General features: G+C 68.6%; 43 protein-coding genes and 1 tRNA gene (1 of these 44 running past the window's edge). 27 read left to right on the top strand and 17 right to left on the bottom strand.

Going from position 1 to position 50198, the window contains the following annotated elements; translation table 11 throughout:
• Positions 1-95: 95 nt before the first annotated feature.
• Both J8I33_RS13725 and J8I33_RS13720 read right to left on the bottom strand, forming a co-directional pair.
• Positions 96-1439, bottom strand: a complete 1344-nt coding sequence (locus J8I33_RS13725; RefSeq protein WP_124556364.1) for a collagen-like triple helix repeat-containing protein — start codon at positions 1437-1439, stop codon at positions 96-98.
• 37 nt (positions 1440-1476) lie between these two features.
• A complete protein-coding gene (locus J8I33_RS13720; RefSeq protein WP_209925478.1) occupies positions 1477-3156 on the bottom strand; it encodes a collagen-like triple helix repeat-containing protein in 1680 nt (559 codons plus the stop codon).
• Between the two features lie 675 nt (positions 3157-3831).
• On the opposite strand from J8I33_RS13720, the gene J8I33_RS13715 reads away from it, so the two are divergent.
• The 14 genes from J8I33_RS13715 (at position 3832) to J8I33_RS13650 (ending at position 17255) form a co-directional block, all read left to right on the top strand.
• A complete protein-coding gene (locus tag J8I33_RS13715) occupies positions 3832-4002 on the top strand; it encodes a Flp family type IVb pilin (protein WP_209925480.1) in 171 nt (56 codons plus the stop codon).
• A gap of 87 nt (positions 4003-4089) precedes the next feature.
• Positions 4090-4584 carry an A24 family peptidase gene (locus tag J8I33_RS13710; protein WP_050012684.1) on the top strand — a complete coding sequence of 165 codons (495 nt, stop codon included), beginning with the start codon at positions 4090-4092 and terminating at the stop codon, positions 4582-4584.
• Complete coding sequence (locus tag J8I33_RS13705) at positions 4581-5075, top strand: TadE family protein (RefSeq protein ID WP_209925482.1); 495 nt, start codon at positions 4581-4583, stop codon at positions 5073-5075. Before J8I33_RS13710 ends, J8I33_RS13705 begins: the two co-directional genes overlap by 4 nt.
• Positions 5076-5169: 94 nt before the next feature.
• Positions 5170-6072 (top strand): Flp pilus assembly protein CpaB, encoded by a 903-nt coding sequence (gene cpaB, locus J8I33_RS13700; protein WP_209936907.1) that lies wholly within the window; start codon positions 5170-5172, stop codon positions 6070-6072.
• 22 nt (positions 6073-6094) lie between these two features.
• Positions 6095-7426, top strand: a complete 1332-nt coding sequence (locus tag J8I33_RS13695) for a type II and III secretion system protein family protein (protein ID WP_124593170.1) — start codon at positions 6095-6097, stop codon at positions 7424-7426.
• A gap of 75 nt (positions 7427-7501) precedes the next feature.
• Positions 7502-8740 (top strand): fimbrial protein, encoded by a 1239-nt coding sequence (locus tag J8I33_RS13690; protein WP_050012502.1) that lies wholly within the window; start codon positions 7502-7504, stop codon positions 8738-8740.
• A gap of 3 nt (positions 8741-8743) precedes the next feature.
• Positions 8744-10087, top strand: coding sequence for a CpaF family protein (locus J8I33_RS13685; protein WP_209936901.1), 1344 nt, complete (start codon positions 8744-8746; stop codon positions 10085-10087).
• Positions 10080-11060 (top strand): type II secretion system F family protein, encoded by a 981-nt coding sequence (locus J8I33_RS13680; protein ID WP_209925488.1) that lies wholly within the window; start codon positions 10080-10082, stop codon positions 11058-11060. The genes J8I33_RS13685 and J8I33_RS13680 overlap by 8 nt, the downstream gene beginning before the upstream one ends.
• A gap of 4 nt (positions 11061-11064) precedes the next feature.
• Positions 11065-12063: a type II secretion system F family protein gene (locus tag J8I33_RS13675; RefSeq protein WP_050012505.1), complete on the top strand. Its 999-nt coding sequence runs from the start codon at positions 11065-11067 to the stop codon at positions 12061-12063.
• Positions 12064-12092: 29 nt separating this feature from the next.
• Positions 12093-12920 carry a pilus assembly protein gene (locus J8I33_RS13670; RefSeq protein ID WP_209936893.1) on the top strand — a complete coding sequence of 276 codons (828 nt, stop codon included), beginning with the start codon at positions 12093-12095 and terminating at the stop codon, positions 12918-12920.
• Positions 12921-12943: 23 nt separating this feature from the next.
• Positions 12944-13264: a DUF3613 domain-containing protein gene (locus tag J8I33_RS13665; RefSeq protein ID WP_209936885.1), complete on the top strand. Its 321-nt coding sequence runs from the start codon at positions 12944-12946 to the stop codon at positions 13262-13264.
• A gap of 12 nt (positions 13265-13276) precedes the next feature.
• Positions 13277-15088 (top strand): TadG family pilus assembly protein, encoded by a 1812-nt coding sequence (locus J8I33_RS13660; RefSeq protein ID WP_050012508.1) that lies wholly within the window; start codon positions 13277-13279, stop codon positions 15086-15088.
• Positions 15089-15101: 13 nt separating this feature from the next.
• Positions 15102-16493, top strand: coding sequence for a sigma-54 dependent transcriptional regulator (locus J8I33_RS13655; protein WP_050012509.1), 1392 nt, complete (start codon positions 15102-15104; stop codon positions 16491-16493).
• 54 nt (positions 16494-16547) lie between these two features.
• Positions 16548-17255 carry a DUF2968 domain-containing protein gene (locus tag J8I33_RS13650; protein WP_124556376.1) on the top strand — a complete coding sequence of 236 codons (708 nt, stop codon included), beginning with the start codon at positions 16548-16550 and terminating at the stop codon, positions 17253-17255.
• Between the two features lie 83 nt (positions 17256-17338).
• Here the strand turns inward: J8I33_RS13650 and hfq are convergent, their stop codons facing one another.
• Positions 17339-17908 (bottom strand): RNA chaperone Hfq, encoded by a 570-nt coding sequence (gene hfq, locus J8I33_RS13645; RefSeq protein WP_124556418.1) that lies wholly within the window; start codon positions 17906-17908, stop codon positions 17339-17341.
• A gap of 295 nt (positions 17909-18203) precedes the next feature.
• Here hfq and J8I33_RS13640 point away from each other — a divergent pair, with 295 nt between their 5' ends.
• Positions 18204-18494 (top strand): hypothetical protein, encoded by a 291-nt coding sequence (locus J8I33_RS13640; protein ID WP_089488641.1) that lies wholly within the window; start codon positions 18204-18206, stop codon positions 18492-18494.
• A gap of 27 nt (positions 18495-18521) precedes the next feature.
• On the opposite strand, the gene J8I33_RS13635 is transcribed toward J8I33_RS13640, so the two are convergent.
• From J8I33_RS13635 to J8I33_RS13620, 4 genes are all read right to left on the bottom strand, one after another.
• Positions 18522-19439, bottom strand: coding sequence for a DUF1571 domain-containing protein (locus J8I33_RS13635; protein ID WP_089488393.1), 918 nt, complete (start codon positions 19437-19439; stop codon positions 18522-18524).
• Positions 19440-19468: 29 nt separating this feature from the next.
• Entirely contained in the window at positions 19469-21223 is a 1755-nt protein-coding gene (locus tag J8I33_RS13630; protein WP_050012513.1) for an AMP-binding protein, read from the bottom strand.
• A gap of 157 nt (positions 21224-21380) precedes the next feature.
• Positions 21381-22205, bottom strand: coding sequence for a TetR/AcrR family transcriptional regulator (locus tag J8I33_RS13625; RefSeq protein WP_050012514.1), 825 nt, complete (start codon positions 22203-22205; stop codon positions 21381-21383).
• Positions 22206-22420: 215 nt separating this feature from the next.
• On the bottom strand, positions 22421-23641 hold the full coding sequence (locus tag J8I33_RS13620) for an MFS transporter (RefSeq protein ID WP_089488394.1): 1221 nt from the start codon (positions 23639-23641) through the stop codon (positions 22421-22423).
• A gap of 281 nt (positions 23642-23922) precedes the next feature.
• Between J8I33_RS13620 and J8I33_RS13615 the strand changes: the two genes are divergently transcribed.
• The 3 genes from J8I33_RS13615 (at position 23923) to J8I33_RS13605 (ending at position 26981) form a co-directional block, all read left to right on the top strand.
• A complete protein-coding gene (locus J8I33_RS13615; RefSeq protein ID WP_209936878.1) occupies positions 23923-24465 on the top strand; it encodes a GNAT family N-acetyltransferase in 543 nt (180 codons plus the stop codon).
• A 125-nt stretch (positions 24466-24590) separates the two neighbouring features.
• The gene (locus J8I33_RS13610; protein ID WP_209936870.1) at positions 24591-25217 is read left to right on the top strand and encodes a ParB-like protein; all 627 of its coding nucleotides are present in this window, start codon (positions 24591-24593) and stop codon (positions 25215-25217) included.
• A gap of 24 nt (positions 25218-25241) precedes the next feature.
• Positions 25242-26981, top strand: a complete 1740-nt coding sequence (locus J8I33_RS13605; protein ID WP_209936862.1) for a SulP family inorganic anion transporter — start codon at positions 25242-25244, stop codon at positions 26979-26981.
• Positions 26982-27003: 22 nt separating this feature from the next.
• On the opposite strand, the gene J8I33_RS13600 is transcribed toward J8I33_RS13605, so the two are convergent.
• The 5 genes from J8I33_RS13600 to J8I33_RS13580 all read right to left on the bottom strand — a co-directional run bounded on the left by J8I33_RS13600 (position 27004) and on the right by J8I33_RS13580 (position 32977).
• Positions 27004-27942 carry a carbohydrate kinase gene (locus J8I33_RS13600; RefSeq protein ID WP_050012686.1) on the bottom strand — a complete coding sequence of 313 codons (939 nt, stop codon included), beginning with the start codon at positions 27940-27942 and terminating at the stop codon, positions 27004-27006.
• Between the two features lie 142 nt (positions 27943-28084).
• Positions 28085-29026, bottom strand: a complete 942-nt coding sequence (locus J8I33_RS13595; protein WP_209925497.1) for an ABC transporter substrate-binding protein — start codon at positions 29024-29026, stop codon at positions 28085-28087.
• Positions 29027-29112: 86 nt separating this feature from the next.
• Positions 29113-30150, bottom strand: a complete 1038-nt coding sequence (locus J8I33_RS13590; RefSeq protein WP_209936856.1) for a ribose ABC transporter permease — start codon at positions 30148-30150, stop codon at positions 29113-29115.
• A gap of 39 nt (positions 30151-30189) precedes the next feature.
• On the bottom strand, positions 30190-31743 hold the full coding sequence (locus tag J8I33_RS13585; protein ID WP_209936850.1) for a sugar ABC transporter ATP-binding protein: 1554 nt from the start codon (positions 31741-31743) through the stop codon (positions 30190-30192).
• Positions 31730-32977, bottom strand: a complete 1248-nt coding sequence (locus J8I33_RS13580) for an ROK family protein (RefSeq protein ID WP_124556385.1) — start codon at positions 32975-32977, stop codon at positions 31730-31732. The genes J8I33_RS13585 and J8I33_RS13580 overlap by 14 nt, the downstream gene beginning before the upstream one ends.
• A 351-nt stretch (positions 32978-33328) precedes the next feature.
• Here J8I33_RS13580 and J8I33_RS13575 point away from each other — a divergent pair, with 351 nt between their 5' ends.
• Entirely contained in the window at positions 33329-33832 is a 504-nt protein-coding gene (locus tag J8I33_RS13575) for an Ohr family peroxiredoxin (protein WP_050012522.1), read from the top strand.
• A 281-nt stretch (positions 33833-34113) separates the two neighbouring features.
• Here the strand turns inward: J8I33_RS13575 and J8I33_RS13570 are convergent.
• From J8I33_RS13570 to J8I33_RS13550, 5 genes are all read right to left on the bottom strand, one after another.
• A tRNA-Leu gene (locus J8I33_RS13570) sits at positions 34114-34200 on the bottom strand.
• An 82-nt stretch (positions 34201-34282) separates the two neighbouring features.
• Positions 34283-35095 carry an ABC transporter ATP-binding protein gene (locus J8I33_RS13565; protein ID WP_209925504.1) on the bottom strand — a complete coding sequence of 271 codons (813 nt, stop codon included), beginning with the start codon at positions 35093-35095 and terminating at the stop codon, positions 34283-34285.
• Complete coding sequence (locus tag J8I33_RS13560; RefSeq protein ID WP_209936847.1) at positions 35088-36152, bottom strand: iron ABC transporter permease; 1065 nt, start codon at positions 36150-36152, stop codon at positions 35088-35090. The genes J8I33_RS13565 and J8I33_RS13560 overlap by 8 nt, the downstream gene beginning before the upstream one ends.
• Positions 36149-37096 carry an alpha/beta hydrolase-fold protein gene (locus tag J8I33_RS13555; RefSeq protein WP_209936844.1) on the bottom strand — a complete coding sequence of 316 codons (948 nt, stop codon included), beginning with the start codon at positions 37094-37096 and terminating at the stop codon, positions 36149-36151. The genes J8I33_RS13560 and J8I33_RS13555 overlap by 4 nt, the downstream gene beginning before the upstream one ends.
• A 1-nt stretch (position 37097) precedes the next feature.
• Positions 37098-38219, bottom strand: a complete 1122-nt coding sequence (locus J8I33_RS13550; RefSeq protein ID WP_209925508.1) for an ABC transporter substrate-binding protein — start codon at positions 38217-38219, stop codon at positions 37098-37100.
• 156 nt (positions 38220-38375) lie between these two features.
• Between J8I33_RS13550 and J8I33_RS13545 the strand changes: the two genes are divergently transcribed.
• From J8I33_RS13545 to J8I33_RS13510, 8 genes are all read left to right on the top strand, one after another.
• A complete protein-coding gene (locus J8I33_RS13545; RefSeq protein ID WP_245172010.1) occupies positions 38376-39371 on the top strand; it encodes an AraC family transcriptional regulator in 996 nt (331 codons plus the stop codon).
• 136 nt (positions 39372-39507) lie between these two features.
• On the top strand, positions 39508-41643 hold the full coding sequence (locus tag J8I33_RS13540) for a TonB-dependent receptor (protein ID WP_209936842.1): 2136 nt from the start codon (positions 39508-39510) through the stop codon (positions 41641-41643).
• Positions 41644-41738: 95 nt separating this feature from the next.
• On the top strand, positions 41739-42881 hold the full coding sequence (locus J8I33_RS13535) for an isochorismate synthase (protein ID WP_245172008.1): 1143 nt from the start codon (positions 41739-41741) through the stop codon (positions 42879-42881).
• Positions 42878-44494 carry a (2,3-dihydroxybenzoyl)adenylate synthase gene (locus J8I33_RS13530; RefSeq protein ID WP_209936837.1) on the top strand — a complete coding sequence of 539 codons (1617 nt, stop codon included), beginning with the start codon at positions 42878-42880 and terminating at the stop codon, positions 44492-44494. The genes J8I33_RS13535 and J8I33_RS13530 overlap by 4 nt, the downstream gene beginning before the upstream one ends.
• Positions 44495-44559: 65 nt before the next feature.
• Positions 44560-45423, top strand: a complete 864-nt coding sequence (locus tag J8I33_RS13525; RefSeq protein WP_209925517.1) for an isochorismatase family protein — start codon at positions 44560-44562, stop codon at positions 45421-45423.
• The gene (locus J8I33_RS13520) at positions 45420-45740 is read left to right on the top strand and encodes a DUF2218 domain-containing protein (protein ID WP_209925520.1); all 321 of its coding nucleotides are present in this window, start codon (positions 45420-45422) and stop codon (positions 45738-45740) included. Before J8I33_RS13525 ends, J8I33_RS13520 begins: the two co-directional genes overlap by 4 nt.
• A gap of 34 nt (positions 45741-45774) precedes the next feature.
• Positions 45775-49689, top strand: a complete 3915-nt coding sequence (locus tag J8I33_RS13515) for an amino acid adenylation domain-containing protein (RefSeq protein ID WP_348636012.1) — start codon at positions 45775-45777, stop codon at positions 49687-49689.
• Positions 49690-49701: 12 nt separating this feature from the next.
• Positions 49702-50198, top strand: partial view of a 2,3-dihydro-2,3-dihydroxybenzoate dehydrogenase gene (locus J8I33_RS13510; RefSeq protein ID WP_245172006.1) — the 5' portion only. Its footprint extends 298 nt past the window's final position; only the first 497 of its 795 coding nucleotides appear in the window; it begins with the start codon at positions 49702-49704; its stop codon lies beyond the right edge, outside the window.

The raw sequence follows: 50198 nt of genomic DNA, 5'->3' as shown, positions 1-50198 counted from the left end.
CCCCCCCCGGGGCCCCCCCCGCCGCGTGCCGCCATGCCGGTTGTGTTCGTACGGCCGCGTCATTCGCTCCGGCTGCGATGACGCGACCGTCCTCCTTACTTGCCGACGCTACCCAGCGTACCCAGCAACCCCGTGACCGGTGCCAGCAGGCCCGTCGAACCGCTGCCCGACGATGCCGTACCCGACACGCTGCCGACCAGCGACGTGACCGGCGCGAGCGGGCTCGAGCCCCCGGACCCTGCTGCACCGCCCACTGCTCCGGTGACAGTATTCAGCAAACCGGTGACGGGCGCGAGAGGGTTTGCACTGCCTGCGCCGCCCGTCGCGCCGCCGAGCGCGCCGGTGACCGTCGAGACGAGGCCCGTGACCGGTGCGAGCGGGCCGCTGCCCGAGCCGCCCGTTGCGCCGGTGAGCGAGCCGAGCGGTGTCGAACCGAGACCCGACAGCAGGCCGCCGAGCGGATTCGTCGAAGCGGAACCCGACGACGAGCCGTTCTGGACGGTTGCCGTCGAGCCGCCGACGAGGCTTGTGATCAGGCCGGGGATCGGTGCTGCGCCGTTCGGGCCGTTCGGATTGACGAGGCCGCCCGCGTTGGTCACGGTATTGCCGACCGCGGTCACGAGCTGACCGACGTCGCCGACGAGCGGCTGGCTCGACGTCCCGCCGACCTGCTTGCCGGCCGAGCTGATCGCGCCGCCGATCTGGCCGAGCAGGCCCGACACGGGTTGGCCGAGACCGGTCGTCGTGCCGACCTGCTGCGTGACCTGGCCGGCCGTGATCACGAGCGGCGTGATCGCCGAGCTGATCGGTTGCGTGACCTGCTGCACGGCGCCCGACGACAGCGTCGAGCCGATCGTCGTGCCGGCGGCCGTCAGGCCGTTGGCGACCGTGTCGAGCACGGTGCCGACCGGCGTCGTGACCGGTGCGAGCGGCGCCAGCGGGCCCGCGCCCAGCGCCTTGACCGTCGAGCTCAGGCCGGACACCGTGTTGCTCGTCGCGCCGACGACGTTGCCGAGACCGGCGACCGTCGTGCCGACCGGATCTTTGATCGAGCCGGTCTGGCCGAGCCCGTTGCTCAACGCATCGGCGGCCGCGTCGATGATCGTGCCGGTGCTCGACACGGTGCTGCCGACGCCCTTCGTCACGCCGTCGCCGAGGCCCGGCAGGCTGACGTTCCCGATGGTGCTGCCAAGGTCGGTGGCGGTTTGGCCGAGCGTGCTGACGGCGCCCTTGGTACCGGTCGTCGTGCCGCTGGTGCCGCTCGTCCCGCTGGTACCGCTCGTGCCACTGGTGCCGCTCGTCCCGCTGGTGCTGCCGCTCGGCGGCGCGCTGACGCTGTTGCCGCCGCACGCGGCGAGCAGGCAGGCCGTCGCGAAAACGGTAAGGGGTACGCGCCATTGGCGCAGGGTGGTCGTCGTGTTGGAACGCTGGGACATGATGGACTCCTCGCTGTCTTGTCGATGAATGGATGTCGGATTACTTGTGCGTGCCGCCGAGCAAGCCGCCGATCAGCGACGTGACGGGTGCGAGCAGGTTCGTGCCGGAGCCGGAGCTCGTGACGGCACCCGTGCCGCCGCTCAGCGCCGGCGCGCCGACGGTGCTGGTGGCTGCGGGGACCGGCGCTGCAATCGGATTGCCGCCGCCCGTTACGCCGCCGAGCGCGCCGGTGACCGCGGAGACGAGGCCCGTCACCGGGGCGAGCGGGCTGCCGCTGCCGCCTGCCGCACCGCCGAGCGCGCCCGTCACGGTGGAGACCAAGCCGGTGACGGGTGCGAGCGGGCTGCCGCCCGCGCCGCCCGCCACACCGCCGAGCGCGCCGGTGACAGTGGAGACCAGGCCGGTGACCGGAGCCAGCGGGCCGCCACCTGCGCCGCCTGCGGCGCCGCCAAGCGCGCCGGTGACGGTGGAGACGAGGCCGGTGACCGGAGCCAGCGGGCCGCCGCCTGCGCCGCCTGCGGCGCCGCCGAGCGCGCCGGTGACGGTGGAGACGAGGCCGGTAACCGGAGCCAGCGGGCCGCCGCTCGTGCCGCCTGCTGCACCGCCCAGACCGCCGACGGTGCCGAGGAGGCCGGCGAGCGGCGCGAGCGGATTCGTCACGCCGCCCGTGCCACCCGTGAGCAGGCCGCCGACGGCCTTCACGGTGTTGCCCGTCGACGAGACGGTGCCGCCGAGGCCCGTGGTGACCGGGTTGCCGCCCGTCGATGCGATCAGCGCGCCGGCCTGGTTCAGCCCGTTGCCGATCGTGCCGAGCAGCGTGTTGACCGGTGCGCCGAGGCCGGTTGCCGCGCCGATCGTCTGCGTCGTCTGGCCGACCATCGTCGTGATCGGCGTGATGGCCGAGCTGACCGTTTGCGTGACTTGCTGGATCGGGCCGGTCGACAGCGCGTTGGTGAGCGTGGTGCCGCCGTTCGACACGGCGCCGCCGAGCGTCGATACGAGGCCGCCGACGGCGCCCGTGACCGGCGCGAGCGGCGACAGCGGGCCGCTGCCGAGGCTCGTGACCAGATTGCCGGTTTGCGTGACTGCGCCGCCGAGCTGATTGACCACGCCGCCGGTGCTGGCGACCGTGGTGCCGACCGGATCCTTCGTCGCGCCGAGCTGGCCGAGGCCGCTGCCGAGGCCATTGCCCAGCGCGGTGACCGCGCCGCCTACGCTTTGCACGATGCCGCCCGCGGCTTGCGTGGTGCCCGGATTGACGCCCGGCAGCGACTGGCCGGCGATGACGGTGCCGAGACCCGAGACGGCGCCGCCGGCATTCGTGATGATATTGCCGCTTTGTGCGAGGACAGTTCCCACTGCGTTCGACGAGACACCCGAGGTGCCTGACGTACCGCTCGTACCCGACGTACCGCTGGTGCCCGAGGTGCCGCTCGTACCCGAGGTGCCGCTCGTACCCGAGGAGCCGCTGGTGCCGGACGTGCCGCTCGTGCCCGAGCTTCCGCTGGTGCCGGAGCTGCCGCTCGTACCCGAGGTGCCGCTCGAGCCGTTGCCGCCCGACGTGGAGATCGTATCGCCGCCGCCCGAGCTGGAGCCGCCGCTGATGCCCTTGCTGATCGAACCGGAGCCGCCGCACGCGGAGAGGGAGAGCATGGCTGCAACGGTGGCCGCGATCAGAGTCGTCCGGAACACGCCATGAGGGATAACCTTAATGTCCATTTCTTCCTCGCATTAAAAATGTGTTGTGAACTGCGTTGTGTTGAGTGATGCGAGGACTACTCTGCAACTGTCGTGCCATTTCGATGGCCGATGGTTCGACAACAGGTTTTAAACGTGGCAATTCCTTGTCGGAAAAGGAAGTCGCGGGAATTGAAAGATTGTTGAATCTGTTTAAAAGCAGATGAATGAGAACGGTTTCGGCCGTTTCGTAACGTAACGTCACAACATTGGCGTTACGCGTGCGGCGTAACGTGGGCCCCACGCAGGCTTGGTGGACACGGCAATGGTTTTACTGATGGATTAGGTGTGCACATCTAACCTATCGTAAATCCTATGTGTAAGTCGTACCGAAACGCCGTACAAATACGTCGTGCTCCTGGTCTTTTTTTTCCGTCAGAGCGGTTAAAAGAGGTTGGAATTTAAATAGGAACGGATATAGAATTGGGAGCAGATGTAAGGAAATGTACGGTTCGGTACACTACGTTCGAGGAGGAGCGCTATCGCGAATGTTAACTTGCATCAAATCGTGAGCAATGCCCTTCGGGGCGACCTATAAAGAAAGCGCACCCGGTTGACGTTACAGCAGATGTGACGAACGGTTGGGGCAAACGGCCAGAATGCGGGGATGTATACGTATAAAGGCCAGAAAACGTAAATACAGGCACGAGGAATAAAATGAAAGCAATCATCAAGCGTTTCCTTAAGGAAGAAGACGGGGTTACCGCAGTCGAGTATGGCCTCATCGCAGGGCTGATCGCCGTTGCTCTCGTCACTGCCGTTGGCACGTTGACGGGCGGCATTTCCGGGGCGTTCAGCTACATCGCGAGCCAGCTACCGAAGGCATAACGAACGAGCTTTTGCTCATTTCCCTGTTGTCAGGGGCGCGGATTGCTTCGGCAATCCGCGCGGTAAGTTTTGCCGTTCGGGGCGTAAATGATCCTGCTAACTGGCGTCGGGGTTTTCCTCGCGTGGGCGACGCTCGTCGCGCTTGAGGACATCCGGCATAGGCGCATACCGAATTCACTGGTGATCGGTGGGTTCGTATCCGCATTTGTGCTCGCCGGACATAATCCATTAGGCATATCCGTGAATCAGGCGCTCATTGGCGTACTGGTCGGCTTTCTCGGTCTTTTCCCGTTTTTCGTGCTGCGCGTCATGGGCGCAGCAGACGTCAAGGTATTCGCGGTGCTGGGCGCGTGGTGCGGCCCGCAAGCATTGCTGTGGCTCTGGATCGTCGCAAGCCTGCTGGCATTCGCGCATGCGGGCATGCTGGTCTTCTCCACCCGTACGCCGGTGTCGGCCCTGTGGCAGCGGCGTTCCCCGACGATGCAGATCGCCGGTTTCCGGGCCTCGCCGTATGCCGCGTTTCTCGTGATCCCCGCGGCCCTGTGGTGCCTGTACCGGATCGCGACCGGGGGAGTGCAATGACGGCGGTTCGTCCGGCATCCGGGACGCGGCGTCGCGAGCGTGGCGCGACGGCGATCGAATTTGCGCTGATGCTCCCGGTGTTTTTCCTGATCCTGTACGCGATCATCACGTACGGGATGATCTTCGCGGCCCAGCAAAATCTGACGCTTGCCGCAACGGAAGGCGCGCGCGCCGCGTTGAACTATCAGCAGGTCGGTGCGGCCGCATCGGTGCAGGCAGCGCAGCAAGCCGCGCTGGCGGCGCGGGCCCAGGCCGCATGCACGGCCGCGACGAACCTGACCACCTGGCTGAAAGGGTCGACATGCTCGCCCACGCAGCAAGGTAACTGTTCGTACGACGCGACGATGCTGTGCGTCCAGATCACGCTGACCTACCCGTACGCGCAGAGCCCGCTGATTCCGTCGTTCCCGCTGCTCGGTTCGCTGTTGCCGGTGCCGTCGACACTCACCGGAACCGCGATGGTGCAGATCAGCCCGGTCAACATCATGTAGACGGCGGCGACCGCGCCGTGCCGGTCGAGGGCGCCCGGTCGGCGACGTCGCGCGGAGAATTCAATCGTGAGTAGCGGGGAAGCATAACAACACCATGGCCAACAACCTGACGAAGATCATCGCGGGCTTGCTGATCGCGATCGCGATCCTGCTCGGCATCTATGCGTGGATGCTCGGTCGCAAGCCGGCCGACGTCGCGCCGGTTGCGTCGACGGTCGCGACGCAGAGCGTGCCGGTCGTCGTGACGACGCGGCAACTGCAAGCCGGCCAGCCGATTCCGGCCGATGCGCTGAAGGTCCAGCAGTCGAGCGCCGCTCCGCAGGGGGCGTTCGCCGATCCGCTGCAACTGGTCGGCCGCATTCCGGCAGCGGACATTCCCGCGCAGGCGGCCGTCGTCGGGAGCGCATTGTCGTCCGGCCTCGCCGAGCAGATTGCACCGGGAGAGCGCGCCGTGGCGATCAAGGTCGACGAGACCAACGCGGTTGGCAACCGCGTGCGGCCGGGCAACTATGTCGACGTGTTCGTGAATCTGAAGCGCGACGGGACCGGCGTGGCGATCGGCGGGACGTCGACGGCCGAGATCGTGAATACTCAGGCGCGGCTGCTGATGTCGAAGGTCCGCGTGCTGTCGTTCGGCGATGCGACGACCGAGCGGGACAGCTCGAACGGCTCGGTGATCGGCACGCGGACCGCGGTGCTGGCCGTGCCCACGGCGCAGGTCGACGCGCTGACGCTCGCCGAGCAGAGCGGCCGGCTCGTGCTCGCGCTGCGTAGTCCGCGCGACAACGACGTCGCGGCGCAAACCGTCGCCGTTCGCGTCGGCGACGACAAGAGTCCGTCGGCGCTTGCCGCGGCCGGCATGGTGCTGGGCGAGTTGTCGAAGAGCGCGACGACGGCGCCGGCCCCGCGTGCGGCGCCACGGGTGGTCGCGCGGCATCCGAGCGGCGGCAGCATCGAAGTCATTCGGGGTGGGCGGACCGAAACGGTCGCTTATTGAGCGGGACGAAGACGGCAAAACAATGAAAAAGAAACTGGTTGGTTTGGCGATTGCATTGAGCGCACTGGCGATGCCGCCGCTGTCGGACGCGGCCGACACGAGTGGCACGATCAGCCTTGCGGTCGGCGCGCAGCGGCAGCTTGCGACGGGGCGCGCACTGCAGCGGGTCGCGGTCGGCGATCCGTCGGTGGCCGACGTGCTCGTCGTGAAGGGCGGGCGCGGCGGCGTGCTGCTGGTGGCGAAGAATGCCGGTGCGACGAACGTGATGATCTGGGAGCGCGGCCGCGACGAGCCGACCGTCTATAACGTGAACGTTACGAGCGGTGCGGCGCGGGCGCTGCTGGACGGCGCGTCGCCGAGCGTGAACACGTACGGCGGCGCGACGGTGATCGGCGGTGCGGCCGCAACGCTCGACGGACATCAGCGGGCAGTCCACGCAGCGAAGACGGTCGGCGGCAAGGACGGAACGACGCTCGATGCGTCGACGATCTCCGGCAAGAATGTCGTGCAGGTCGACGTACGTGTCGTCGAATTCAGCCGTTCGGTGCTGAAGCAGGCGGGCCTGAACTTCTTCAAGCAGAGCAACGGCTTTGCGTTCGGCGCCTTCGCGCCGACGGGGCTCACATCGATTACCGGTACGCCGGGCGGTTCGCTCACCTACAACACGAACGTGCCGATTTCGTCGGCGTTCAACCTCGTCGTCAATTCGGTGACGCACGGGTTGTTCGCCGACCTGTCGATTCTCGAGGCGAACAACCTGGCCCGCGTGCTCGCGCAGCCGACGCTCGTCGCGTTGTCCGGCCAGAGCGCGAACTTCCTCGCGGGCGGCGAGATTCCGGTGCCGGTGCCGCAATCGCTCGGCACGATTTCGATCGAATGGAAACCCTATGGCGTCGGGCTCACGGTCACGCCGACCGTGCTGAACCCGCGGCGGATCGCGCTGAAGGTCGCGCCCGAGTCGAGCCAGCTCGACTTCGTGCATTCGATCACGATCAACGGCGTGCAGGTACCCGCGCTGACGACGCGGCGCGCGGACACGACGGTCGAGCTCGGCGACGGCGAGAGCTTCGTGATCGGCGGCCTGATCGACCGCGAGACCACGTCCAACGTCAACAAGGTGCCGTTCCTGGGCGATCTGCCCATCATCGGTGCGTTTTTCAAGAATTTGAGCTACCAGCAGAACGACAAGGAACTCGTGATCATCGTGACGCCGCATCTCGTTGCCCCGATCGCGCAGGGTGCACCGCTGCCGGCGACGCCGGGCGAGCTGTCCGAGCAGCGCGACGGTCCGGTGTGGCGTTCGTATCTGGGCGGCATGGCATCGCCGGACGCGGGGCCGGGGTTCTCGAAATGAGCGCGCCGAATCGTTACCGGACCGCGCAGGCCGTCGCGTACGACGCGATGCCTTGCTTCATTGGGAGTATCCAAGATGAATGCGAGAACCTACTCTTTGGCTGAGCCCGCCGTCACCGACTACTTCGTCTGTGCATCCGCGCTCGCGGAGCATGTGCACTGGCTGTCGCAATCGCTCGTGTCCGCCGGCGCGGTCGAAGGGGTGCCGCTCGACGGCGCCGCGCTGTCGCAGCGTATCGGCGTGCTGAATCCGGCACTGGTGTTCATCGATTTTTCCGGTGACTGCGCGGCGGCAAGCACGGTGGTCGCCGCGGTACGCGCGGCGCATCCGGGCGTGCCGGTCGTCGCACTGGGCTCGCTCGCGCAACCGGAAGGGGCACTCGCCGCGCTGCGCGCGGGCGTGCGCGATTTCGTCGATTTTTCCGCGCCGGCCGATGAGGCGCTGCGGATCACGCGCGTATTGCTCGACAACGTCAGCGAGCCGGCCAACCGTCACGGGAAGGTCACCGCGTTGCTCGGCGCACGCGCCGGGATGGGCGTGAGCACGCTCGCCGCGAACCTGTCGGTGCTGATGCAGCGGCGGCCGGCCGACCCTGCGCGCACGGCGGCGCTGCTCGATCTCGGGCTGCCGGCCGGCGACGGCGCGTTGTTCCTGAACACGCGGTGCGAATTCCATTTCGTCGAGGCCGTGCGCAACCTGCGCCGGATCGACCGCACGTTCGTCACGACCGCGCTCGCACGTCATTCGAGCGGCGTCGCGTTGACGACGCTGCCACCGAATCTCGCGGAGTTGCGCGACGTGGCGACGGCGTCGTGCGCGGCGTTGCTGAACCGGCTGCGCGCGTTCTTCGATCACCAGATCGTCGATCTCGGCGGCTTCCCGAATCGCGAATTCATCGCGCAGGTCGTGAACCTGGCGGACGAAGCATGGCTGGTCTGCGACCAGGGCGTGGCATCGGTCGTGTCGGCGGTAGAGATGCTGGACGGGTTGCGCGAGGCAGGCGCGGCGACCGACCGGATCCGGCTCGTCGTCAACCAGTTCGACGCCGAGCTTGGGCTGATGCCCGCGCAGATCGCCGAACGGCTCGACCTGTCGCTGGTCGCGACGCTGCCGTCGCGGCGCGTGTCGATCGGGCATGCGGCGAACCAGGGCAAGCTGATCGCCGAGGTCGCGGAACGCGATCCGTACGTCCGCGCGCTCGGGCCGCTGGTCGAGCGCCTCGCGGGCGCGCCGGCGCCCGGAGCGACACAGCGTGCGGCCGGCGGCCTCTCGGCGCTCAGGCGAATCATTCAATCCTCAACGAAGCGGTCGTAAGCGATGGCACACGACATTCAATTTGCCGACGGCGCAGCGCCGTTCTCGCAAACGCAACAGTTCCACGACATCAAGAATGCCGCGCACGAGCATCTGCTCACGCGGATCGAGGAACTGGGTGCCGAATTCGGCCGTTGGTCGCGACAGGCGATCAACCAGTTCGTCGATCTCGAAATCGACAGCTTCGTGCGGCTGCGGCGCATCCCGCTCAACGAGAGCGAGGTGCGCGCGGTGGCCGAGGCGCTGACGAAGGAGCTCGCCGGCTTCGGGCCGATCGAAGACCTGTTGGCGGACCCGCATGTCGAGGACATCCTGATCAACGGCTACAACGACATCTACGTGTCGCGCCACGGGATCCTGTCGAAGCTGCCGATCCGCTTCACCGACAACGCGCATCTGCTGCGGATCGTGCGGCGGATTCTCGCGCCGGTCGGCCGGCGGCTCGACGAATCGAACCCGATGGTCGATGCGCGGCTGCCCGACGGCGGGCGGGTCAACGTCGTGATCGAACCGCTGTCGATCGACGGCCCGGTCGTGTCGATCCGGAAGTTCCGCAAGGATCCGCTGAAGCCCGAGGACCTGCTGGGCAACGGCACCTACAACGAGGAAATCGGCCGGCTGCTCGAGGCTGCGGTCGATGCGCGCTGCAACGTCCTCGTGTCGGGCGGCACCAGCTCGGGCAAGACGTCGCTGCTGAACGCGCTGGCGTTCCACATCCCGATGGCGGAACGCGTCGTGACGATCGAGGATACGGCCGAACTGTCGTTGAATCACCCGCACGTCGTGCGGCTCGAGAGCCGTCCCGGCGGGTTCGACGGCAGCGGCATCGTGACGATTCGCGACCTGCTGCGGAACACGCTGCGGATGCGGCCGGACCGGATCATCGTCGGCGAAGTGCGCGGCGGCGAAGTGCTCGAAATGCTGCAGGCGATGAATACCGGCCACGACGGATCGATGGGCACCGTGCACGCCAGCTCGCCGCGCGAATGCCTGTACCGGCTCGAGATGCTGGCCGGTTTCGCCGGTTTTCAGGGCACCGAAGCAAGCCTGCGGCGGCAGATCGCCAACGCGATCGACTTCATCGTGCAGATCGGGCGGCTGTCCAACGGTCGCCGCCGCATCCTGTCGATCACCGAAGTCACCGGCATGTCGGACAACATCGTGTCGACGCAGGAGCTGTATCGTTACGAGGCGCGCGTCACCCCGGAGGGCGAAGAGATCGATCATTGGGAGTCGCTCGGCATTCATCCGCATTCGCCGAAGCTGGCACGTTTCCGCAGCACGCTGGTGTCGTCCGGCGGCGGGTTCGGTGGCCACTTCGGGCGAGGCGGAGGCTTCAATGTCTAGCGCCACCTTGCTCGCGCTGATGTTCGCGCTGATCTGCGCGGCGGCCGGGTTGCTGCTGTGGCGTGCAAGCCAGGTGCGGGAAGGGCGTGCGCATGCGCAGCGGTTCTTCGACAGCCGGGTGGGACAGGGCGCGCGCGCCGCGGCCCCGGCCGGCGAGACGCGCACCGCACGCGCCCCGGCGGCCGGTACGGCCAACGCGCAGGAGCCCGAACAGGGGTTCGCGCGATGGCGCGCGTCGGCGTTCGGTGCATGGGCCGTGCTGTCCGACCGTGCGGGCCTCGACGAAGTGCGCACCGGCCTCGTGCTGGCGCTCGGGGTCCTTGTGATGCTCGCGCTGTGGGCCGGCATGGCTGGCGGCGTGCTCGCCGCGGCAGCGGCGGTCGTTGCCGGCAGTGTGCTCGTCGTGCTGTGGATCACGTCGCGCATCAGCCGGCGCCGCCTGAAGATCGTCCGTCAGTTGCCGTCGTTTCTCGACGGGATCGTGCGGCTCGTGACGCTCGGGAACAGCGTGCCGGCGGCGTTCCAGTCGGCGCTTCAGACGACCGAAATGCCGCTGCGCCGCTGCCTCGACGACGTGTCGCGGATGCTGCGCTCCGGTGTCGAGATCGATCGCGCGATGCTGCACATCGCGCACACCTATCGTATCCGCGAATTCGAACTGGTCGGTGCGGTGCTGCGTCTGTCGGTCCGCTACGGCGGGCGGGCGGACGTGATGCTCGACCGGATGTCGACGTTCATGCGCGATCTCGAGCAGGCGGAGCGCGAACTGTCCGCGATGTCGGCCGAAACGCGGCTGTCCGCATGGGTGCTGGCGCTGTTGCCGATCGCGGTCGGCAGCTTCGTCATCGCCACGAGCCCGCGCTATTTCACGACGATGTGGAGCGACGATAGCGGGCGTCAGATGATTTATCTGGCGTTCGTGCTGCAGGCGGTCGGCGGTTTCTGGCTGTACCGGCTCGCGCGGCTGAGGTGAATCGATGGATGCAAACCGTTTAGGCGCCCTTGCGCTGGTGCTCGGATCGGTCGGCGTGCTGCTGCTCGCCGCGCTCGCGATCGTTCGCATCGTGCTCGTGCAGCGTGCCGAGCGCGCGCTGGTGGATGCGCTCGATCGCCGGACAGCGGCGATCGAAGCGGCCGCCGCGCGCGCCGGTGCCACCGAGCCCGCGCGCGACGCGGCGGCGCCTGCCGCGCCGCGCGTCCGTTTCGCGGGGCTGCGCGAACGCTTCGAAGACGTCGGGATGCGGTGGCTCGAGACCGGCTTCAGCCGGTATCTGATCGCCGACGAAGACCGCCAGTTGCTCGAGCAGTGCGGTTTCGTCGACGTGCGCGCCAGAGCGCTGTTCGTCGGCGCGCGCATCGTCTGCGCGATCCTGCTGCCTGCGCTCGCCGTGCTGGTCCTGATCGGCCGCGGGCAGCAGACGCGCTGGCCGTTGTGGATCTCCGTCGCGCTCGTGACCGGCTACATGCTGCCGAAAATCTACGTGCGGCGGCGCGCGACCGCGCGCCGGCAGAGCATCGGGGCCGAACTGCCGCTGCTCGTCGACATGTTGCGGCTGCTGCAGGGCGTCGGCCTGTCGCTCGACCAGAGCATCCAGGTCGTCACGCACGATTTTCAGACGATGCTGCCGGTGCTGTCGTGGGAGCTCGGCGTCGCGCAGCGGCAGTTCGCGGCCGGGCGCACGCGCGAGCAATCGCTGCAACGCCTGACGAACAGTTTCGACAACGAGGATCTGCGCGCGATCGTGCGTTTGCTGATTCAGGTCGACAAGCATGGCGGCGCGGTGCAAGAGCCGCTGAAGCAATTCGGCGATCGTCTGCGCGAAGGGCGTCGCGCGACGCTGCGCGAGCAGATCGGCCGCCTGACGGTGAAGATGACCGGCGTGATGATCGTCACGCTGTTGCCGGCACTGCTGATCGTGACCGCGGGGCCCGGGATCATGACCGTGCTGTCCGCGCTCGCTGCGTTTCAGCGCTGATGCGGCATGAGGGGAAGGAGCGACACAAGATGAATCGATTGGGGTGGGTTCGCACGATTGCAGGCGCGACGGCGTGCGCGTTGCTGGCCAGCGGGTGCGCGATGTTCAAGGAGTCCGGATACGGAATCGGTGCGCAGGCCGAACGTGGCGCGCTGATGCAGGCCGCCGCCGACAAGAATGCGACGCCCGATACGCCGGGCATGTATCTGGGCCTGATCGAGCGGATGCAGGCGCAGGGGCTGTATTTTGCGTCGCTCGCGCACATCGATCAGTACGAGAAGCAATATGGCGCATCGCCGGATACGATCCTGCTGCGCGCCGACGCATTGCGCGCGACCGGCCAATACGACGCCGGCGTGGCCGCCTATACCCAATTGCTGACGACGCCGCTCGCCGCGCGCGGCTATCGCGGGCTGGGCCTGACCGCCGGCGCCCGCGGCGATTTCGCGCTGGCCGCGCAGCAGCTCGAACAGGCGACGACGCTTGCGCCGACCGATGCGGCGACGTTGTCCGACCTCGCGTATTCGAAGATGCGCGAAGGCGATCTGGCGGGCGCGCGCGTGCCGCTGCTGAAGGCGGCCGAACTCGAGCAGAAGAACCCGAAGATTCTCAGCAACTTCGTGCTTTACCTGTTCGCGACCGGTCATGCGAAGGACGCGCGGCGGCTGATGGATCAGCAGAAGCTGTCGCCCGCGGTGCGCGGCCAGATTCGAGACGACGAGACGAAGGTCGCGGCCGCGATGCGCGCGAAGCAACGCGCCACCGCCTATGCGCCGGCCAATGTGTCCGTGCCGTCGGTGGCGAGCAGCGACAATCTGGATCTTGCCGTGCCGCTGCTGCAGCGTTTCGCGCGATAACGACGATATTCACGGAGGCCATCATGTTTCACCTTTCCTCAATCCGAGTGTGGGCCGTGGGCATCGCGTTCGCCTGCTCGCTGGGGGCGGGCGTCGCGCATGCGCAAGGCGACACGCCGGCGGCCGAAATCGGTCATGCGACGAGTGCGCTGCTCGACCTGCAGCGCTCGAACCGCGCGGCCGCCACGCCGCAACCGATCGATGGCGCCGCCGGTACGTTTGCCTATCAGCGCTATATCGACTCGTTCAAGACGCCGATTCCGCAGTGGTTCGGCACGATGTCGGCGGCGGGCGGCGGTAGCGGCGGCAGCGGCGGACTATCCGGTGGCGATCTCGCGCGCTGACGGAGCACCACGGTGACTATCCGGCACAGTGGCGGCACGATCCGTCGCGCGTCACGACAGCGCGGCGCGTTCTCGGTGATGGCGATCATCGCGACGCTGATCGCCATTACGACGCTTGGCGCCATTGGCGTCGGTAATCTCTTTTACCAGCGTCGGGACGTGCAGCGGATTGCCGACATGGCCGCGCTCGCGGCCGTGCAGAGGATGGACGACGCCTGTTCGCAGCCGACTGCCACCGCGACCAGCAATGCGCAGTCGAACGGGCTCAACGCGTCGAACGGCGACACGATCAACATCGAGTGCGGCCGTTGGGATACGTCGGTCAACCCGTCACCGAGCTACTACGCTGCCGCGACATCCGGGGCCACGCAGTTGAACGCGGCCAAGGTGATCGTCAGGCGTCAGGTGCCGTTCTTCTTCGTCGGACCCCCGCAGACGATATCCGCGGTATCGACCGCGCGTTCGACGAACATCGATACATTCTCGGTTGGTGCAACCCTGGCCGCGCTCGGCGGGGTCGGTTGCGCGGGCGGATCCGCGCCGGCGTCCGGCAATCCGGGGCTCGTCAACGGGCTGATCGGCGCGCTGCTGGGCGCCAACCTGAACCTGAACATCGCATCGTATCAAGCGCTGGCGTGCACGAACGTGACGGTCGGCGATCTCGTTGTGGCGGCGGGCGTCGGCACGGTCGATCAACTGCTCGCGCTGAAGCTCACGTTGCCGCAACTGATCCAGTTGATGGTGAACGCGGCCACGAAGACGGCCGTCGCGAACGCAAGCCTGCAGGCGAGCATTGCGACGCTGCAAGCGATTCTGAACGCGAACGTTCCGGGCACGTCGATCGGTCTCGGCGGCGCGGGCGGGTTGCTGAACGTCGCGCTCGCGGATACGCAGGCGGCGCTCAACGCGCAGGTGGATCTGCTTGATCTGCTGATGGTCGGTGCGGAGATCGCGGCAACGGGCAAGCCGGCGGTCGCGGTTAACGTGCCGTCGGTGAATCTCGGCGGGCTGACGGGGACGCAGTTGCAGGTGCAGATCATCAGCCCGCCGTCGATCGGTGTCGGCGAGGGTGGGAAGGATCCGGCGACGGGAACGTGGCGGACGAAGGCGTCGACGGCGGCGGTGGGTGTGTATCTGAATGTCTATCTTGGGACGGCGCAGTTGCCGCTGCTGGGCGCTTTGCTGGCGTTGCTGAACGTGAAGGTCGATGTCAATTTGCCGATTTATCTTCAGGCCGGTACCGGCACCGCCACATTGAACTCGACGCAATGCGCTTCCACGCAGGCGGCAAGCACGGCCGTCATTACCGCCCAACCGGGCGTGGCCAATCTGTGCATCGGCAAGCCGCCGCTCGATTCATCCGGCAAGATCAGCCTGTCGTCGAATTACAGCTGTACGTCGCCTGCACAGATCATCAACTCCAATGTTCTCGGGCTGGCCCAGTTGACAGTTTCCATGTCCAACATATCGGTTCAGGTCCAAGGCGCGTCCCAATCGCATACGTTCAGTGGCGTACCGGGGATCGATGCGAATTACTGGACGGTGAACTCGAATGCGCTCGGTTCGGCGCTTAGCTCGGCTTTGACGCAACTCGCGGCTGCGAATATCACCGTCAACCTCGGCCTGTTCGGCGCCAACGTCCTGACGGTCCCGGGGAACTTCGTCTCCACATTGCTCACGTTTTTGACCGGCCTGCTCGGCCCGCTCCTGTCGAGTCTCGACGCAGTCCTCGTTCCGCTGCTGAATCTCCTCGGCGTCCAGGTCGGTGCGGCGACGGTCCATCAGATCTCGCTCAATTGCGGGGTCGCCCAAACGGTTTACTGAAGAAGCAGATCAGATGAGAAATACGCCCGCAATCGAAGAGCTCGACCTGTACGTCTGGGAAGGCAAGGCGGACATCGTCGACCGCGTCGCCCGGTGCATGGCGAGCTTCGACGTCGAAGTGATCCGCGCCGACAACGCGACGGTCTCGCCCGAGCGCGCCGCGATGCGGCGGTCGCTCGCGATCATCAGCGTGACGATGATCGAAGGCGGCGCGGCATTCCTGCGCGACTGGCAGGCCAATATCGGCATGCCGGTCGTCTGGGTCGGCGCGGCGCGCGACCACGACGCGTCGCAGTATCCGCCCGAGTACTCGCACATCCTGCCGCTCGACTTCACGTGCGCGGAACTGCGCGGCATGATCGGCAAGCTCGTCACGCAACTGCGCGCGCACGCCGCCGAAACGTTGCAGCCGTCGGAACTCGTCGCGCACTCCGAATCGATGCAGGCGCTGCTGCACGAAGTCGATACGTTCGCCGACTGCGACACCAACGTGCTGCTGCACGGCGAAACCGGCGTCGGCAAGGAGCGCATCGCGCAACTGCTGCACGAAAAGCATTCCCGCTATCGGCACGGCGAGTTCGTGCCGGTGAACTGCGGCGCGATTCCGGATGGCCTGTTCGAATCGCTGTTCTTCGGCCATGCGAAAGGGTCGTTCACGGGCGCGGTTGTTGCGCATAAAGGCTATTTCGAGCAGGCGGCCGGCGGCACGCTGTTCCTCGACGAAGTCGGCGATCTGCCGCTGTACCAGCAGGTCAAGCTGCTGCGCGTGCTCGAGGATGGCGCGGTGCTGCGCGTCGGCGCGACGGCGCCGGTCAAGGTCGATTTCCGTCTGGTCGCGGCGAGCAACAAGAAGCTGCCGCAGCTCGTGAAGGAAGGGCTGTTCCGCGCGGACCTCTATTACCGGCTCGCGGTGATCGAGCTGAGCATTCCGTCGCTGGAAGAGCGCGGTGCGGTGGACAAGATCGCGCTGTTCAAGTCGTTCGTCGCCCAGGTGGTCGGCGAGGAGCGGCTCGCCGAGTTGTCGGACCTGCCGTACTGGCTCACGGATTCGGTGGCGGACAGCTATTTCCCCGGCAACGTGCGCGAACTGCGCAACCTCGCCGAGCGCGTCGGCGTGACGGTGCGGCAGACGGGCGGCTGGGATGCCGCGCGGCTGCAGCGGCTGATCGCGCACGCACGCAGCTCGGCCCAGCCGGTGCCGGCGGAGAGTGCGGCCGAGGTGTTCGTCGATCGCAGCAAGTGGGACATGAACGAGCGTAACCGTGTGATCGCCGCGCTCGACGCCAACGGTTGGCGGCGTCAGGACACGGCCCAGCAGCTCGGCATCAGCCGCAAGGTGTTGTGGGAAAAAATGCGCAAGTACCAGATCTTCGACGAAGAGCCCGAGACCCGCGAAAGCGAGTAATTAATGAGATAAAATCGCGTGGAATGACAACGATCCGCGCGGGAATAAAACTTCATGAGCCATATGACGGGGTTGGGGCGGGTGAGCGTATTGCTCGCCCTGGTAGGAGGCATGCAAGGCGCGTTCGCGCAGGGGCTGGCAGGCAGCGATCCGTCGGCGGTGCAGCCGGCGTCGGCGCCGGTGGCCGCGATTCCGGTGATCGATTCGCAGGCACCGACGTCGGCGCAGCCGCAGGCCGGCGAGTCGACGGGGCCGAGCACGGTCGACGATTTGCAGCGCCAGATCCAGGCGCATTCGCTGACGGAAATGCGCACGAGCTACAACGGCAGCTACGGCGCGAGCCTGCTGTTCAACGTCAAGGACGGTGCGTATTTCGTCGCGCTGTTTCAGCAAAAGGCGTTCTGGCGCGTGATCAAGACTTACAACGAAGCGCGGGCGGAAGCGATCTATCGCGATTTCTCGCACCAGGCCGAGCGGCTGGCCGTCGACGAACTGCGCGCGGCGAAGCTGGAATCGCAGAAGGCGCAGATGGACAAGCAGATCGAAGTCGTGCAGGACCGCGCGCGGCGTCTGCAGGCGGACATCTCGATCGCCCGCCAGCAGCAGGCGGCGGTGGCGGATCGCCAGAAGAGCGTGCGGAGCGAAACGGCGACGCTGCAGGCGCAACAGGCTCAACTTCAGTCGCAACTGCGGGCATTGCAGCAGCAGGTGCGTTCGTTGCAGCGAGAGGCCAACGCGGGCCTGCCGACGACGGCACGCTGAACCCGGTCGCGGCGGCGGTGCGGCGACGTGCCGCGCTGGCCGTACCAGTGAAAAGGGCAAGCCGGTTGGCTTGCCCTTTTGTTTTACTGGCCGTCCGGCACGATTCGCCGGCGCCGCGTCACGATGACCGGCCCGTTGCCGCCGCGGGAATCCGACGGCGCGGCGTTGCCGGATGCGTCGCCGGTGTCGCGCGGCGCGCCGTAGCTTTCGCGGGGTTCACGCGGAGCGCCGTAGCCTTCGCGCGGCTCACGCGAGCCGTAACCCTCACGCGGTTCGCGCGAACCGTAGCCTTCACGCGGCTCGCGAGAGCTGTAGCCGCCGTCGCCGCGCGATTCGCGCGGGCCGCCGTGCGAGCCGTACGGGCTGTGACCGCCGCCTTCACGGCCGCCGGGGCGACCGCCGGTGCGCGGGCCGCGGGGGCCGCCGCCGCCGGGCCGCGAGCCGCCCGTATCGAGCTGGATCGTGGAAATCGCGCGCTTGTAGATGCCTTGCAGACCCACGGGGGTGCGCAGCATCACCAGATACTGGTCGAACGACTCGATACATCCCGTCAGACGAATGCCGTTGACGAGATAGATTTCAACACGCTTACGTTCCTTGCGCGCCGAATTGATGAAGTCGTTTTGCGGATGGGATTCTGCGGGATTGGCCATTGAGGTGCGGCAGGAGCCTGCGTCAGAGAATATGTTGTGCGTGTGTGTGGCGTGTTCGTCCACAAGGCGTTTGGCGGAATTCTACCCTGTTCGATAGGGGAGCGCGCAGTCGCGATTGTGTCGAACCGTAACCCACTATAGACGTTCCGGCGCATTTTCGCGATTAGGCCGAACGGCCGAAGCCGTTTCGTTACGCTGCGTTACGACTCTCGCAGCCCCGTATCACCTCGGTGCGCGCGCCGCGCTTACATTGGTCGCGCGAGCCGGGCGGGCCGGCTTATCAGGGATGCGGAGCATGAACAAGAGGCAAGTCGCAGTGGTGATCGGGAGCATGGCGTTGCTCGTTTCCGGCAGTGCAATGGCGGGGCGTGTGGATCTGTCGGTCGGCATCGGCGTACCGGTCGCGCCGGTAGCACCGGTCTATGTCGAGCCGGCGCCGGTCTATGTAGCGCCGCAGCCCGCCGTCGTCGCCTATCCGGGCTACGGGTATGGCTATTACGGCGATGACGACGACGACCGCTACCGCAAGTGGCGCAAGCACTATTACAAGCACTGGCATCGTCACCACGACGACGATGACGATTGAACCCGCGGTGAGCCGCGCCGACGCGCGTCAGAACGCGTAATCCGGATTTTTCGGGTCGAATGCGGTGTCGTCGAGGGGCGTCGGCGCGATTTTCTCGATGACGATCCGCTCGAAGATCCTGCCGTCGTTGTCATAGGATTCGACGGTTCGGAAATAGGGGGCGTGCAGGTCGAGCCCCAGCACTTCCTTTTTCGCATAGAACTGCGGCCGGCCGGTCGGCGTTTCGTAGGTGAGTGCGACGACGCGCACGCCGTCGATCGTCCGGGCCTCCACGTCGGTCGGCCGCTGCACGCCGGCTTCCACGTATTTCTTCCCTTCGGTCAGGTACAGGTTCGCGATGAACTCGGTGCCGAGATCCTTCACCTGATGATTCGACTGGGCGCGCGCGAGCGCGCCGTCGATCGCCGTCCACAGCGGAATCTTGCCGAGCAGGCCGCCGAGGTGGCCGTACATCTCGTCCTTGCGCTGCGTCGTGTCGTAGATCGTCTCCTGTCCGGCATGCGCGCCGCCCGGCAGCCATTTCGCATACAGGCGCAGCGGCTCGCGGGTCGTCTTCACGAGCATGCGATCGGGCGTGTCGGGCCATTTTCCGCTGATGCGCTCCTGGCGCACCATCGTGAACTGGTAGGACGGATAGCCGTTCGGGCCGTGACGGATATAGAGCGGCACGGCGAGCGGATCGAGCGCCTTGAAGAGCGCTGTGAGCGTCGTGTCGTCGAGCTGCGCGAGCGTGCCGCGCTGGGCCGCCGTGCGCAGCCAGCGCGCCTGTTGCGCAACCGGCTCGTGCGTGACCTTCGCGAGCTCCGCCGGCAGCGCGGCCGCCTGCGCCGCGCTCGCGGCGCCGGCCGTTTCCTGCGCATGCAGCGCGGCTTGCGCGAGCGCCAGCGCGCACGCGACGGTCGCCACGGCGGCATGCCGCGCGCGGCGTTTCATTCGTTCGTTCATCGACGGCGTCTCCCGGAGCGATGGATCGTTCAGCCTTGCTTCGCGGCCTTGAGTTTGGCGAGTTCCTCGTCGCGCAGCGCGCGGCGCAGGATCTTGCCGACATTCGTCTGCGGCAGCGCGTCGCGGAACTCGACGAATTTCGGCATCTTGTAGCCGGTCAGGTTCTTGCGGCAGTGCGCGAGCACGTCCTCGGCCGTCAGCGACGGGTCGCGCCGCACGACGAACACCTTGATCCGTTCGCCCTGGACCTCGTCGGGAATGCCGATCGCCGCGGCTTCGCTGATGCCGGGATGCATCACGAGCACTTCCTCGATCTCGTTCGGATACACGTTGAAGCCCGACACGAGGATCATGTCCTTCTTGCGGTCGATCAGGCGGATGAAGCCGCGCTCGTCCATCACGCCGATGTCGCCGGTGGCGAGCCAGCCGTCGGCGTCGATCACCTTCGCCGTCTCGTCGGGGCGCTGCCAGTAGCCGCGCATCACCTGCGGGCCGTGCACGCACAGCTCGCCCGGCTCGCCGATCGCGGCCCAGGTGCCGTCCTCGCGGCGAAAGCGCACGACGGTCGACGGCGCGGGCAGCCCGATCGAACCGCTGAACGCGGCCATGTCGTTCAGGTCCACGGGATTCATCGTGACGATCGGCGAGCACTCGGTGAGGCCGTAGCCTTCGACCACCGGCCGGCCCGTCACCTGCTGGAAGCGCTCGGCGACCGCGCGCTGCATCGCCATCCCGCCCGCCATCGCGAGCTTGAGCTTCGAGAAGTCGCGCTTGCGGAATTCCTCGTTGTCGAGGAACGCGTTGTACAGCGTGTTGATGCCGGTGATGCCCGTGAACGTCTCGTGGCGGATGATCTTCATCACCATCTTCATGTCGCGCGGGTTCGCGATCAGGATGTTGCGCCCGCCGAGCCCCATGAAGATGAACGCGTTCACCGTCAGCGAATAGATGTGATAGAGCGGCAGCGGCGTGAGCACGGTCTCGACGTCGCCCGACACCTGGTCGGCGATCCAGGCCTTCGCCTGCAGCAGGTTCGCGATCAGGTTGCCGTGCGTGAGCATCGCGCCTTTCGCGACGCCGGTCGTGCCGCCCGTGTACTGCAGGAACGCGAGATCGTCGCGCGTGATCTGCACCGGTTGCGGCTTGCCGCGCGCGCCGAGCGCGAGCGCGGAACGCAGCCGGATCGCCTGCGGCAGGTGGTAGTCCGGCACGAGCTTCTTCACGTGCTTCAGCACGAAATTGATCAGACGGCCTTTCGCGTTGAGGCCGTCGGCGAGCAGGTCGCCGAGCGCGGTGACGACGATGTGCTTCACCTGCGTTTCCGGCAGCGCGTCCTGCAGCGTGCGCGCGAAGTTCTCGAACACGACGATCGTCTGCGCGCCGCTGTCCTTCAACTGATGCGCGAGTTCGCGCGCGGTGTAGAGCGGGTTCACGTTGACGACGATCGCGCCGGCCTTCAGCGTGCCGAACAGCGCGACCGGATACTGGAACGTGTTCGGCAGCATGATCGCGACACGGTCGCCGGGCTTCACGCCGACGCTTTGCAGATACGACGCGAATGCGTCGACCTTCTGCGCGAGCGTGCGGTAGGTCATCGACGCGCCGGCGCTCACGTAGGCGACGCGCTCGGCGAAGCGGGTCGTGCATTCGTCGAAGAACTGCACGAGCGACGCGTATTGCGTGACGTCGATCTCGTGCGGAACGCCGGGCGGGTACGACGCGTACCAGACGGCGTCGGTGTTCGGCGGAAGTTGGGCCGAGGTGGGTGCTGCGGAAGATGACATGACGTGTCTCCGGTCTTGGCTCTCGGCGAGGGCCCGCGCGTCAGCGCCTGCCCATGCCCCGTGCTTCGCGGCGGGTCGACGCGGGCGTCTCGACGCCGCGCCCGACCGCGCGTATCAATCAAATCGTGAACAGGAAGCCGCGCGTGGCCTCGCGCGCTCAGTTCGTGGAATGCAGTGTCGTAGCCTCGGCGGTCGTCGTCGGGCACGACTGCGGCAGCCCGAACGCTTCGCTTGCGCCCGCGTCGTCGAGTACGGCCGCGAAGATCGACAGTTGAGCGCTGTCGGGCATCGGCGCCTTCAGCGCGGCGACGATCAGCGACGACAGCCGCGCGATCATCTGCACGTCGTTCATCGTGCGGCCTTGCGAGAATTCGTCGATCAGGCTTTCCGTTTCGGCGCCCGCGAGCGCGCCGGACAGCGCGCCGATCGCGAAGTGCAGCCGCCAGCCGAGCTCGGTGCGCGGCAGGTGCGGCAGCGCGCGCTGGAACGCGTCGAAGAAGCGGCCCGCGACGCTCGCGTAATGCGCGGTCAGGAAGTTGCGCACGAACGGCGAAGGATCGGTGTACGCGCGGCCGATCAGCCGCAGGAACCCGGGCCCGCCGCGTTCGGGGTTGCGCGATGCCTTCAGCGCCGGAATGAACATCGCGCCGAGCACGTGCTCGCAGGTGATGTGCGTGCCGAGCTGCGCATCGAAGCGGTCGAGGATGCCGAGGCGTTCCTGGTTCAGCTGGTCGAGCCGGCGCGACAGCATCGCGTGGATCAGCGCTTCCTTGCTGCCGAAGTGGTAGTTGACCGCGGCGAGATTGACCGTCGCGCGCGACGTGATCTGCCGCATCGACATCGCTTCGAAGCCATGTTCGATGAACAGGTCCTCGGCCGCATCGAGAATGCGCGCCTTCGTCCCGCCGGTCTGCCGCGTGCCGGATGACCGTGCCCCCGACGGCCGTCCCGCGGATGGCCGCCCCTCCTGACTTACTGCCATGTTCCGCCTCCCATGCCGGTTTCCCGGCCGCGAACTGGTGATTTGATTATCTGATTCAAACAGTCGTTTTTATTAAGATAAAAAATCGCGGGCGGACCGGGCAAGCGCGGAATCTGGATCAATTCCTCTAGTTCGATGTGCGGGTGCGGAAAGCACGGCGCCCGCGCCCGGCGGGGCGCGGCGCGCGCGATGACGCGGTGCCGCAACGTGCGGGGTCACCCGGTAGTGGTACGCGTATTGACCGATTGCGTCATGTCGATGCCGCGCCGCTCGCGGCTGAACAGGATCAGCACGGCGATCGCGACGGCGACGATGCCGGCCACGAGCGCGAGCGCGAAGCCGTAATTGTCGTGGTTCGACACGGCGAGCGACGCCTGCATCGTCGCGTTGCCCGACGCGAGCAGGTTGCCGAGCTGGTAGACGACGCCGGGGAAGGTCGCGCGGATCTCGTCGGGCGAGATCTCGTTCAGGTGAACCGGTATCACGCCCCATGCGCCCTGTACCGAGATCTGCATCAGGAACGCGCCGGCGGCGAGCGCGATCGCGCCGCTGGAGAACGCCCACAGCGGCAGCACGGGCAGCGCGATCAGCGCGGCGATGAAGATCGCGCGGCGCCGGCCGATCCGCTCCGAGATCGCGCCGAACGACAGCCCGCCGACGATCGCGCCGATGTTCAGCACGATCGTGATCCACGACACGGTATGGGGATCGAAGTGGTGCTGTTCGCGCAGGAAGGTCGGATAGAGATCCTGCGTGCCGTGCGAGAAGAAGTTGAACGCGGTCATCAGCACGATCGCGTAGATCGTGAGCTTCCAGTTCTGTTTCAGCGTGGCGCCGAGGCTCGGGCGCGCGCGCTTCTCCATCTGTTTCCAGGCCGGCGATTCGGGCACGTGTGCGCGGACGTACAGCACGAGCAGCGCGGGCAGCACGCCGACCATGAACATCCCGCGCCAGCCGATGTATTGGTAGAACAGGCCGAACACGACCGACGCGAGCAGATAGCCGCTCGGGTAGCCGGCCTGCAGCAGCCCGGACACGAGGCCGCGCGCGTGGGTCGGCACGGTTTCCATCGTCAGCGCGGAGCCGACGCCCCATTCGCCGCCCATCGCGATGCCGAACAGCGCGCGCAGCACGAGCAGCGCGGTCAGGCTCGGCGCGAAACCCGACGCGAGTTCGAGTAGCGAATAGCATGCGATGTTGACCATCAGCGTCGGGCGGCGACCGAAGCGGTCGGCGAGCCGGCCGAAGATCAGCGCGCCGAGCGGTCGCATCGCGAGCGTCAGCGTGAGCGCGAACGCGACGGCGGGGATCGTCGACGCGAATTCCGCGGCGATGTCCTTCAGCACGAAAACCATCAGGAAAAAGTCGAACGCATCGAGCGTCCAGCCCAGATAGGCGGCGATCGTGACGTTGCGTTGCTCGCGGGTCCAGCTCATGTGCGGGTCTCCTCGTTGGCTTGCGCGCTCGCGATTCTGCATGCGGATGCCGGCCCGGCTCGCGCGCGGCGCGGGGCACTTGATCGAGTGTAGGCTTGCGTGCCGCGCGAGGTGGGGCGCGATAGCCGCGAATCGGGAATAATCCCTACGAAATGCACTGTTTCGGAAATGGAAACGGAGCCGCGCGAGGCGCGCGACCGGACTCTGTATCATTCCGGAAGGCTTTTTGTATAAGTTCTGTAATGCGCGCGCTGCGCATCGCCACCGAATCAGGAGTCCCGATGAACGACCGTTCCGCCGACCCATTGCCCGTGCTCGAAACCGCGCGGCTGTGGCTGCGTCCGCGCGTGCTGGCCGATCTCGATGCGTGCATCGAGATGGATCGCGATCCCGAGGTCACTCGCCACATCGCGGGCCCGTGGCACGACCCCGTCGAGCATCGCCGCTTCGTCACGCACCGAATCACGCGCGACTATCCGCCCGGTCTCGGCTACTGGTCGATCTTCGAGAAGGCCGCGCCCGAGGTGTTCATCGGCTGGATCCTGCTGATCCCCGACTACAAGGACGGGTCGCGCGACGTCGAGATCGGCTGGCGGCTCGTGCGTGCGACGTGGGGGCGCGGCATCGCGAGCGAAGCCGCGGCGGCCGTCGTGCGGCACGCGTTCGACACCGTGCGCCTGCCGCGCGTGATCGCCGATATCGCGGAGGCCAACAGCGGCTCGCTGAACGTGGCGCGCAAGCTCGGAATGCGGCGCGTGAGCATCGTGCACGACGGCATTCCCTACATCCGGCATCGTCTCGAACGCAACGATTTGCGCGCGTAGCGCGGCGTCGTGCAGGCAGCGGGCGTCGCGGATCGTCGACCGAACGCGGATCAAGACGATGACGGATTAACGGCGCGCGCGATCCGGAGTATCGTTGCCGGAATTTCGCTACATGGGGTACGACCATGACACTCGGCAACGACGTTCATCTCATTCCCGTCAGGCTCGACGCGCTGCGTCCGACCCAGATGACGGTCGGCTATCGCGAAGTGAAGGCGAAGCGCAAGCACTGGAAGGCGTTGAACCGGCGCGCCCGCAAGGCCGCGATCGAATCGCACTGGTTCCCGGCCGTGCTCGGCCCGGGCGGGCTGCACTACATCACCGATCATCATCATCTCGGCCTCGCGCTGATCGAGGAGGGCGAGGCGCGCGTGAACGCGATGCTGCTGAAGGATCTGTCGTGGCTCGACGACACGATCTTCTGGCGGATGATGGAACACAACCAGTGGGTGCATCCGTTCGGCCCGGACGGCTCGCGGCGCGACTATGCGCATTTGCCGAAGGCGCTGACGGGCCTCGAGGACGATCCGTACCGCAGCCTCGCCGGCGAGCTGCGCACGGCGGGCGGCTATGCGAAGGACGCGACGCCGTTCAGCGAATTCCTGTGGGCCGACTATCTGCGCCAGCACGTGACGCTCGACCAGATCCGCAAGAACTTCGCGAAGGCGCTCGACGTCGCGCTGCATCGCGCGCACGAGCAGGATGCGCGCTATCTGCCCGGCTGGTCGGGCGTGATTGCCGTCAAACCCTGACCGGCGCACGACGCGCACCGCCTCATGACGATCGCCCCGATCCGCCCCGACGCCGGCCCGCAACATCCGGACCATTTCGCGACGCTCGACGCGCCGCCCGCGCCGCGCACGCGGCGCATCGGCCTCGATGCGCTCGCCGGCCTGTCGATTGCCGGCCTGCTGATTCCCGAGGCGGTCGCGTATGCGGGGCTCGCCAATCTGCCGCCGCAGGCCGGCCTGATCGCGCTGCTGTCGGGGCTCGTCGTCTATGCGCTGACGGGCAGCAGCCGCTTCGCGATCGTGTCGTCGACGTCGTCGTCGGCCGCGGTGCTCGCCGCGACCGTGCTCGCCGAATCGGGGATGGCGCTGGCCGCGCAGCTCGCGCTGGCGGCGGCGCTCGTCGCGATGACGGGCGTGCTGTTCATCCTGGCCGGCGTCGCGCGGCTCGGCGGCATGTCGGATTTCGTCGCGCGGCCTGTGCTGCGCGGCTTCACGTTCGGTCTCGCGCTGACGATCGTCATCAAGCAGCTGCCGAAGATTCTCGCGATTGCCGTGCAGCACAGCGACGCGCCGCACGTCGCGCTCGACCTGCTCGCCGGCGCGCCGCATGCGAATCTCGCGAGCGTCGTGCTCGGCGCGACCGCGCTCGCGCTACTGTTCGTGCTCGGGCGCCGCTCGCGCGTGCCCGCGACGCTCGTCGTGATCGTGCTGTCGATCGCGGCGAGTTATGCGGTCGACTGGCAGCGGTACGGCATCGCGATCGTCGGCCATATCGACTTCCGGCACCTCGAATTCGGCTTGCCGCATCTCGATCGCAATGCGTGGATGCAGACGGTCGAGCTCGCATTCGCGCTGATGCTGATCCTGTACGCGGAATCGTACGGATCGATCCGCAATTTCGCGCTGAAGCACGGCGATACCGTATCGCCGAACCGCGACCTCGTCGCGCTCGGCTGCGCGAACCTCGTGTCGGGCCTGCTGCATGGGATGCCGGTCGGCGCCGGCTATTCGGCGACGTCGGCGAACGAGGCGGCCGGTGCGCAATCGCGCGTGGCCGGCCTGTGGGCGGCGGGCGTGGTCGCGCTGATCGTCTGGCTGCTGCTGCCGCAGCTCGCGCGCACGCCCGAGCCGGTGCTCGCGGCGATCGTGATCTTCGCCGTCAGCCATTCGCTGCATCCGTCCGTGTTCCGGCCGTACTGGGCGTGGCATCGCGACCGGCTCGTCGTGATCGCGGCGCTGCTCGCGGTGCTCGTGCTCGGCGTGCTGCACGGGCTGCTCGCGGCCATCGGCGTGAGCCTGCTGCTGACGCTGCGCAAGCTGTCCGAGCCGAACGTCAGCGTGCTCGGCCGGCTGCGCGACAGCCACGATTTCGTCGACGTCGCGAGCCATGCCGAGGCGAAATCGGTGCCGGGCGTGCTGATCGTGCGGCCCGAGGCGCAGTTGTTCTTCGCGAACGCGGACCGAATGCTCAATCGCGTGCGGGCGCTGCTGAAGACCGCGCCGGACACGCATACCGTGATGGTGAGTCTCGAGGAAACGCCGGATGTCGACGGCACGACGATCGAATCGTTGCGCACGTTCGCGGCCGAATGCGCGGCGCGCGGGCTGCGGCTCGCGCTCGTGCGACTCAAGGTGCACGCACTGCATGCGCTGCGCCGCGCGGCGGACGGTACGCTGCACGCCGACGTGATGTCGGAGCTGAGCGTCGACGAGAGCCTGCAACTGTTGCAGGCGGGCAGGCCGCCGAACGGCAGCGGCGGCAGCGAAGGCACGAGCGCCGCGTGACGGCGCGGCGCGTCGGCGCCGTCTATGGCGAAAGCGCGGCGCCGGCGGCGGTGCGCTCGATCATGTCGGCCACTTCCGCAGCCGTCGGCGCATAGGCGCCCGCATGTTCACACGCCACGGCCGCGCACGCGGCCGCGTGGCGCAGATGCTCGGCGGCCGACGCATCGGGCCGCGCAAGCTGGCTCGCGAGCCAGCCGCCGATGCTCGCATCGCCGCAGCCGACCGTATCGGCGACTTCAGTCGGGAACGCAGGCTGGAACAGCACGGTATCGCGATGCAGCAGTTGCATGCCGGCCGCGCCGCGCGTGACGAGCATCGTCGCGTCGGGCGCCCACGTGCGCAGTTGCGCGAGCGCGGCTGCTTCGTCGAGTTCCGGAAACAGCCCACGCAAATCCTCGTCGGATACCTTGATCCAATCGGCGAGCGCGGTCAACCGGCGCAGCGTGTCGCGATACGACGGTGCGGCCATCGGCGCGCGGAAGTTCGGATCGAACGAGATGCGCTTGCCGGCCGCGCGCGCGGCCTGCGCGAGCGCGATCAGGCGCGACGCGAGCGGTTCGCGCACGACGCCGAGCGAGCCGACGTGCACGATGTCGGCCGCGTCGAACGCGCCGGCCGGCAAGTCGGCCGGATCGAACGCGAGATCGGCGCTGTTTTCGCCGATGAAGAAATAGTCGGGCGGCTGCTTCGATACGACCATCGCGAGCAGCGGCGCGCGGTCGACCTGCCGGATGAAGCGCATGTCGAGCCCCGCGTCGGCGCTCTTGCGCATCAGCTCGTCGCCGAAGGTGTCGCGGCTGACCGTGCCGGCGAAGGCCGTCGGCACGCCGAGTCGCGCGCCGACGCGCGCGACGTTCCAGCACGAGCCGCCGGCGATGCTGTGCCAGTGGTTTGCATCGTCGCGGATGAAATCGGTCAGCGCTTCGCCGAACACGATCAGGCGGGGAAACGTCGTCGTCATGTTGAAACCTTGTGCCGCGGCGTCGCGCGCGGCCGTACGGCGGTTGATCTGAATCTGAACGGTCGGGCAGTACGGGCCGTCGCGCGCGGCGACGCGGCCCGCCACCGCCCGGCGTCGCGGGCGGGCGGCGCGCTCGCCGCGATCAGCGTGGGGCGCTCCAGCCCTTGTAGGCCTTCACGTTGTCGCGTGTGACGAGCGTCGGCTCGATCAGGATCATCGGGTTGGCCGGCTTCTGGCCGTTCATGATCCCGTAGCCGACGTTGACGGCCTGCTGCGCCATCGCCCACGGATCCTGGCTCGACGACGCCTGCACGAGCGTATTCGACTTGAGTGCGACCTCGATGTCGGGCGCGCCGTCGACCGACGTGATCACGATGTTCGGACGGTTCAGCTGTTTCGCCGCGAGATCGGTGCCGATCGCCTGCGGGTCGTTGATCGTGAACACGCCGTCGAGCTTCGGAAAGCGCGTCAGGTAGCCCTGCATCGCGTTCATCCCGCCTTCGCGCGAGCCCTTGCCGTCCTGGTCGCTCGACAGCAGCTTGATGCCGGTGTTTTTCGCGAGCACGGCCTTGCAGCCGTTCACGCGATCGATCACGGCCGACACCTGCGGGCCGTTCTCGATGATCACGTTGCCCTTGCCGTTCAGCTTCTTCGCGAGGTAGTCGCACGCGAGTTCGCCGGCCTTCACGTTGTTGGTCTGCACGGTCGCATTCGCGCCGGCCGCCGCGACGTCCACCGCGACGACCGTGATGCCGGCTGCCTGCGCCTTCTTCACCGCCGGCTCGATCGCCTTCGGATCGGTCGCGTTGAGCAGGATCATGTCGACGTGCGCGGAGATGAAGTTGTCGATCTGCGTGAACTGCTTGTTCAGGTCGTAGTCGGCCGAGACGGCCGTGACCTTCGCATTCGGGTTGAGCTGCTTCGCGCGCGCTTCGGCGCCTTTCACGATCGTGACGAAGTACGGGTTGCCGAGCGAGCCGACCGTGACGCCGATCGATTTCAGCGGCTTGTCGGCTGCATGGGCGGCGGCGCTGAAGGCAAGTGCGCAGGCGACGGCGGTCAGGGCGGCGGTGTGCTTGAACATGTCGTTGTGTCTCCGAGAGGTCTGTTGGCGAACGGGCGCAGGAGGACCTGCCTGCGCCGCGATGGTGGAACGATGGGGAAGAAGTATCAGGTACGGGCCGAGTCGCGCTGGCGATAGCGGTCGAGCGCGACCGCGCCGATGATCACGAGCCCCTTGATGATGTACTGCCAGATGTCGGACACGCCGAGCAGCACGAGGCCGTTGGTCAGCACCGCGATGATCAGCGCGCCGATCAGCGTGCCGACGATCGAACCGACGCCGCCGACGAAGCTCGTGCCGCCGAGGATCACCGCGGCGATCGCATCGAGCTCGTACGACTGGCCGAGCTGCAGGCCGTTGGCCGCATACAGGCGCGCGGCCGACATCACCGCGCCGAGGCCGGCGAGCAGGCCCGACGCCGCATACACGAACATCTGGATCGCCCGCACGTTGATGCCCGACAGGCGCGCGGCTTCCGGATTGCCGCCGACCGAGTAGATCCGCATCCCGAGCACCGTGCGGCGCAGGATGAACCACGAGATCGCAATTACCGCGCAGGCGATCACGACGAGCCACGGCACGCCGAGGATCGAGCCGTTGCCGATGAACGCGAACGGCAGTTGCGGGTTGAACACGGTCGTGTCGTTGCCGATCAGCCGCGCGACGCCGCGCACGGCCGTCATCGCGCCGAGCGTGACGATGAACGGCGGCAGGCGCAGGAACGAGATCAGTCCGCCGTTGATCGCGCCGAACACGAGGCCGACGACGAGCGCGAACGGCACGCCGAGCCAGCCCCAGCCGGGAATGGTCGACGCGATCAACGCCGCGACGGCCGCGGCGGCGAGCACCGAGCCGACCGACAGGTCGATGCCGCCCGTCAGGATCACGAAGGTCATGCCGGCGGCGAGCACGATGTTGATCGACGCCTGCTGCGTGACGATCGACAGGTTCTGCAGCGTGAAGAAACCGTCGGTCAGGAAGCCGAAGCCGATGCACAGGACCAGCAGCACCGGCAGCATGCCGGCCGTGCGGATCAGCGATTGCATGCGGGCGCGATGATCGGCGCCGCGCATCAGGGGCGTGCGGTTGGTGACCGGATGGGCGGTCGCGGAAGCGAGGTTCCGCTGCTTGGTCGGGTTGATCATTTCGGTACCTTGAATGAAGAGGGAAATGAAGGGGCCGTGTCAGTGCGCGTCGGCCAGTTCGGCCTGCGAGCCGGTGGCGAGCGCGATGATCGCTTCCTGCGTGATCGGCGTATGCGTGTGCCCGCCGAGTTCGCCCGCGATCTCGCCTTCGCGCATCACGAGCACGCGGTCGGCGACGCCGATGATTTCCGGCAGTTCGCTCGAGATCACGATCACACCCACGCCGGCACGGGCCAGTTCGTTGATGATCCGGTAGATCTCGGATTTCGCGCCGATGTCGACGCCGCGCGTCGGTTCGTCGAGGATCAGCACGCGCGGCTTCGTCTCGAGCAGGCGCGACAGCAGCACTTTCTGCTGGTTGCCGCCCGACAGCGCGCCGACGTTGACGTTCGCGTGCGGGACGCGGATCGACAGCGATGCAATCGCGTCGCGCGCGCGTTCGGCGCCGCGGGCGAGGTCGAGCGCGCCGAGCCGCGCATCGCGGTTGCATACCGAGATGTTGATGTTGTCGCGCACGCTCATGTCGAGGAACAGGCCCTGGCGCTTGCGGTCTTCCGTCAGGTAGACGAGGCCCGCGTCGATCGCGTCGCGCGGCGCGTGCGCGCCGAACGTGCGCTCGCCCAGCTTCACGTCGCCGCGCACGCGCGGCTCGGCCCCGAAGATCAGCCGCGCGAGCTCGGTGCGGCCCGCGCCGACGAGGCCCGCGATGCCGAGCACTTCGCCCGCGTGCAGGTCGAGGCTGCAGCCGCGCACGCGCGCGCCGTCGGCGATGTCGCGGACGGACAGCAGCAGGTGGCCGGGGTCGTACGGCGCGTGTTCCTTCTTGTAGAAACCGGAGATGTCGCGGCCGACCATCATCGCGACGAGCCGCTCGGCCGACAGCGCCTCGCGTTCGAGCGTGCCGACGTACGTGCCGTCGCGCAGCACCGACACGCGATCGGACAGCTCGTAGATCTCCGCCATCCGGTGGCTGATATAGATGATCGCGAGGCCTTCCTCGCGCAACTGGCGGATCAGGCGGAACAGGTGTTCGGTTTCGCGCGACGACAGCGGCGTGGTCGGCTCGTCCATCACGAGGATGCGGGCGCGGGTATGCACGGCGCGTGCGATTTCGACGAGCTGCTGTTCGGCGATCGACAGCGTGTCGACGAGCGTGTCGGGCCCGAACGGGGCGCCCAGGCGCGCGAGCACGTCCTGGCAGCCGCGCGCCATCGCCGCGCGGTCGATCGTGCCCCAGCGCCGGTTGCCGCGGCGCAGTTCGCGGCCGACGTAGATGTTTTCCGCGACGGTCAGGTTCGGCGACAGGCACAGCTCCTGGTAGATCACCGCGACGCCGGCATCGCGCGCGGCGAGCGGGCCGTCGATGTCGACGCGTTGGCCGTCGATCAGGATCTCGCCGCCGGCGTCGGCGCGATAGGCGCCCGACAGGATCTTCATCAGCGTCGATTTGCCCGCGCCGTTCTCGCCCATCAGCGAATGTATTTCGCCCGGATAGACGGTGAGGCTGACGTTGTCGAGCGCGCGCACGGCCGGGAACGTCTTGCTGATCCCGCGCATCTCGAGCAGCGGGCGGGGCGACTCAGAACGCGACATGGTGGACCTCCTGCGAATCGGTGCGGGCGCCCTTGAGGATGCCGGCCCGCGGGGAGAAGTTGAAAAACATCGGCAGCGTGGCGGCGCCGATCGCGCCGGCATCGGCGCCGAACGTGCCGCGCACGAGGACCGGCGTGCCGCGCGCCTCGGGCGCGGTGGCGACGAGCGCCGCGCGCAGGCGGGACGTGAGCGCGTCGAGCAGGCCCGCGTCGGTGTCGGCGTCGATCACGACCACCGGCGCGTCGATCACGCACAGCACCGCGCGCAACGCCGGCGCAAGCGCGTCGACGCAGTCGTCGATCCATTCGTCGACGGCCGGCAGGCCGCGGGCGATGCAGGCTTCGAGATCGGCGCGATTCTCGACCGTCTCGCCGTGATGGCGCAGGTGGCGCACGAGCGCATGCAGCGAGGCGCGTGCGAGCAGGATGTCCCACGGGCCGCGCGGCGGCGGCGCGGAGGCCAGCCGGCTCGGCGGCACCGGAATCACCGCGATGTCGCCGGCATTGCCGGTCACGCCGCGCAGGCAGTCGCCGTCGATCGCGATGCCGCCGCCGATCGCCGGCCCGATGAACAGGTAGACGAAGTCGTCGCACTGCCGGCCGTACCCGTAGAACAGTTCGGCGATCGCGGCCGCGTTGCCGTCGTTTTCGCCGAATACGGGCAGCGACAGCGTGCGGCCGAGGTCGGCCGCGAAATCGACGTCTTCCCACGCGCGGAACGTGTCGGGCGCGAGGCCGAGCTCGCGCATCCACGCGCCGAGGTTGTACGGCTGCGCGACGCCGACGCCGGTCAGGCGCGCGCGTTCATGGTCGGGGAGCAGGGCCTGCATCGCGTCGATGTCGTGACGCACGATCTCGAGCACGTCGGCGGGCGGCGGAAGCAGCGTGTCGTGCGAGCGGCGGCCGAGCACGTCGCCCGCGAAATTGACGAGCGCCGTCTCGATGCGCATCCGGTCGAGATGGACGCCGATGCCGAACGCGCCGCGCGGATCGAGGCGGATCAGCGACGCCGGCTGGCCGCGCTGGCCTTCGGTGCGGCCCGCGAATTCGATCAGCTTCGCGTCGGCGAGCGACGCGATAATGCTGCCGACCGCCGTCCCCGTCATGCTCGCGAGACGGGCGAGGTCGGCCTTCGATGCGCTGCCCGCACGGCGCAGCGTCTTCAGCAGCAGGCGCTCGTTGTAACGGCGCACGTTGGCCGAATTGCTTCCCTGGCCGAAGTGCGGGCTTCTCATGGCGTCTCCTTCCATGGCGCGCCGTTCGCGCGGTTAAATAAATCACGTTGATTTATTTAACCGCGCGAACGGCGGTCTGTCAGCCTAGGGAAATCCCGGTCGTATCCGGGAACGGCAGCGTGGCTCGGGCGCCCGCGGCTCGTTTCGGGACCGGGAATTTCGAATTCGTCTGATGGATTTGCTGCCGGCCGCGCGTCACGATTGCCGGCTCGGCTGCATGCGAAAGCACAGCCGGAAGAGGGCGATGTCTGCGGGCGCCGCGTGATGCGGGGCCGGCAGCGTCGGTCGTTCATCGTTTACTGGACGCAGGGCGGCGGGAGCCGTCCGGCGTCTGCACTCGGGAGAAACGCCATGCATCGTACGACGCGGCCTTCGGTATCGCTGCTCGATCCTTATACCGGCAGCGAACCGCTGCCGCTTTACACGACGACGGTGACGGTCACCGGCGGCGAAGCGGCCCACGGACGTTCGTCCGGCCACGCGCGTTCGACAACCGGCGAACTCGATGTGTCGTTGCGCCTGCCGGTCGAATTGGGCGGAGTGGGTGGCGGTACGAATCCGGAGCAGTTGTTCGCGGCCGGCTTCGCGGCGTGCTTTCACGGCGCGTTGACGCTGGTTGCGATGCGGCGCCGGGTGCGCTTGCCGCCCGATCTCGCGATCACGGCCAGCGCAACGTTTCAGCGCGATCCGGTGGATGGCCTGTTTGCGATCGCGCTCGATCTCGAGGTCGGCATGCCGGGCGTCGGCGCAACTGCCGCGCGCGAGCTGGTCGCGGAGACGGAGGCGATTTGTCCGTACGCGAAGATGGCGAGGGACGGGATTCAGCATGTCGTGCGCGTCACCGGGACGGTGTAATCACGACGCCAGCCGGCTGCGCTTGCAAGCGCAGCCTTTCGAGCCCTCGCGCAAGGCGCACAGGCGCTTTGTTTCCTGGGCTTGAAATGAAAAAAGGCCGGCTAGAAGCCGACCTTTTTAGAAAACAGATGGTGCCCAGGAGAGGACTCGGTCACCCGAGCGCGACCCCGGCTGCGCTTGCAAGCGCAGCCTTTCGAGTCCTCACGCAAAGCGCGCAGGCGCTTTGCTTCCTGGGCTGGAAATGAAAAAAGGCCGGCAGAAGCCGACCTTTTAAAAACAGATGGTGCCCAGGAGAGGACTCGAACCTCCACGATGTTGCCACCGCTAGGACCTGAACCTAGTGCGTCTACCAATTCCGCCACCTGGGCACGTTTCGCTCGATACCGCATCCGCGAAAGGCCGCGATTATAGAACAGTCGCGACGGGCGTCAACAAGTTTTCCCCTTCCGGTCAAAAAACCTCGGCGCGCGCATCGAGCGACGCCGCGCGTTCGGCGAGCGTCACGTAATCGCCCGATGCGGTGCGCTCGACGCGCGCGTCGACGCGATACGCGCGCCGCAGGTGCGCGGGCGTCAGCACGTCGGCGACGCCGCCGTCGGCCACCACGCCTTCATGGCCGAGCAGCGCGAGACGATCGCAGAAGCGGGCGGCGAGATTCAGGTCGTGCATCGCGACGAGCGCAATCGCGCCGCGCCGCGTAACCGCATCCCGCATCGCCTCCAGCGCCAGCAACTGCCAGCGCAGGTCGAGCGCGCTCGTCGGCTCGTCCAGCAGCAGCAACGGCGTGTCGCGCACCAGCACCTGCGCGAGCCCGACCATCTGGCGCTGCCCGCCCGACAGCCGGTCGAGCGGCGTCGTCGCGAGCGCATGCAGGCCCAGCTGCGCAAACACGCGCTCGAGGCGGGCGTCCTGTGCGTCGGCCGACAAGCCGCCGCAGGTCGCGCGCAGCGCGCCGCGCACCGCCTCGTAGACCAGCAGCGAGGTCGGCTGCGGCAGCGTTTGCGGCAGGTACCCGACGCGGCGCATATGGTCGCGGCGCGCGCCGCGCAGCAGGTCGTGCCGGTCGAGCGTCGCATCGCCGCGCGCGGCGACGAGCCGGGCAAGCGCGCGCAGCAGCGTCGACTTGCCGACGCCGTTCGGGCCGAGCAGCGCGACGGCGCTGCCGGGCGGTACCGGCCGCAGCGACAGCCGCGCGAGGATCGTGCGCGCGCCGTACGCGACGTCGAGCCCGGCGATGCGCAATGCGTGTTGAGCGTTATCCATCGAGCCTCCTGCGACGGCTGATCAGCGTCATGAAGAGCGGCACGCCGACGAGCGCGGTGATGATGCCGATCGGCAGCACGACGCCCTCGACGAGCGTCTTGCTGAGCACCGATGCGGCCGACAGCATGATCGCGCCGGCGAGCGCCGCGCCGGGCAGGTAGTGGCGATGGTCGTCGCCGACCAGCAGCCGCGCGACGTGCGGGCCGACCAGGCCGACGAAGCCGATCGTGCCGACGAACGACAGCGCGGTCGCCGACAGCAGGCTGATGCGCACGAGCGTGACGAGCCGCAGCCGCTCGACCGCGATGCCCATGCTGCGCGCCTGTTCCTCGCCGGCGCGCAGCGCGGTCATCGACGCGACGCCCGGCGCGCTCCACAGCACGCTGGCGGCGAGCACGCACGCGAGGATCGCGATCTTGCTCCAGGTCGCCCGCGCAAGGCTGCCCATGCTCCAGAACACGATCTGCTGAAGCGCGTTCGCATCGGCGACGAACTGCAGCAGCCACAGCAGCGCCTCGAAGCTGAACATCAAGCCGATGCCGAACAGCACGACGGTTTCGGTCGTCGCGCCGTGCCGCCACGCGAGCCAGACGATCAGGAGTGTCGCGGACAGCGCGCAGCCGAACGCACCGAGCGACAGCGCGAGGTTCTCGTTCCACAGCACGAGGTGCCAGCCGGAGATCACGACCAGCGACGCGCCGACGCTCCCCGCGGCGGCGATGCCCAGCGTGAACGGGCTCGCGAGCGGGTTGTTCAGCACGGTCTGCATCTCGGCGCCGGCGAGCCCGAGTGCCGCGCCGACCAGCACCGCCATCAGCGCGTAGGGCAGGCGCACGTTCCACAGGATCACGCGCTGCTCGAGCGGCAGCGCGTCCGGACGGAACAGCCCGGTCACGATATCCGCGACCGGAAACGATGACGGGCCGGTCGCGATATCGACGACCAGCAGCGCGACGAGCACGCAGGCCAGCAACGCGATTGCGCCGATGCGCCGCGCGGCGACCGCGCGGTAGCGGACCCGCAGAGAAGGGGACGGGACGGGCGTCGTCGCGTTCATGCGGCATCCCCTTCCGTATCCGGCGCGCACGCGATGCGCACCGCGAGCGCGGCGCTCGGCATCACGACGCCGCCGTGGTCCTCGCCGTCGATCAGCCGGAACGTGGCGTCGAGGCCCGCGCGTCGGCCCACGCGCTGCACGAAGTCTCGGGCCGAGCTGACCTGCCGGCGCGCCTGTTGCCGGCGCATGCGTTCGGGGTCCGGGTTCGGTGCGCCTTCCTCGAGGCTGCCCGCGGTCACGACGAGGCGAAGCGACGGATCGAGCGGTGCCGTTTGCGCGGCGAACCGGTCGGCATACGGCAGCAGCGCGCGCTCGCCCCACCAGACCGACGGGCTCGCCGCGACGTAGCGCCGGAACAGGTGCGCTCGCGTCAGCAGCGCATAGAGCGTCAGCAGGCCGCCGTACGAATGGCCGAACAGCGTCTGCCGGCTGGCGTCGATCGGCCACTGGCGCGCGAGCCACGGCTGCACGTCGTGCTCGATGAAGTCGAGGAAGCGGTCCGCCGCGAGCCCTTGTCCGTGCGGCAGCGGCGCGAGCGTGTAGTCGTCGGCGCGCGCCTGCATGTCGTACGGCGCGTCGGTCGGATAGCCGATGCCGATCACGATCGGCGCGGGTTCGCGCGCGGCGTCGGGCCGCGCCGCGCGATTGCGCGCGAGCGGCGCGGCGAGCGGGAACAACGCATTGCCGTCGAGCACGACCAGCACCGGATGCGGCTCGCTCGCCGAGCGCGCGTCCGGCAGCGCGACGAACAGGCGCCGGGTGCGGCCGGCGACCGTCACGTCGAACTGGTGACTGGCGGGGAGCCGCACGGGCGGGGTATCGGCGGCAGCGGGCCAGGCCGACGGGTGCGGTGCGGCGCCGGCGAATGCGCCGCGGGTCGCGAGCGCGCCCGCGAGGCCGGCGCACAGCAGGCCGCGGCGCACGGGGGAAGGATGTCCGTTCATGTCACGATCCTTCCTGAATCCAGTATTCGCCGTTCAGCGCGACTGGCTGGAAGCGGCGCACCATCGTGTCGAAGGTACGGTGCGGATCGAGATCCGCGAACAGGTCCGGATGCAGCCATTTCGCCATTGCCTGTACCGCGACGACATTGAACGGCGAATTGTAGAAGTGATGCCAGATTGCATAGGCGCGCCGCTCGCGCACCGCGCGCAGCGGTGCGATCGTCGGGCGCTGCAGCACGCGGTCGAACGAGCGGACAGCCGCATCGCGCGTCACGCCGGCGCCGAGCGCGATGCGCTGCGGCGCGCTCTGCAGCGTGCGGGCCGAGCCGATTCCGGTGCCGATGTAGAAATCCGGCTGGCGGCTCAGCAGGTATTCCGGGTTCAGCGTGCCGTGCTCGCCCGGCACGCTGCCCTTCGCGACGTTGTCGCCGCCGGCCGCGTCGAGGAGTTTGCCGAGCATGCCCGTCATCGTCTCGCAGCAGTCGCTCGACAGGCCGACGCGGCTTTCGAGGAACACCGTGGGTGCCGCGGGGCGGGCCGTCTTCAGGCGGGTGCGAACGAGATCGAGCTGTTCCTGCCAGAGCGCGTTGAAGTCGGCTGCGCGCCGCGGCGCGCCGAACACCTGGCCGAGCACAGCGATGCTGCGCGGCGTGTTGGCGAGCGGATCGTGGCGAAAATCGACGAACACGATCGCGACGCCCGCGGCTTCGAGCCGCGCCAGCGTTTCGCGGTCGCGCTCGCCGGGCCCGTGGCCGCCGCCGAGCCCGAAGATCGCGACCTGCGGGCGCAGCGCGAGCGCGCGTTCGTCGCTGAAGCTGCCGGCCTGCGAGCGACCGATACGCGGCACGTCCTGCAGCCGCGGAAAGCGCTCGACCCACTGCGCATAGCTCGCCGGATCGAGTTGCTCGAAGTCGCCCATCATGCCGACGAGGCGGCGCGACGGGTCGCCGGCGTCGACGATCGCGAGCGCCGGCAGCAGCCGTCCTTCGCCGAGCAGCACGCGCTCGACGCGCGCGGGAATCCGGACCTGCCGGCCGGCGAGGTCGGTGACGGTCGTCGTGTCCGCATAGGCGGCGTGCATCAAGAGCCAGCCGCACAGCCAGATGCCGAGCGTGGCCCACATTCCACTTGTCTTTCTCACGCTACTCCCGATACGATATAAATGAGAAGCATTCGCATTTAATTGTAGCCGAGAGGCGGGGACGGAGCAGCCGCTGTCCGTTTGATTGACCGACTAAATAGTTTGCGCGCGCACCGACCGCGCACGGGGGTATCCGAGATGACTGCATGGGCGCCAGGCGCTTCTCCTTCCGATCGCCATCGACACGACGCGCACGTCGCGCGGATTCGCGAAGTGCGGCCCGGCCTGCGCGTGCACGCGGACGACGCGACCGACGAATTCGACGCGGTGATGTCGGGCCAGTGCACGCCGGGCCTGCATCTGGTGCTGCTGCTGGAAGGCGCGCTCGACGTGTCCTACGGCGACCGGCGCGTGCTGCTGGCGACGGACGGCTGCGGCGCGTGCCGTTCCGGCGCGGCCCGGCCTGACGCGGCCCGGCCCGACGCGGCCCGACCGCGCGTGCGGATGCAGTCGTTTCTGCTCAACGCGCTGCAGCCCGACACGTTTCGTCGCCGGCTGAGCAAGGGCGGCTACGCGCGGCGGTTGAGCCTCGCGATGTCCGGCGAATGGCTCGCGCACCTGCGGGCCGCGAGCCGCGCGGCGTTGCCGGAGAGGCTCGATTCGATGCTGTCCGCGCATCTCGCGATCTGTTTCTGGCAGCCGACGCCGCGCGCCACCGCGCTCGCCGAGCAGATCGTGCGGCCGCCGTCCTACCAGCCGATGCTGCAGGCGATCTACCTGGAAAGCCGCGTGCTCGAACTGCTCGCCGAGGCGTTCGCGCCGCTCGAGGCCCAGGCGCCCCGGGCGTCGGACGCGGCGCTCGGTTCGCGCGATTACCGGCGGATGGCGGAACTGCGCGCGTTCCTCGCGAGCGACGCCGCGCAGGAGCTGTCGCTCGACGACATCGCGCGCCACGTCGGGATGAGTGCGAACGCGATGCAGCGTCAGTTCCGCGCCGCCTACGGCACCACGGTGTTCGACTTCATTCGCGAGCATCACCTGCAGCGTGCGCGGCTCGCGCTCGAGCGCGATGCGGTGAGCGTCAAGCAGGCCGCGGCGCTCGCCGGCTACACGAGCGCCGCGAATTTCGCGACCGCGTACAAGCGCCGCTTCGGCGTGACGCCGACGCTCGCGCGGCGCAGCGATCGGCGCTGATCGCTGCGGATCGACGCCGACGCGCATCGCGGCGGCGCTCAAACAAGATCGAAGCTTTCGCAAATATTTCGACGCATGACAGGTTCCATAATGCAAATGAGAATCAATCACATTGTGGAGCAGCGAAAGCGTCATCATGTCGAGTCACGTAGCGAAGTTTGCGTTGAAGCCGGCCGTCGTCGCCGGCCTGTATCTGATGGGGACATCCTGCGCGTGGGCGCAGGCGCCTGACAAGCAGCGCGAAACCGCTGCATCGGCCGCGTCCGCCGAGCCGGCGGCGATGAAGGAAATCGTCGTCACCGCGAGCCGCCGCGAGCAGGCGATCAAGGAGGCGCCGGCCAGCATCTCGGTGATCACCCGCGACGAGATCGAGGCGAAGCCTTACACGTCGGTCGCCGAGATCGTCGGCAAGGTCGAGGGCGTGAGCGTCGTCGGCGGGTCCCCGAACGACCAGGACATCTCGATTCGCGGGATGCCGGGCGAATACACGCTGTTCCTCGTCGACGGCCGCCGGCAGAACACCCGCGAAACGATGAACCGCGGCACCGCGGGCGTGCAGTCCAACCTGATGCCGCCGCTCTCCGCGATCGAGCGGATCGAGGTCGTGCGCGGGCCGATGTCGTCGCTGTACGGCGCCGATGCGATGGGCGGCGTCGTCAACGTGATCACACGCAAGGTGCCGAAGCGCTGGGGCGGCACGCTTACCGCGAGCAGCGTGTGGCAACTCGAGTCGGACCAGGGCGATACGCAGAGCGTCGATTTCTGGCTCGGCGGCCCGCTGAAGTCCGACGTGCTCGGGCTGCAGGCGTCCGGGCGGCTGCTGCACCGGGGCGAGGACGATATCTACTACCCGGCGAGCGGCGCAAGCGGCGCGAACGGGCAGCGCATCGGCAGCTTCGACGTCAAGCTGTCCGCCAAGCCGACCCGCGATCAGGACATCAGCGTGAACGTCGGGCGCGAACAACTCACCTATCTCAGCACGCCGGGCAAGAGCGAAGCGCCGCTCACGCCGCGCACCGCGACCTCCGCCGTCACCGAGACGCGCCACGTGCGCGACTACTGGGGCATCACGCACGACGGTCGCTGGGGCTTCGGCAACACGACGCTGTCGCTGTACGGCGAGCGCGGCACGCAGGAGCAGTGGACGCCGGTGGGGCGCTCGCCGTTGAAGCCCGCGCTGACGGATACGATCCTCGAAGGCAAGGTCGAGGTGCCGTGGTGGGGCGAGCGCAACATCCTGACCGTCGGCGGCCAGCACATCTGGTCGCGCTTGTCGGGCGTCGGCAGCCAGGACGCGGTGCCGAAGGGCCATGCGACCAACTCGGACCGCATTTCGCGCGACGCGTGGGCGCTGTTCGGCGAGAACGAGTACTTCTTCAACGACCGCTTCACGCTGACGACCGGCGTGCGGCTCGATCACGACGAGCGCTACGGCAGCCACGCAAGCCCGCGCGTCTACGGCGTGTACAAGCTCACGCACGCGTGGACGGTGCGCGGCGGCGTGTCGACCGGCTTCCGGCCGCCGTCGCTGCGCCAGAGCACGGGCGGCTACTGCATGACGTCGGGCGGCGCGGCGGGCGCGGTGCCCGGCACGCTGTGCGGCAACCCGGACCTGAAGCCCGAGACCAGCGTGACCGAGGAACTCGGCGTGCGCTACGACAGGGGCGACACCTACGCGGGCCTGACGCTGTTCAACAACCTGTTCAGGAACAAGGTCACGAGCTTCGACACGGGCGTAGCCGATCCGCGTTCGCCGGGCCGCAACCTCTACAAGTACGACAACATCGACCGGGTCAAGCTGTACGGGCTCGAACTCGGCGCGGGCACGCGCGTGTCGCGCACGGTGACGGTGTCGGGCGCGTACACGCTGACGCAGTCGCGCCGCGAAGGCAACGGCGAGAAGGCATTCAACGGCGGCTCGCTCGACGGCCAGCCGCTCGACAAGACGCCGAAGCACAAATTCAACGTGCAGGTCGACTGGACGCCGACGCCGAAGCTCGACCTCTATGCGACGGCCAACTATATCGGCAACGAATACTGGGCGGCGTTCCGCAACGGCGCGCAGGGCGTGCGCGAGCGGCCGTCGACGACGACGTTCGATCTCGGCGGCCGCTACCGGATCGACAAGCGCTTCTCCGTCAATTTCGCGTTGCTGAACCTGACCAACAGGATGGTTCCGGTCGACGACCGCACGCGCGCGAACGGCCTGAGCGGCAACTGGCTCGTCGATCAGGGCCGCCGCATCGCGGTGAGCGTCACGGCCGAAATGTGACGGCGCGGCCGGCGCCCCATGTGCAGCCCCATTGTGCCGGCCTATTCAATCTCGAGGTCAATCTCATGAACATGGTTTCTCGTCCCGCGACACTATTGGCACCCCGAAACATCTGGGAAGTCTATCGCCCCGATACGCCGCTGTTCCTTGCGACGCCGGCTCATGCGCTGCTCGCGACCGATGCGGAAAACACCGTCCCGCACGCCGATACGCCGCTCGCGGCGCGCGTCGCGGCGGCGCTGCGCGAGGCCCGCGCGAACGGGCATGACGGCGCGGCGGTCGTCGGCGCGGTGCCGTTCGACGTCGACGCGCCTGCCGCGCTGAGGGTCGCGCGCACGCTGCTGCGCGCCGGCCCGCTCGGCTCGCTGCGCAGCCCGGCGCTCGCGGCAATGCGCCATGCGACGCGCGCGGTGCCGCCGGCGAACGTATATGCCGACGCGGTCGCGCAGGCCGTCGCCCGCATCCGCGCGGGCGAGCTCGACAAGGTCGTGCTGGCGCGCACGCTCGAGATCAGCGGCGAACGGCCGGTCGACGTCGCGCCGCTCGTCGCGCGGCTCGCGGCGCGCAATCCGCACGGCTATACGTTCTCCGTCGACCTGGGCGCCGGCCGCACGCTGCTTGGCGCGAGCCCGGAACTGCTCGTGAACCGCTTCGGCGGCATCGTGCGTGCGAATCCGCTTGCGGGCTCGGCGCCGCGCAGCCCCGACCCGGTCGAGGATCGTCGCCGCGCGGACGCGCTGCTCGCGTCCGCGAAGGATCTCGACGAGCATCGGGTGGTCGTCGACGCGGTACGCGACGCGCTCGCGCCGTTGTGCCGGCGCCTCGACGTGCCCGCGCATCCGTCGCTGATCCATACCGAGACGATGTGGCACCTGTCGACCGAAGTGCGCGGAGAAACCGGTGTCGACGCGCTGACGCTCGCGCTCGCGCTGCATCCGACGCCGGCCGTCTGCGGCGCGCCGCGCGCGGCCGCCCGCGCATGCATTCGCGACGCGGAACCGTTCGATCGCGGCTTCTACGCGGGGATGCTCGGCTGGGTCGATACGCAAGGCGACGGCGAATGGGTCGTGACGATCCGCTGCGCGGAAGCGCACGATCGCACGCTGCGGCTCTATGCGGGCGCGGGCGTCGTCGGCGAATCGACGCCCGACGGCGAGTGCGCGGAGACCGCCGCGAAATTCCGGACGATGCTCGACGCGCTCGGCGTGAGCCACGACGTCGCGCCGGAGGCCGCATGACGCGCGCGCACGGCACGCCGTGGCCGGACGCATTCGCCGACGCGTACCGCCAGAAAGGCTACTGGCGCGGCCAATCGCTCGCGCAGTGGCTCGACGAGCGCGTCGCGCGGCATCGCGAGCGCATCGCGCTCGTGCAGGACGAGATCCGCTGGTCGTATCGCACGCTCGCCGACGAAGCGGCGCGGGTGGCCCGTGCGCTGATCGCGCGCGGCATCGCGCCGGGCGACCGCGTGGTCGTGCAGTTGCCGAACTGCGTCGCGTTCTTCGCGCTCACGTTCGCGCTGTTCCGGATCGGCGCGCTGCCGGTGTTCGCGCTGCCCGCGCATCGGCGGCGCGAGATCGGCTTCTTCTGCCGGCATGCGCAGGCGGTCGCCTACGTCGCGGCCGAGCGGCACGACGGTTTCGATTACCGGGCGCTCGCGCGCGACGTGCAGGCCGACGCGCCGACGCTGCGGCACCTGCTGTTTACGGCGCCGGGCAACGCGAACCTCGCGCTGGCCGACGCGCCGTCGGACGTCGCGCTCCCGCCGGGGCCGTGCGCGGGCGAGGTCGCGTTCCTGCAACTGTCGGGCGGCAGCACCGGCACGCCGAAGCTGATCCCGCGCACGCACGACGACTACCTGTACAGCGTGCGCGAAAGCGCGCGCATCTGCGGGCTGAGCGAGCGCAGCGCGTATCTCGCCGCGCTGCCGGCCGCGCACAACTACGCGCTCAGTTCGCCGGGCTCGTTCGGCGTGCTGCACGCTGGCGGCACGGTCGTGCTGTGCGACGGCGCGAGCCCGGACGTCGCGTTTCCGCTGATCGAGCGCGAGCGCGTGACGGTGGTCGCGCTCGTGCCGCCGCTCGTGCCGGTGTGGCTGGCGGCCGTGGCGCGGCGTCAGGCGGCGCTCGCGAGCGTCGAACTCGTGCAGGTCGGCGGCGCGCGCTTCGACCCGGCGCTGGCTGCGCGCGCGGCGGACGGCTTCGGCGCGCAGCTCCAGCAGGTGTTCGGAATGGCCGAAGGGCTCGTCAACTACACGCGGCTCGACGATCCGCGCGACCTCGTGATCGGCACGCAGGGGCGGCCGATCTCGCCGGACGACGAGATCCGCGTCGTCGACGACGACGACCGCCCAGTCGCGCCGGGCGAGGTCGGCCACTTGCTGACACGCGGCCCGTACACGATCCGCGGCTACTACGAGGCGGATGCGCACAACGCGCGCGCATTTACGTCGGACGGTTTCTATCGCACCGGCGATCGCGTGCGTGTCACGGCCACCGGCCATCTGATCGTCGAAGGGCGCGCGAAGGACCAGATCAACCGTGGCGGCGAGAAGATTCCCGCCGAGGAGATCGAGCATCTGCTGCTCGCGCATCCGGGCGTGGTCGACGCGGCGCTCGTGCCGATGCCCGATCCGTATCTCGGCGAGCGCAGTTGCGCGTACGTGATTCGCGGCACGCCGGCGCCGGGCGCGGCGGAGCTGATCCGGTTCGTGCGCGAGCAGGGCGTCGCCGCGTTCAAGGTGCCGGACCGGATCGAATTCGTCGACGGATTCCCGAAGACGCCAGTCGGCAAGATCGACAAGCGCGCGCTGCGCGAGCGCATCGCGGCGCAGTTGACCGCAGCAGCATGACCCGACCACCAACACGCGGGCGGCACGCATCGCCCGCGCATCGAAACATTCAACAGCACACCATCATGGCCATTCCGAAGATTCCTTCCTACCCGATTCCGGCCGAATTGCCGGCGAACCGCGTGACCTGGGGCTTCGCGCCGACACGCGCCGCGTTGCTCGTGCACGACATGCAGGACTACTTTCTCGATTTCTACGATCGCGACGCGGCGCCCGTCCCGGCGCTGCTGGCGAACGTGCGGCGCCTGATCGATTTCGCGCACGCGAGCGGGATGCCGGTCTGCTACACCGCGCAATCGGCGGCGCAGACGCCCGAGCAGCGCGCGCTGCTGACCGACATGTGGGGGCCCGGGCTCACCGCGCATCCGTCGCGCGAGGCGATCTGCGACGCGCTCGCGCCTGCGCCGGGCGACACGGTGCTCGACAAGTGGCGCTACAGCGCATTTCAGCGCTCGGACCTCGACAACCTGTTGAACGAGCACGGACGCGACCAACTCGTGATCTGCGGGATCTACGCGCACATCGGCTGCATGATGACCGCGTGCGATGCGTTCATGCGGGATGTCCGGCCGTTCTTCGTCGCCGATGCGCTCGCGGACTTCTCCGAGCGCGAGCATCGGATGGCGCTCGACTACGTGGCGGGGCGGTGCGGCAAGGTCGCGACCACCGCCGAGCTGATCGGCGACGCCGCGTCGCCGACGCTCGCGGAAATCGCCGCGCAGGTCGCGCACATCCTGCGGGTGCCGGCCGCCGACCTGCGCGCGGACGACAACCTGCTCGACAGCGGGCTCGATTCGGTGCGCCTGATGATGCTCGTGGAAACCTGGCGATCCGCCGGACACGATGTGACCTTCGTGCAGCTTGCCGAAGCGCCGACGCTCGGCGCGTGGGCGCGGCTGCTGCAACGCACGGCGCAGGTGAGCGCATGACGGCGCACTCGATTCCGGACGCGCGGCCGGCGCCGTTCGTCAGCATCGCGCAACTTTCATTGCCGAAGGCCGACCGTGTGCTGTTCAAGCTCTGCAAGCATTACGCGATCAAGGTGCCGGTCGTGTTCGACGCCCATCGCGCGACGGTCGATTTCCCGTACGGCGTGTGCCGGATGGTGCGCGCCGACGACGTGCTGAGCCTGCGTTGCGAGGCCGACGCCGCGGACAAGCTCGAACAGCTCCAGTACGTGATGGACGAGCACCTCGCGCTGATGTCGCGCAATCCGCAGCTCGTCGTCGCATGGCGCCGCGCGTGACGCGCGACGCGCGTTTCCCGATCAACGATTTCTCGTGACAGATCCCTTCATGCAACTCGAAGACCGACCGATGCGCGCAACGTCCGCGCAATACGGAATCTGGGTCGCGCAGCAGGTCGATCCGGACGATCCGGGCTACTTGACCGCCGAGTCGATCGAGCTCGACGGCCCGCTCGACGTCGCCGCGCTGACCGGCAGCGTCGAGACGGTGCTCGATCATGCGGACGCGCTGCACATGCGCTTCGCATGGACCGACGATGCGCTCTGGCAGCGCCGCCTGCCGCCGTGCGCGCGTCTGCCGCTCGTCGATTTCTCGGCGCAGCCCGATCCCGCGCAGGCCGCGCGCGCGTGGATGCGCGCGTCGCTGTCGATCCGCTGCGACGTGACGTCCGATCCGCTTTACCGCACGGCGCTGTTGCGGCTGTCGCCGACGCGGCACTGGTGGTATCTGCAGGTTCACCACATCGCGCTCGACGGATTCGGCTACAGCCTGCTCCAGCAGGCCGTCGCCGCCCGCTACAACGCGCGTGTCGCGGGCGTGGCGCCGCCCGTGCTGCCGGACTGGCGGATCGATCGCGTGATCGACGCGGAGGCGCGCTATCGCGCGACCGGCGGCTTCGACGCCGATTCCGCGTTCTGGCGCGCGCACTTGCGCGACGTGCCGGCGCCGCTCGTCCTCGCGCCGCAGCAGGCGGTCGGCGCGGATACACTGCGCGAGACACTCGTGCTCGACGGCGCGCGCGTGCAGACGCTGCGCGAAGCCGCCGAGCGGCTCGACGTCGACTGGAACGCGTGGCTGCTGGGCGCAATCGGCATCTGGCTCGCGAAGCTGGGCGGCCAGCGCGATCTGACGCTGGGCCTGCCGGTGATGAACCGTCTCGGCACGCCGGCGCTCGGCGTGCCGTGCATGGCGATGAACATCGTGCCGTTGCGTGTGCACGTCGACGCCGGGCGCTCGCCGCGCGAACTCGCGGCCGAGACTGCCGGGCGGCTGCGCGCGATTCGTCCGCACCTCTACTACCGGTACGGCTGGATTCGCGGCGATCTCGGCCTGCTGGAGCGCAATGCGTTCCTGTTCAACCAGGCCGTGAACGTGATGCCGTTCGAGCGGCAGGTCGCGTTCGACGGGCTCGCGAGCGACACGCGCGCGGTCAGCGGCGGCCCCGTGAAGGATTTGAATGTGACGGTCGCGGTGCGCGGCGGCGCGTGGCACATCACGCTCGAGGGCAATCCGAACGCATACGATGCGGCACGGCTCGCCGCGTATGCGCGCAGCCTCGCGGGCTGGCTGGACGCGTTTGCCGGGCACGCACCGGACGCACAGCTGGTGCCGCTGCTCGGCGACCTGCCGCCGCCGTCGATCCTGCGCGGCGCACCGCTCGCCGGGCCGTACCGCGACGTGCTCGCCCTCGTCGCCCGCATCGCGCGGGAAGCGCCGACGCGCACCGCGATCGAGGCAGGCGCGCAGCGCATCGACTACCGTACGCTGCTGGCCGACGTGGATGCGCTCGCGACGGCGCTCGCCGGGCGCGGCGTGACACGCGGCTGCCGGGTGGCGCTCGCCGCGCCGCGCGCGCCGGACGTGATCGCGGCAATGCTCGCGGTGCTGCAGGCCGGCGCGGTGCTCGTGCCGATCGATCCGGACGGTCCGCCGCAGCGGATCGCGGCGATGCTCGCCGACGCCGCGCCCGCGCTCGTGATCACGCGCGGCGCGTATCGCGTGTGCGCAGGGGGCCTGCCGACGCTGGATCTCGATGCGCGTCGCATGCCCGGCGCGCACGGCGTCGACGTGGCGCCATACGCCGATGCCGACCAGCCCGCGTACCTGCTCTACACGTCCGGCTCGACCGGCCGTCCGAACGGCGTGCTGATCGGGCGCGGCGCCCTTGCGCAGTTCGTCGCGAGCACGCGCGCGTGCTATCGCGTCGGGCCCGACGACAAGGTGCTGCAGTTCGCGCCGCTGCACTTCGATGCGAGCTTCGAGGAGATTTTCGTGACGCTGTGCAACGGCGCGACGCTCGTGCTGCGCGACGACGCGATGCTCGACTCGGTCGGCACGTTCGCGGCCGAGGTCGAGCGGCGCGGCATCACGGTGCTCGATCTGCCCACCGCATACTGGCACGTGCTCGCGCATGCGCTCGACGCGCATCACGCGGAGCAGCTTCGTCGCGTGCGCCTGACCATCATCGGCGGCGAGGCCGCGCTGCCCGAGCGGCTCCGGCGCTGGCGCGCGCGATTGCCGAACCAGACGCTGCTGAACACCTACGGGCCGACCGAGGCGACGATCATCGCGACCGCCGCGTGCGTCGGCGGCCCGGGCGCGGTCTGGCAGGACGGCGAGCCGGTGCCGATCGGCACGCCGCGCGCGGGCGTCGACGCGCGGATCGTCGACGCCCGCGGGTATCCGGTCGCGGCAGGCTCGACGGGCGAACTCGTGCTGAGCGGCGATGCGCTCGCGCTCGCGTACCTCGACAATCCGGCGCTGACGGCGGAGCGTTTCGTGACGCTGCCCGGCAGCGGCATGCGCGCGTACCGGACCGGCGATCTCGCGACGCTGCGCGACGGCCGGCTCCGTTTCGACGGCCGCATCGACCATCAGGTGAAGATCAGCGGCGTGCGCATCGATCCGCGCGAAATCGAGGACTGGCTGCTGCGCGCGCCGGACGTGCGGGAGGCGGCGGTCGTCGCTGTGCGCAGCGACGCGGGCGCGACGACGCTGGCGGCGTTCGTCGCCGGGACCGACGACGTCGCCGCGCTGCGCGCGCGGCTGGCCGATGCGCTGCCGGCCGCAGCGATCCCCGGCGTATGGCGCGTGCTCGACGGCCTGCCGCGCAACGCGAACGGCAAGACCGACCGCAACGCGCTCGTGCGGCTCGCCGCGCAGCGGGACGCGGAGCCGGGCGATGCGCAGCAGACCGGCGAACTGGCGCGCCGCGTGATGCGTATCTGGCGCGACGTGCTGGGCGAGGTCGCGCTCACGCCGGCGTCCAATTTCTTCGACGTCGGCGGGAAGTCGCTGCAGGCGATCCAGGCGAGCGCACGGCTCGCGGCCGAACTGGGCCGCGACGTGCCGGTGTCGATGCTGTTCCGGCATGCGACGGTCGACGCGCTGGCCGCCGCGCTGCAAACGCCGCTTGCGTACCGGCCGCGCGCCGCACACGACGCGTTCGCGCCGCATCTGGCGATCCAGGCGGGGCGCGACGGCGGCGCGCGGCTCATCTGCATCCATCCGGCCGACGGCCTCGCGTGGAGCTATCTGCGGCTCGCCGCGCAGTTGCCGGAGGTCGCGCTCGACGGCCTGCAGTTGTCGGTCGACGACACCCGGCGCGCCGCGGATTTCGACGCGCTCGTCGCCACCTATGTGGAGCGCGTGCGCGCGCTGCAGCCGCGCGGGCCGTACCACCTGCTCGGCTGGTCGCTCGGGGGCGCGCTCGCGCATGCGGTTGCCGCGACGCTCGCGCGTGACGGTCAGACGGTCGGCCTGCTCGCGCTGATGGACAGCTACCCGGCGTCCGCATGGGCGGCGCAGCCGCAGCCGGCGCCGGGCGACGCGCTGCGCATCCTGCTCACGGTGAATGGCGACTTCGATACGGCCGATCTGTCGGACGACGCGCTGCGCCAGCGGCTCCTGCGGGCGAACAGCCCGTTCGCGGCGCTCGGCCCGGCGGGGCTCGATGCGTTCGCCGACGCGACGCTGCGGCAGATGCGTCTGTTCCGCGCGGCAAGCACGCCGCGCTACGACGGCGCGCTGCTGCTGTTCAACGCGGCGCGCAAGCGGCCGGGCCTGCCGACGCCCGACAGCTGGCAAGCCCATCTGGCGACCGGCGCACTGAATTGCGTCGCGCTCGACTGTTCGCACGACGGGATGTCCGATCCCGAACCGATGGCGGCGATCGGCGCCGCGCTGGCGGAACGGCTTGCCGCGACCACCGTCGCCGGCGCTTTATGAGGAATCGAATCGATGAATGCACAGGCAGGCATGATTTTTCCGGGTGCGGTCGCCGTCGTGAGCGGCGCGGCCCAGGGTATCGGCGCGGCCGTCGCGCGCGCGCTGGCCGCGCGCGGAATCGAGGTCGCCGCGTTCGACGTCGACGGCGACGCGCTGGCGCGCCGCGCGGCCGACAGCGTGACGCGCGGCGCGCGGATTCATCCGTTCACGGTCGATGTCGCGGATGCGGCTGCCGTCAACGACGCGGTCGCACGCGTCGAAGCGACGATCGGCCCGATCGGGATGCTCGCGAACGTAGCGGGCGTATTGCGGCTGGCGGCGACGACGTCGCTGAGCGACGCCGACTGGGCGCACTGTTTCGCGGTGAATACGCACGGGGTATTTCACCTGTCGCGCGCGGTCGCGCAGCGGATGGTCGCGCGCCGCGCCGGCAGCATCGTGACGGTTGGCTCGAATGCGGCGCTGGTGCCGCGCATGCAGATGGCCGCGTATGCGGCGTCGAAGGCCGC

It is taken from the genome of Burkholderia sp. AcTa6-5 (assembly GCF_017815075.1).
In the GTDB taxonomy this organism is placed as follows: domain Bacteria; phylum Pseudomonadota; class Gammaproteobacteria; order Burkholderiales; family Burkholderiaceae; genus Burkholderia; species Burkholderia sola.
This window is presented reverse-complemented; position numbering and strand designations above follow the sequence as displayed.

Coding starts and splice junctions, on each gene's coding strand:
- J8I33_RS13720 (WP_209925478.1), bottom strand. CDS start 3,156: ATGGACATTAAGGTTATCCCTCATGGCGTGTTCCGGACGACTCTGATC.
- J8I33_RS13715 (WP_209925480.1), top strand. CDS start 3,832: ATGAAAGCAATCATCAAGCGTTTCCTTAAGGAAGAAGACGGGGTTACC.
- J8I33_RS13710 (WP_050012684.1), top strand. CDS start 4,090: ATGATCCTGCTAACTGGCGTCGGGGTTTTCCTCGCGTGGGCGACGCTC.
- J8I33_RS13705 (WP_209925482.1), top strand. CDS start 4,581: ATGACGGCGGTTCGTCCGGCATCCGGGACGCGGCGTCGCGAGCGTGGC.
- cpaB (WP_209936907.1), top strand. CDS start 5,170: ATGGCCAACAACCTGACGAAGATCATCGCGGGCTTGCTGATCGCGATC.
- J8I33_RS13695 (WP_124593170.1), top strand. CDS start 6,095: ATGAAAAAGAAACTGGTTGGTTTGGCGATTGCATTGAGCGCACTGGCG.
- J8I33_RS13690 (WP_050012502.1), top strand. CDS start 7,502: ATGAATGCGAGAACCTACTCTTTGGCTGAGCCCGCCGTCACCGACTAC.
- J8I33_RS13685 (WP_209936901.1), top strand. CDS start 8,744: ATGGCACACGACATTCAATTTGCCGACGGCGCAGCGCCGTTCTCGCAA.
- J8I33_RS13680 (WP_209925488.1), top strand. CDS start 10,080: ATGTCTAGCGCCACCTTGCTCGCGCTGATGTTCGCGCTGATCTGCGCG.
- J8I33_RS13675 (WP_050012505.1), top strand. CDS start 11,065: ATGGATGCAAACCGTTTAGGCGCCCTTGCGCTGGTGCTCGGATCGGTC.
- J8I33_RS13670 (WP_209936893.1), top strand. CDS start 12,093: ATGAATCGATTGGGGTGGGTTCGCACGATTGCAGGCGCGACGGCGTGC.
- J8I33_RS13665 (WP_209936885.1), top strand. CDS start 12,944: ATGTTTCACCTTTCCTCAATCCGAGTGTGGGCCGTGGGCATCGCGTTC.
- J8I33_RS13655 (WP_050012509.1), top strand. CDS start 15,102: ATGAGAAATACGCCCGCAATCGAAGAGCTCGACCTGTACGTCTGGGAA.
- J8I33_RS13650 (WP_124556376.1), top strand. CDS start 16,548: ATGAGCCATATGACGGGGTTGGGGCGGGTGAGCGTATTGCTCGCCCTG.
- hfq (WP_124556418.1), bottom strand. CDS start 17,908: ATGGCCAATCCCGCAGAATCCCATCCGCAAAACGACTTCATCAATTCG.
- J8I33_RS13640 (WP_089488641.1), top strand. CDS start 18,204: ATGAACAAGAGGCAAGTCGCAGTGGTGATCGGGAGCATGGCGTTGCTC.
- J8I33_RS13635 (WP_089488393.1), bottom strand. CDS start 19,439: ATGAACGAACGAATGAAACGCCGCGCGCGGCATGCCGCCGTGGCGACC.
- J8I33_RS13630 (WP_050012513.1), bottom strand. CDS start 21,223: ATGTCATCTTCCGCAGCACCCACCTCGGCCCAACTTCCGCCGAACACC.
- J8I33_RS13625 (WP_050012514.1), bottom strand. CDS start 22,205: ATGGCAGTAAGTCAGGAGGGGCGGCCATCCGCGGGACGGCCGTCGGGG.
- J8I33_RS13620 (WP_089488394.1), bottom strand. CDS start 23,641: ATGAGCTGGACCCGCGAGCAACGCAACGTCACGATCGCCGCCTATCTG.
- J8I33_RS13615 (WP_209936878.1), top strand. CDS start 23,923: ATGAACGACCGTTCCGCCGACCCATTGCCCGTGCTCGAAACCGCGCGG.
- J8I33_RS13610 (WP_209936870.1), top strand. CDS start 24,591: ATGACACTCGGCAACGACGTTCATCTCATTCCCGTCAGGCTCGACGCG.
- J8I33_RS13605 (WP_209936862.1), top strand. CDS start 25,242: ATGACGATCGCCCCGATCCGCCCCGACGCCGGCCCGCAACATCCGGAC.
- J8I33_RS13600 (WP_050012686.1), bottom strand. CDS start 27,942: ATGACGACGACGTTTCCCCGCCTGATCGTGTTCGGCGAAGCGCTGACC.
- J8I33_RS13595 (WP_209925497.1), bottom strand. CDS start 29,026: ATGTTCAAGCACACCGCCGCCCTGACCGCCGTCGCCTGCGCACTTGCC.
- J8I33_RS13590 (WP_209936856.1), bottom strand. CDS start 30,150: ATGATCAACCCGACCAAGCAGCGGAACCTCGCTTCCGCGACCGCCCAT.
- J8I33_RS13585 (WP_209936850.1), bottom strand. CDS start 31,743: ATGTCGCGTTCTGAGTCGCCCCGCCCGCTGCTCGAGATGCGCGGGATC.
- J8I33_RS13580 (WP_124556385.1), bottom strand. CDS start 32,977: ATGAGAAGCCCGCACTTCGGCCAGGGAAGCAATTCGGCCAACGTGCGC.
- J8I33_RS13575 (WP_050012522.1), top strand. CDS start 33,329: ATGCATCGTACGACGCGGCCTTCGGTATCGCTGCTCGATCCTTATACC.
- J8I33_RS13565 (WP_209925504.1), bottom strand. CDS start 35,095: ATGGATAACGCTCAACACGCATTGCGCATCGCCGGGCTCGACGTCGCG.
- J8I33_RS13560 (WP_209936847.1), bottom strand. CDS start 36,152: ATGAACGCGACGACGCCCGTCCCGTCCCCTTCTCTGCGGGTCCGCTAC.
- J8I33_RS13555 (WP_209936844.1), bottom strand. CDS start 37,096: ATGAACGGACATCCTTCCCCCGTGCGCCGCGGCCTGCTGTGCGCCGGC.
- J8I33_RS13550 (WP_209925508.1), bottom strand. CDS start 38,219: ATGTGGGCCACGCTCGGCATCTGGCTGTGCGGCTGGCTCTTGATGCAC.
- J8I33_RS13545 (WP_245172010.1), top strand. CDS start 38,376: ATGACTGCATGGGCGCCAGGCGCTTCTCCTTCCGATCGCCATCGACAC.
- J8I33_RS13540 (WP_209936842.1), top strand. CDS start 39,508: ATGTCGAGTCACGTAGCGAAGTTTGCGTTGAAGCCGGCCGTCGTCGCC.
- J8I33_RS13530 (WP_209936837.1), top strand. CDS start 42,878: ATGACGCGCGCGCACGGCACGCCGTGGCCGGACGCATTCGCCGACGCG.
- J8I33_RS13525 (WP_209925517.1), top strand. CDS start 44,560: ATGGCCATTCCGAAGATTCCTTCCTACCCGATTCCGGCCGAATTGCCG.
- J8I33_RS13520 (WP_209925520.1), top strand. CDS start 45,420: ATGACGGCGCACTCGATTCCGGACGCGCGGCCGGCGCCGTTCGTCAGC.